55 protein-coding genes (2 of these 55 only partly in view) are annotated in these 55,768 nt (G+C 73.1%); 28 read left to right on the plus strand and 27 right to left on the minus strand.

Annotated features, from left to right (window positions below):
- The 3 genes from ACZ62B_RS31620 to ACZ62B_RS31630 form a co-directional block, all read left to right on the plus strand.
- Positions 1–1,014: the 3' portion of a DUF5685 family protein gene (locus ACZ62B_RS31620; RefSeq protein WP_344561549.1), read on the plus strand. Its footprint begins 138 nt before the window's first position; 1,014 of the gene's 1,152 nt are visible here — the last part of the coding sequence; the start codon falls outside the window, past its left edge; it ends in the stop codon at positions 1,012–1,014.
- A 311-nt stretch (positions 1,015–1,325) separates the two neighbouring features.
- A complete protein-coding gene (locus tag ACZ62B_RS31625) occupies positions 1,326–2,231 on the plus strand; it encodes a S1 family peptidase (protein ID WP_344561547.1) in 906 nt (301 codons plus the stop codon).
- 424 nt (positions 2,232–2,655) lie between these two features.
- Positions 2,656–3,738: a S1 family peptidase gene (locus ACZ62B_RS31630; RefSeq protein WP_469692985.1), complete on the plus strand. Its 1,083-nt coding sequence runs from the start codon at positions 2,656–2,658 to the stop codon at positions 3,736–3,738.
- A 52-nt stretch (positions 3,739–3,790) separates the two neighbouring features.
- Here ACZ62B_RS31630 and ACZ62B_RS31635 read toward each other — a convergent pair whose 3' ends face one another.
- On the minus strand, positions 3,791–4,165 hold the full coding sequence (locus ACZ62B_RS31635; protein WP_344561545.1) for a cupin domain-containing protein: 375 nt from the start codon (positions 4,163–4,165) through the stop codon (positions 3,791–3,793).
- Between the two features lie 81 nt (positions 4,166–4,246).
- Between ACZ62B_RS31635 and ACZ62B_RS31640 the strand changes: the two genes are divergently transcribed.
- Together ACZ62B_RS31640 and ACZ62B_RS31645 are read left to right on the plus strand one after the other, a co-directional pair.
- A complete protein-coding gene (locus ACZ62B_RS31640; RefSeq protein ID WP_344561541.1) occupies positions 4,247–4,693 on the plus strand; it encodes a MarR family winged helix-turn-helix transcriptional regulator in 447 nt (148 codons plus the stop codon).
- A 174-nt stretch (positions 4,694–4,867) separates the two neighbouring features.
- Positions 4,868–5,728, plus strand: a complete 861-nt coding sequence (locus ACZ62B_RS31645; protein ID WP_344561540.1) for an esterase/lipase family protein — start codon at positions 4,868–4,870, stop codon at positions 5,726–5,728.
- Between the two features lie 72 nt (positions 5,729–5,800).
- Here the strand turns inward: ACZ62B_RS31645 and ACZ62B_RS31650 are convergent, their stop codons facing one another.
- Positions 5,801–6,877 carry a lytic polysaccharide monooxygenase auxiliary activity family 9 protein gene (locus ACZ62B_RS31650; RefSeq protein WP_469692987.1) on the minus strand — a complete coding sequence of 359 codons (1,077 nt, stop codon included), beginning with the start codon at positions 6,875–6,877 and terminating at the stop codon, positions 5,801–5,803.
- A 196-nt stretch (positions 6,878–7,073) separates the two neighbouring features.
- Complete coding sequence (locus tag ACZ62B_RS31655; RefSeq protein ID WP_344561537.1) at positions 7,074–7,208, minus strand: hypothetical protein; 135 nt, start codon at positions 7,206–7,208, stop codon at positions 7,074–7,076.
- A 138-nt stretch (positions 7,209–7,346) separates the two neighbouring features.
- Between ACZ62B_RS31655 and ACZ62B_RS31660 the strand changes: the two genes are divergently transcribed.
- Positions 7,347–7,967, plus strand: coding sequence for a class I SAM-dependent methyltransferase (locus tag ACZ62B_RS31660; RefSeq protein WP_469692989.1), 621 nt, complete (start codon positions 7,347–7,349; stop codon positions 7,965–7,967).
- Positions 7,968–7,977: 10 nt separating this feature from the next.
- Here the strand turns inward: ACZ62B_RS31660 and ACZ62B_RS31665 are convergent, their stop codons facing one another.
- Positions 7,978–8,478 (minus strand): ribonuclease FAU-1 family protein, encoded by a 501-nt coding sequence (locus ACZ62B_RS31665; RefSeq protein WP_344561533.1) that lies wholly within the window; start codon positions 8,476–8,478, stop codon positions 7,978–7,980.
- Positions 8,459–9,388, minus strand: a complete 930-nt coding sequence (locus tag ACZ62B_RS31670; RefSeq protein ID WP_344561531.1) for a GNAT family N-acetyltransferase — start codon at positions 9,386–9,388, stop codon at positions 8,459–8,461. The genes ACZ62B_RS31665 and ACZ62B_RS31670 overlap by 20 nt, the downstream gene beginning before the upstream one ends.
- Positions 9,389–9,459: 71 nt before the next feature.
- On the opposite strand from ACZ62B_RS31670, the gene ACZ62B_RS31675 reads away from it, so the two are divergent.
- Complete coding sequence (locus ACZ62B_RS31675; protein WP_469692991.1) at positions 9,460–9,828, plus strand: GntR family transcriptional regulator; 369 nt, start codon at positions 9,460–9,462, stop codon at positions 9,826–9,828.
- A 103-nt stretch (positions 9,829–9,931) separates the two neighbouring features.
- Here ACZ62B_RS31675 and ACZ62B_RS31680 read toward each other — a convergent pair whose 3' ends face one another.
- The 4 genes from ACZ62B_RS31680 to ACZ62B_RS31695 all read right to left on the minus strand — a co-directional run bounded on the left by ACZ62B_RS31680 (position 9,932) and on the right by ACZ62B_RS31695 (position 13,711).
- Entirely contained in the window at positions 9,932–11,026 is a 1,095-nt protein-coding gene (locus tag ACZ62B_RS31680) for a DUF5925 domain-containing protein (protein WP_344561527.1), read from the minus strand.
- 72 nt (positions 11,027–11,098) lie between these two features.
- Positions 11,099–11,899: a polysaccharide deacetylase family protein gene (locus ACZ62B_RS31685; protein WP_344561525.1), complete on the minus strand. Its 801-nt coding sequence runs from the start codon at positions 11,897–11,899 to the stop codon at positions 11,099–11,101.
- On the minus strand, positions 11,892–12,893 hold the full coding sequence (locus ACZ62B_RS31690) for a glycosyltransferase family 2 protein (protein WP_468723228.1): 1,002 nt from the start codon (positions 12,891–12,893) through the stop codon (positions 11,892–11,894). Before ACZ62B_RS31690 ends, ACZ62B_RS31685 begins: the two co-directional genes overlap by 8 nt.
- Entirely contained in the window at positions 12,890–13,711 is an 822-nt protein-coding gene (locus ACZ62B_RS31695; protein WP_344561521.1) for a glycosyltransferase family 2 protein, read from the minus strand. Before ACZ62B_RS31695 ends, ACZ62B_RS31690 begins: the two co-directional genes overlap by 4 nt.
- 598 nt (positions 13,712–14,309) lie before the next feature.
- On the opposite strand from ACZ62B_RS31695, the gene ACZ62B_RS31700 reads away from it, so the two are divergent.
- On the plus strand, positions 14,310–15,116 hold the full coding sequence (locus ACZ62B_RS31700) for an SGNH/GDSL hydrolase family protein (protein WP_344561519.1): 807 nt from the start codon (positions 14,310–14,312) through the stop codon (positions 15,114–15,116).
- A gap of 34 nt (positions 15,117–15,150) precedes the next feature.
- Here the strand turns inward: ACZ62B_RS31700 and ACZ62B_RS31705 are convergent, their stop codons facing one another.
- The 4 genes from ACZ62B_RS31705 to ACZ62B_RS31720 form a co-directional block, all read right to left on the minus strand.
- Positions 15,151–16,746, minus strand: a complete 1,596-nt coding sequence (locus ACZ62B_RS31705) for a serine/threonine-protein kinase (protein ID WP_469693040.1) — start codon at positions 16,744–16,746, stop codon at positions 15,151–15,153.
- Between the two features lie 78 nt (positions 16,747–16,824).
- Positions 16,825–18,312, minus strand: a complete 1,488-nt coding sequence (locus ACZ62B_RS31710; RefSeq protein ID WP_468885104.1) for a nickel transporter — start codon at positions 18,310–18,312, stop codon at positions 16,825–16,827.
- The gene (locus tag ACZ62B_RS31715; RefSeq protein ID WP_468723234.1) at positions 18,309–20,267 is read right to left on the minus strand and encodes a tetratricopeptide repeat protein; all 1,959 of its coding nucleotides are present in this window, start codon (positions 20,265–20,267) and stop codon (positions 18,309–18,311) included. The genes ACZ62B_RS31710 and ACZ62B_RS31715 overlap by 4 nt, the downstream gene beginning before the upstream one ends.
- Positions 20,268–20,340: 73 nt before the next feature.
- Complete coding sequence (locus ACZ62B_RS31720) at positions 20,341–21,873, minus strand: DUF4331 domain-containing protein (protein ID WP_469692994.1); 1,533 nt, start codon at positions 21,871–21,873, stop codon at positions 20,341–20,343.
- Between the two features lie 243 nt (positions 21,874–22,116).
- On the opposite strand from ACZ62B_RS31720, the gene ACZ62B_RS31725 reads away from it, so the two are divergent.
- The 3 genes from ACZ62B_RS31725 (at position 22,117) to ACZ62B_RS31735 (ending at position 23,876) form a co-directional block, all read left to right on the plus strand.
- A complete protein-coding gene (locus ACZ62B_RS31725) occupies positions 22,117–22,659 on the plus strand; it encodes a sigma-70 family RNA polymerase sigma factor (RefSeq protein WP_344561513.1) in 543 nt (180 codons plus the stop codon).
- Positions 22,656–23,474 (plus strand): anti-sigma factor, encoded by an 819-nt coding sequence (locus ACZ62B_RS31730; RefSeq protein ID WP_469692996.1) that lies wholly within the window; start codon positions 22,656–22,658, stop codon positions 23,472–23,474. The genes ACZ62B_RS31725 and ACZ62B_RS31730 overlap by 4 nt, the downstream gene beginning before the upstream one ends.
- Before the next feature lie 126 nt (positions 23,475–23,600).
- Positions 23,601–23,876 carry a hypothetical protein gene (locus ACZ62B_RS31735; RefSeq protein ID WP_344561509.1) on the plus strand — a complete coding sequence of 92 codons (276 nt, stop codon included), beginning with the start codon at positions 23,601–23,603 and terminating at the stop codon, positions 23,874–23,876.
- A 294-nt stretch (positions 23,877–24,170) separates the two neighbouring features.
- Here ACZ62B_RS31735 and ACZ62B_RS31740 read toward each other — a convergent pair whose 3' ends face one another.
- The 3 genes from ACZ62B_RS31740 to hmgA form a co-directional block, all read right to left on the minus strand.
- Positions 24,171–25,355, minus strand: coding sequence for a type ISP restriction/modification enzyme (locus ACZ62B_RS31740; RefSeq protein WP_468723239.1), 1,185 nt, complete (start codon positions 25,353–25,355; stop codon positions 24,171–24,173).
- A 183-nt stretch (positions 25,356–25,538) separates the two neighbouring features.
- A complete protein-coding gene (locus ACZ62B_RS31745) occupies positions 25,539–26,288 on the minus strand; it encodes a GntR family transcriptional regulator (RefSeq protein WP_344561505.1) in 750 nt (249 codons plus the stop codon).
- A 27-nt stretch (positions 26,289–26,315) separates the two neighbouring features.
- Positions 26,316–27,632: a homogentisate 1,2-dioxygenase gene (gene hmgA, locus ACZ62B_RS31750; protein WP_344561503.1), complete on the minus strand. Its 1,317-nt coding sequence runs from the start codon at positions 27,630–27,632 to the stop codon at positions 26,316–26,318.
- A 176-nt stretch (positions 27,633–27,808) separates the two neighbouring features.
- Between hmgA and ACZ62B_RS31755 the strand changes: the two genes are divergently transcribed.
- The 9 genes from ACZ62B_RS31755 to ACZ62B_RS31795 all read left to right on the plus strand — a co-directional run bounded on the left by ACZ62B_RS31755 (position 27,809) and on the right by ACZ62B_RS31795 (position 38,757).
- A complete protein-coding gene (locus ACZ62B_RS31755) occupies positions 27,809–28,426 on the plus strand; it encodes a hypothetical protein (RefSeq protein WP_469692998.1) in 618 nt (205 codons plus the stop codon).
- Positions 28,426–29,043 (plus strand): TetR/AcrR family transcriptional regulator, encoded by a 618-nt coding sequence (locus ACZ62B_RS31760; RefSeq protein WP_344561631.1) that lies wholly within the window; start codon positions 28,426–28,428, stop codon positions 29,041–29,043. Before ACZ62B_RS31755 ends, ACZ62B_RS31760 begins: the two co-directional genes overlap by 1 nt.
- A 113-nt stretch (positions 29,044–29,156) precedes the next feature.
- Positions 29,157–31,421, plus strand: a complete 2,265-nt coding sequence (locus ACZ62B_RS31765) for a molybdopterin oxidoreductase family protein (protein WP_468723248.1) — start codon at positions 29,157–29,159, stop codon at positions 31,419–31,421.
- 98 nt (positions 31,422–31,519) lie between these two features.
- Positions 31,520–32,959, plus strand: a complete 1,440-nt coding sequence (locus ACZ62B_RS31770) for a CitMHS family transporter (RefSeq protein ID WP_468885094.1) — start codon at positions 31,520–31,522, stop codon at positions 32,957–32,959.
- 37 nt (positions 32,960–32,996) lie between these two features.
- A complete protein-coding gene (locus ACZ62B_RS31775; RefSeq protein WP_469693001.1) occupies positions 32,997–34,232 on the plus strand; it encodes an MFS transporter in 1,236 nt (411 codons plus the stop codon).
- Between the two features lie 213 nt (positions 34,233–34,445).
- The gene (locus ACZ62B_RS31780; protein ID WP_344560457.1) at positions 34,446–34,628 is read left to right on the plus strand and encodes a hypothetical protein; all 183 of its coding nucleotides are present in this window, start codon (positions 34,446–34,448) and stop codon (positions 34,626–34,628) included.
- Positions 34,629–34,825: 197 nt separating this feature from the next.
- Positions 34,826–36,160 (plus strand): ABC transporter ATP-binding protein, encoded by a 1,335-nt coding sequence (locus tag ACZ62B_RS31785; RefSeq protein WP_344560458.1) that lies wholly within the window; start codon positions 34,826–34,828, stop codon positions 36,158–36,160.
- Between the two features lie 106 nt (positions 36,161–36,266).
- Positions 36,267–37,655 carry an aldehyde dehydrogenase family protein gene (locus tag ACZ62B_RS31790; RefSeq protein ID WP_468723255.1) on the plus strand — a complete coding sequence of 463 codons (1,389 nt, stop codon included), beginning with the start codon at positions 36,267–36,269 and terminating at the stop codon, positions 37,653–37,655.
- Positions 37,656–37,671: 16 nt separating this feature from the next.
- A complete protein-coding gene (locus ACZ62B_RS31795) occupies positions 37,672–38,757 on the plus strand; it encodes a Zn-dependent alcohol dehydrogenase (RefSeq protein ID WP_469693009.1) in 1,086 nt (361 codons plus the stop codon).
- Here the strand turns inward: ACZ62B_RS31795 and ACZ62B_RS31800 are convergent.
- From ACZ62B_RS31800 to ACZ62B_RS31810, 3 genes are all read right to left on the minus strand, one after another.
- Entirely contained in the window at positions 38,754–39,701 is a 948-nt protein-coding gene (locus ACZ62B_RS31800; protein WP_382051549.1) for a DMT family transporter, read from the minus strand. The two genes, ACZ62B_RS31795 and ACZ62B_RS31800, sit on opposite strands and share 4 nt — an antisense overlap.
- A gap of 63 nt (positions 39,702–39,764) precedes the next feature.
- Positions 39,765–40,475 (minus strand): ArsR/SmtB family transcription factor, encoded by a 711-nt coding sequence (locus tag ACZ62B_RS31805; protein ID WP_344560461.1) that lies wholly within the window; start codon positions 40,473–40,475, stop codon positions 39,765–39,767.
- A 169-nt stretch (positions 40,476–40,644) separates the two neighbouring features.
- Positions 40,645–41,286 carry a TetR/AcrR family transcriptional regulator gene (locus tag ACZ62B_RS31810; RefSeq protein ID WP_085575865.1) on the minus strand — a complete coding sequence of 214 codons (642 nt, stop codon included), beginning with the start codon at positions 41,284–41,286 and terminating at the stop codon, positions 40,645–40,647.
- Between the two features lie 88 nt (positions 41,287–41,374).
- On the opposite strand from ACZ62B_RS31810, the gene ACZ62B_RS31815 reads away from it, so the two are divergent.
- The 3 genes from ACZ62B_RS31815 (at position 41,375) to ACZ62B_RS31825 (ending at position 43,590) form a co-directional block, all read left to right on the plus strand.
- Positions 41,375–42,526 (plus strand): acyl-CoA dehydrogenase family protein, encoded by a 1,152-nt coding sequence (locus tag ACZ62B_RS31815; RefSeq protein ID WP_344560462.1) that lies wholly within the window; start codon positions 41,375–41,377, stop codon positions 42,524–42,526.
- A 60-nt stretch (positions 42,527–42,586) separates the two neighbouring features.
- Positions 42,587–42,874 (plus strand): YiaA/YiaB family inner membrane protein, encoded by a 288-nt coding sequence (locus ACZ62B_RS31820; RefSeq protein WP_030867144.1) that lies wholly within the window; start codon positions 42,587–42,589, stop codon positions 42,872–42,874.
- Between the two features lie 71 nt (positions 42,875–42,945).
- Positions 42,946–43,590 (plus strand): TetR/AcrR family transcriptional regulator, encoded by a 645-nt coding sequence (locus tag ACZ62B_RS31825; RefSeq protein ID WP_344560463.1) that lies wholly within the window; start codon positions 42,946–42,948, stop codon positions 43,588–43,590.
- Here ACZ62B_RS31825 and ACZ62B_RS31830 read toward each other — a convergent pair.
- Complete coding sequence (locus tag ACZ62B_RS31830; RefSeq protein WP_344560464.1) at positions 43,581–44,042, minus strand: MaoC family dehydratase; 462 nt, start codon at positions 44,040–44,042, stop codon at positions 43,581–43,583. The two genes, ACZ62B_RS31825 and ACZ62B_RS31830, sit on opposite strands and share 10 nt — an antisense overlap.
- A 131-nt stretch (positions 44,043–44,173) precedes the next feature.
- Between ACZ62B_RS31830 and soxR the strand changes: the two genes are divergently transcribed.
- Positions 44,174–44,653 (plus strand): redox-sensitive transcriptional activator SoxR, encoded by a 480-nt coding sequence (gene soxR / locus ACZ62B_RS31835; RefSeq protein WP_344560465.1) that lies wholly within the window; start codon positions 44,174–44,176, stop codon positions 44,651–44,653.
- Between the two features lie 220 nt (positions 44,654–44,873).
- On the opposite strand, the gene ACZ62B_RS31840 is transcribed toward soxR, so the two are convergent.
- From ACZ62B_RS31840 to ACZ62B_RS31850, 3 genes are all read right to left on the minus strand, one after another.
- Entirely contained in the window at positions 44,874–45,941 is a 1,068-nt protein-coding gene (locus tag ACZ62B_RS31840) for an RNA ligase (ATP) (protein ID WP_344560466.1), read from the minus strand.
- Between the two features lie 147 nt (positions 45,942–46,088).
- Positions 46,089–46,691, minus strand: coding sequence for a hypothetical protein (locus tag ACZ62B_RS31845; RefSeq protein WP_344560467.1), 603 nt, complete (start codon positions 46,689–46,691; stop codon positions 46,089–46,091).
- Between the two features lie 356 nt (positions 46,692–47,047).
- Complete coding sequence (locus tag ACZ62B_RS31850; protein WP_469693013.1) at positions 47,048–48,295, minus strand: exo-beta-N-acetylmuramidase NamZ family protein; 1,248 nt, start codon at positions 48,293–48,295, stop codon at positions 47,048–47,050.
- Positions 48,296–48,463: 168 nt separating this feature from the next.
- Here ACZ62B_RS31850 and ACZ62B_RS31855 point away from each other — a divergent pair, with 168 nt between their 5' ends.
- From ACZ62B_RS31855 to ACZ62B_RS31865, 3 genes are read left to right on the plus strand one after another with little or no spacing between them, the layout of a single operon-like run.
- Positions 48,464–49,237 carry an SDR family oxidoreductase gene (locus ACZ62B_RS31855; protein ID WP_344560469.1) on the plus strand — a complete coding sequence of 258 codons (774 nt, stop codon included), beginning with the start codon at positions 48,464–48,466 and terminating at the stop codon, positions 49,235–49,237.
- Positions 49,234–50,898 (plus strand): class I adenylate-forming enzyme family protein, encoded by a 1,665-nt coding sequence (locus ACZ62B_RS31860; protein ID WP_344560470.1) that lies wholly within the window; start codon positions 49,234–49,236, stop codon positions 50,896–50,898. The genes ACZ62B_RS31855 and ACZ62B_RS31860 overlap by 4 nt, the downstream gene beginning before the upstream one ends.
- A gap of 28 nt (positions 50,899–50,926) precedes the next feature.
- Positions 50,927–51,520 carry a TetR/AcrR family transcriptional regulator gene (locus tag ACZ62B_RS31865; RefSeq protein WP_344560471.1) on the plus strand — a complete coding sequence of 198 codons (594 nt, stop codon included), beginning with the start codon at positions 50,927–50,929 and terminating at the stop codon, positions 51,518–51,520.
- A 61-nt stretch (positions 51,521–51,581) separates the two neighbouring features.
- Here the strand turns inward: ACZ62B_RS31865 and ACZ62B_RS31870 are convergent, their stop codons facing one another.
- Both ACZ62B_RS31870 and ACZ62B_RS31875 read right to left on the minus strand, forming a co-directional pair.
- Entirely contained in the window at positions 51,582–52,796 is a 1,215-nt protein-coding gene (locus tag ACZ62B_RS31870) for an acyl-CoA dehydrogenase family protein (protein ID WP_344560472.1), read from the minus strand.
- Between the two features lie 6 nt (positions 52,797–52,802).
- Positions 52,803–53,951 carry a phosphotransferase family protein gene (locus tag ACZ62B_RS31875; RefSeq protein WP_344560473.1) on the minus strand — a complete coding sequence of 383 codons (1,149 nt, stop codon included), beginning with the start codon at positions 53,949–53,951 and terminating at the stop codon, positions 52,803–52,805.
- Between the two features lie 197 nt (positions 53,952–54,148).
- Here ACZ62B_RS31875 and ACZ62B_RS31880 point away from each other — a divergent pair, with 197 nt between their 5' ends.
- Positions 54,149–55,078, plus strand: coding sequence for an NADP-dependent oxidoreductase (locus tag ACZ62B_RS31880; RefSeq protein WP_344560474.1), 930 nt, complete (start codon positions 54,149–54,151; stop codon positions 55,076–55,078).
- A 131-nt stretch (positions 55,079–55,209) separates the two neighbouring features.
- On the opposite strand, the gene ACZ62B_RS31885 is transcribed toward ACZ62B_RS31880, so the two are convergent.
- Entirely contained in the window at positions 55,210–55,539 is a 330-nt protein-coding gene (locus ACZ62B_RS31885) for a DUF202 domain-containing protein (RefSeq protein ID WP_344560716.1), read from the minus strand.
- A gap of 5 nt (positions 55,540–55,544) precedes the next feature.
- On the minus strand, positions 55,545–55,768 hold the 3' portion of the coding sequence (locus ACZ62B_RS31890; protein WP_030867186.1) for a YidH family protein. 169 nt of this gene lie beyond the right edge of the window; only the last 224 of its 393 coding nucleotides appear in the window; the start codon falls outside the window, past its right edge — the gene reads right to left on this strand; it ends in the stop codon at positions 55,545–55,547.

Below are 55,768 nucleotides of genomic sequence, written 5' to 3' on the forward strand. Positions count from 1 at the left end.
ATATCCGTCCTGACGGAGGCTCAGTCGGAACGCCCGGACGCGGGACGGCGCACCGCGGGACCGTGTCCGCTGCGCGGCATGCGCACCGCGTCCGTCGCGCACGGCGAGGGCGCGCGGCTCGCGGCGGCCGTCTCCCTCGTCCTCGCCTCCGCCAAGGTGCGCGACCATGTCGCCGACGGCGACGGAATGCTGGCGCGCAGGCCGGTCGCGCTCGCCGCGCGGCGGGTCGCCGCGAGCTGGGACCGGGCGGGAGCGCGGACCGGTTCGGACGTCGGGTTCGACACCGCCGTCCTCGTCGACGCCGTGGACCGGCAGACCGGCATCGAGACCCTCGCCGGGCCCGGCACCCCGATCCTCACCGTCACCGAGCCGACCGAGACCGCGACGGCCGCGGCCTTCGCGCACACCGCGGTGCTGGCCGGCCGGCCGCGCAACGCCGTACCGCTCGCGGAGGCCGGACGCCTCTTCGGGCGTCTCGCGCATCTCCTGGACGCCGTGGAGGACCGGGAGGCCGACGCCGCCTCGGGCGCCTGGAACCCGCTCACCGCCACCGGGACCCCGCTGGAGGAGGCCCGCCGGCTCGCCGACGACGCGGTGCACGGCATCCGGCTCGCGCTGCGCGAGGTGGAGTTCGAGGACGGCGGTCTCGCGCACCGGCTGCTCGTCCATGAATTGCCCAACTCCGTCCATCGCGCCTTCGGTACGGTCTCCTGTGCCCACGGAACCGGCCCCTACGCGCCTCCCGGCACCCCCGGTGGCCCGCTGCCCCCCGAGCCGCCGCGCCGCGACCGGCGCGGACTGCTGGCCGGCTGCGCCGTGTGGCTGGGGCTCGCCTGCACCTGCCAGTTGTGCTGCGGCACCTACGACGACCCCTGGAGCCGGGAGCAGAAGCAGGGGCCCTGCGCCAACTGCGACTGCGGCGGGTGCGGCGACTGCTGCAACTGCTGTGAGTGCTGCAACTGCTGCGGTGAGGACGGGTGCTGCGACGGCTGCGACTGCGGCTGCGACTGCTGACGGACCGGCTATCCGGAGGGGCGAATTCCGGACACCGTGCGGCTGTTCGACCGGCCGTGACGCCTGCGCGATGCGGGTGTGACCACGGGTAACGCGATCCCGCGCGAGGATCAAATCTCATAGAAGGTTCAAAGGTTCACGGCCAAAAGGCACCCTTGCGCCGAACGGTCGGTCGGCCGAATACTCGCTTCTCACAGCGCTTGTCAGGGGCACGGCGTGTTCGGAATCCGGGCACCAGGCTCCCTGGCTGCGCCTCACGGGCCCATAAACCCCACGAGGGCCCCCTACTTCCTTTTGTGGAGGAACGAGAAGTGAGGATCAAGCGCACCACCCCCCGCAGCGGCATCTCGAGACGGACTCGGCTGATCGCCGTAGCCACCGGCTTCGTGGCCGCCGCCGCGATCGTGGTCCCCAGCGCGAACGCGGCCGAGACCCCCACCACCTTCAGCTCCGCCGAACTCAAGAGCGTGAGCGGCTCGGTGCTGGAGGCCGACGTCCCGGGCACCGCCTGGGCCGTCGACAGCAAGACCAACCGGGTGCTGCTCACCGTCGACAGCACCGTCTCCCAGGCCGAGATCGACAAGATCAAGCGGCAGGCCGGGGACGACGCCGCCGCGATCACCGTCAAGCGCACCCCGGGCAAGATCAGCAAGCTCATACAGGGCGGCGACGCCATCTACGCGAGCAGCTGGCGCTGCTCCCTCGGCTTCAACGTCCGCAGCAGCAGCGGTGCCGAGTACTTCCTGACCGCCGGTCACTGCACCGACGGCGCGGGCACCTGGTACTCCAACTCCGCGCGCACCTCGGCCATCGGCTCGACGGCCGGGTCCAGCTTCCCGGGCAACGACTACGGCATCGTCCGGTACACCGGGTCCGTCAGCCGGCCCGGCACCGCGAACGGCGTGGACATCACCCGCGCGGCCACCCCGAGCGTGGGCACCACCGTCATCCGCGACGGCTCCACCACCGGCACCCACAGCGGCCGGGTCACCGCCCTGAACGCCACCGTCAACTACGGCGGCGGCGACGTCGTCGGCGGGCTGATCCAGACCACGGTCTGCGCCGAGCCCGGCGACTCCGGTGGCGCGCTCTACGGCAGCAACGGCACCGCGTACGGTCTCACCTCCGGCGGCAGCGGCAACTGCTCCTCCGGCGGTACGACCTTCTTCCAGCCGGTGACGGAGGCCCTGAGCGCCTACGGCGTCAGCGTCTACTAGGAGCGGCCCGCCGGGACCGGCCGGCACCACCGGTCCCACGGATCCCCCCTCGCAGCCGGCAGCACCACGAGCCCCCGCACGGCGATCGCCGTGCGGGGGCTCACCCTTGCCACGGGCACGAGGGGTCGAATTCAAGCCAAGGCGGAATCCCGCGTACCGTACCGCCGGTTACTCCCTCGTAGCGTTTGCAGTGCGAACCGCCCTGCGTGTCCATGACCTGTCAGGACATAGGGGGCGCACGGCCGTTGTCGTACGCGCGTCCTGAAGTCGACCTTGTGTGCTCCCTGTGGGGTTCGGAAGAGTAGGCGCCGTTCGACCGGCACGGGCGTGGCTTCTTCTGTGTTCTGCCCCCGTCGCCGTACACCTTCCGGTCCGATGAGGTCCCCACAACCTCCCGGACCGTCCCCCCACAGGAGGACGTGAGTTGAAGCACCGACGCATACCCGGGCGACGTGCGGTCATGGCGGGTGCGGGCATCGCCGCACTGGCCGCCGGCGCGGTCACCTTCCAGACTGCGAACGCCAGCGAGGTCCCGGCGGACTCCGCGCCCCGGACCCTCTCGATCGGAGCGGCCGGAAAGCTCGCCTCGACGCTCACCCAGGACCTGGGCGCCGACGCGGCGGGAACGTACTACGACGCGAAGAGCAAGGCCCTCGTGGTGAACGTGCTCGACGAGGCCGCCGCCGAGACCGTCGAGTCGGCCGGCGCCGAGGCGAGAGTCGTGGCGAACTCCCTCGCCGAGCTGAAGAGCGCGCGCACCACCCTCGAGCAGGACGCCACCATCCCGGGCACCGCCTGGGTGACCGACCCGACCACCAACAAGGTCGTCGTCACCGCGGACCGTACGGTCTCCGAGGCCGAGTGGGCCAAGCTGACGAAGGTCGTCGACTCCCTCGGCGCCAAGGCCGAACTCCAGCGCACCAAGGGCGAGTACAAGCCCTTCGTCGCGGGCGGCGACGCCATCACCGGCAACGGCGGGCGCTGCTCGCTCGGCTTCAACGTGACCAAGGGCGGCGAGCCGCACTTCCTCACCGCCGGGCACTGCACCGAGGGGATCTCCACCTGGTCGGACTCCTCAGGCACCGTGATCGGCGAGAACGTGGACTCCAGCTTCCCGGGCGACGACTACGGCCTGGTCAAGTACACCGCCGACGTCGCCCACCCGAGCGAGGTGAACCTCTACGACGGCTCCACGCAGGCGATCTCCGGCGCCGCCGAGGCCACCGTCGGCATGCGGGTGACCCGCAGCGGCTCCACGACCCAGGTGCACTCCGGCACGGTCACCGGTCTGGACGCCACCGTGAACTACGGCAACGGCGACATCGTCAACGGTCTCATCCAGACCGACGTGTGCGCCGAGCCCGGAGACAGCGGCGGCTCGCTCTTCTCCGGCAGCAGCGCGGTCGGCCTCACCTCCGGTGGCAGCGGCGACTGCACCTCGGGCGGTACGACCTTCTTCCAGCCGGTGACGGAGGCCCTCTCGGCGACCGGCACCCAGATCGGCTGAACCCCGCCTCCTACGACCGGCCCGTTCCTCCGCGCAGAGGAACGGGCCGGTCTCATTCGGCCCACGGCGGCACGACGCGCGTGCCGTCGGCCAGGGTCGCCTCCAGGCCGCGGGAGGTGGTGACCCAGGAGACGGCGACCTCGGTGGCCGGGTTCTCGACGGCGAGGGTCGCGCCGGGGTTGATGATCACCGTGTCGCCGGCGGTGACGCGGTGAGTGGTGCCGTCGAGGGTGATCAGCAGCTCGCCGGAGAGAAGGTGGAAGATCTCCTCCCGGTCGACGGTGTGCGCGGGCGCCCTCGTACCGGCGGGGATCTCGCCCCGCCAGGCGCACAGCTCCTTGCTGCCGGTGGAGGAAGTGGCGTACGAGACGAAACGGGCACCGTGCATCTCGTGGACGACGGCGTCGGACGGGCGGACGACGGGCATGACGGCCCCTTTCAATAGTCAAGTAACTTGACCATATGGTCAACCCACTTGACCATTTCGTCAAGGTGCTTGAATTTCCCCGTGCAGAACTCCGAGGCCGTCACCCTGTCCGCCGCCCTGCTCGCCGTCGCCGGCGAGCTCACCCGGCGCATCCATGACGGGGTGGTCGCCCGCGGCTTCGAGGGGGTGCGGCCCGCGCACGGTTTCGCCTTCACCCGGCTCGCCCCGGACGGTGCGACGGTCACCGACCTGGCGGTCCACCTCGGAGTGACCAAACAGGCCGCGAGCCAGCTCGTCGACGAGCTGGTGCGCAAGGGGTACGCCGAGCGGCGCCGGCACCCCGCGGACGCGCGGGCCCGGCTCGTCGTGCTGACCGAGGCGGGGTGGGCCTGCACCCGGGCGGCCGAGGAGGCGGCGGTGGAGGCCGTACGGGCCTGGGGCGAGGTGCTGGGGGAGGCGGAGGCGCGCGAACTGGCGCGCAAGCTGCTGCGCATCGCGCCCGACGGGCCGATTCGTCCCGTTTGGTGACGCACTGTCAGGTGCGGGTGCGTCGCCGCCGGTTGACGCCGGAAGTTTTTACCGACGCGTAACTTCCCAGTTTTACTACTCGTCCGTAACTTGACGAGTGAACAGCGTCCTCGTGATCCGGATCACAGGGAGCAAGGCCCCCACCCTTCCCCCGTACCGCAAGGAGATCACGCGATGCTGCCCTGGAAGCGAGTGATCAGACCCCTCGCCGCGCTGCTGCTGGCCGCGGGCCTCACCCTCCCCACCGCCGCCGGCGCCCACGCCGCCACCGCGCCCGACTCGGGCTGGAACGACTGGTCCTGCGAACCCTCCACCGCCCACCCCCGCCCCGTCGTCCTGGTCCACGGCACCTTCGGCAACTCGGTCGACAACTGGCTGGGCCTCGCGCCCTACCTGAAGCACCGCGGCTACTGCGTCTTCTCCCTCGACTACGGACAGCTCCCCGGCGTCCCCTTCTTCCACGGCCTCGGCCCCACCGAGAAGTCCGCCGAACAGCTCGACGCCTTCGTCGACGAGGTGCTCGCCGCCACCGGTGCCGCCGAGGCCGACCTCGTCGGCCACTCCCAGGGCGGCATGATGCCGCGTCACTACCTCAAGTTCCTCGGCGGAGCCGACGAGGTGAACGCCCTCGTCGGCATCGCGCCCAGCAACCACGGCACCACCCTCGGCGGCCTCACCCGGCTGCTGCCGTACTTCCCCGGCGCGGAGGACCTGCTGAGCGAGGCCACCCCCGCCCTCGCCGACCAGATCGCCGGCTCCGACTTCCTCACCAGGCTCAACGAGGGCGGCGACACCGTGCCCGGCGTCCGCTACACCGTTATCGCCACCCGGTACGACGAGGTCGTCACCCCCTACCGCAGCGGATTCCTGACCGGACCGAACGTGCGCAACGTCCTGCTCCAGGACCTCTGCCCGCTCGACCTGTCCGAGCACCTGGCGATCGGACTGTTCGACCGGGTCGCCTTCCACGAGGTGGCCAACGCCCTCGACCCGGCCCACGCCGAGCCCACCACCTGCGCCTCCGTGTTCGACTGACACGTGTACACGCGGGTGCGCGCATCGGGGCCCTGTCCGGCCTGAGCCGCCGGACAGGGCCCCGGGACGGGTTCAGCGGCCGTGCCGCCCGGTCGCCGCGCGCCGCCGCGCGGAGGCGAACAGCGCCGCCGAGCCGAGCGCCAGCGCCGCGGCGCCGCCGACCATCAGGTACGGGGTGTTGCCGTCGCCGCCGGTCTCCGCGAGGTTCTGCGACGACCCCGCCGCCTTCACCTGGTTGCCGGTGGCGCCGTCGTCGGCGGCCTCCGGAGCGGTGCCGTCGTCCGCCGCGGCCGGCTCCGCCGAGGTGTGGGGGTCGTCGTCGCCGTGCCCGTGGTTCTCGATGGTCGACTTGTCGGCACCGGCCTCGATCTGCTCCTCGGAGGGGGCGGAGGCGGTCGGCGCCGGGGCGGCCTCCTTCGGGGTGTCGCCCGAACCGGCGGCCTCACCGCCGTTGCCGGTCTCGTCCCCGTCCGTCTGGCCCCCGCCCGCCTGCGATCCACCCGCCTGGGAGCCGCCGCCGAACGTGACGTCCGAGCAGGAGTAGAACGCCTCCGGGCTGTCCGACCGCTGCCAGACCGCGTACAGCAGCTGCTTGCCGGAGCGCTCGGGGAGGGTGCCGGCGAACGTGTAGAAGCCGCCCGAGGCGGCCGGGTCGGTGGAGGTCGCCACCGGGTTCGCCAGGTCCAGGTCGTCCCAGGCCAGCGGCTGCGACGGGTCGTAGCCGGGCTTGGTGATGTACACCTTGAAGGTCCCCTTGTGCGGGGCGGTCACGCGGTACTTGAAGGTGTACGAACCGCTGCTCACGCTCGTCGCCGGCCAGTCGGCGCGGGCCAGGTCGAGCCCCTTGAACGCCTCGTCGCCGGCGCTGCACAGCTTGCCGTCGGGGATGAGCTCCTGGTGGCGTCCGCCGGCGTCGCCGATGCGGATGCCGTTCCAGTCGTACAGCGCCTGGGTGCCGCCGGCCGCGACCGCCGCCTTGCACGCCGCCGACTTCGGGCTCTCCGGACCCTCGGCGTAGCACTGCGAGACCCGGCTGACCGGGTCGCCCATCGAGCCGTGCGCGGACGCCGGCGCGGCGGACAGCCCGGTCAGGGCGAGCGGAACGAGACCGACGGCGGTGGCGACAGCGGCCTTGCGGCGTGCGGGCATGGTGCAGCAACTCCTCGACAGCGATCACTGGATCGGGTGGGGGGTGATGAATCCCGTGGGGGTGGCTCAGAAACTAGCCCCCCGAACCAGCGGAATCGCCTGTCGAAGGCCGCGGAGGGAGATCCTTATGGCCGCGTTAAGGGAGTGCTCAGGCTGGGATCAGGTAAGTGCCCGGATCGGGCGGGTGCCCGGACGGTCAGCCGTCGGGCCACCAGGTGCGGGCGATGTCCTTGCGGACCTCGGGTCGTCCCGCGGGGCGCTCGTCGGCCTCCTCACGGGTCCGGCGGGCGTCCGTCTTCCTCGGGGGCTTCTGCACGGTGACACGGCGCATGGCTGCCTCCTTCAGGGTCCACCGGGTTCCGTGTTCTCACGGAGGTAGACCTTTCGGGGGAGAGTTCCTCATCGGTCCCGTTCTGTCTGTGGCCGCTGTCACGAATCGATTGTCAGTGGTGGGTGTCACTCTGGGGCCATGACGATCCACGGCGGTGACGGGACGGGTACGGACGGTGTCGACTGGGACGCGGAGGCCGCCGCGTTCGACGAGGAGCCGGACCACGGGCTGCGCGACCCGCGGGTGCGCGAGGCCTGGGCGGCGCGGCTGCGGGCCTGGCTGCCGGAACGGCCCGGCGATGTCCTCGACCTCGGCTGCGGCACCGGCAGCCTGTCCCTCCTCGCGGCCGAGCGGGGACACCGGGTGACCGGCGTCGACCGGTCCCCGGCGATGGTGGCGCTCGCCCGGGAGAAGCTCGCCGGACGTGACGCCGTGTTCCTCGTCGGCGACGCGACGGCACCACCGGTCGGCGAGGAGCGCTACGACGCCGTCCTGGTCCGGCACGTGCTGTGGACGCTGCCCGAACCCGACCGGGCGCTGCGGCACTGGCGGGACCTGCTGCGCCCCGGAGGACGGCTGGTGCTGGTCGAGGGGGTGTGGGGGACGGTGAGTCCGGTCGGCATACCCGCCGGCCGGCTCACCGCCCTCCTGGCCCCGCTCGGCGGGCGGGTGGACGTGGAGCGGCTGTCCGAGGACACGGCGCTGTGGGGCCGGGACGTGGACGACGAGCGGTACGCGGTGGTCGCGGTCCCGGACTGACCCGGCACCCTCAGACGAGCAGCGCGCCGAACCCGCCCTCGCGGGCCCGGGCGTCCAGCTCGTCGAGGGCGGCCACCGCGGCGGCCGCCGCCTCGGGATCCGTGGTGAGCAGACCGCTCGCCGCGAATTCGTCCTCGTCCAGCCGCCGTACGTCCGTGCCGTCCGCGGAGACCCACAGGTCCAGGTCGAGATCCTCGACGACCAGCCGGCCGCCGGAGAGCTCGGCCGGCCGGGTGATGTCGCAGTAGTGGCCCTTGAGGGTGCCGTCGGCGGCGCGGACCTCCTTCACCGAGTACCACCGGTCGCGCCAGTAGTGCTCCGTGAAGACGTCACCGGGCTCGAAGCGGACGAAGCCGAAGTCGCGCACGCCGTCACCCGCCCAGGGGGCGCGCACGGTGGCGCGGGTGCCGTCGTCGGCGAGGAGTTCGGCCGGGTAGCGGATCTTCATCCGTCCCGCCTTGACGAGGACCACCTCCACCAGCGTCGGCCCGTCAGCCGAGTGCGCGGACATACCGCACCTCCGTCCCGCAGATCTCGTACCCGAACCACTTGTTGATCGCGATCATCGGCCCGTTCCCGGTGTCGTTGCCCGTGAACGCCTCCGTGTACCCGGCCGCGCGGGCACGATGCAGGGAATCGTTCTTGGCGAGCTTGGCCAGGCCCCGGCCGCGGTGGGCGCGGGCGGTGCCGGTCATGACCGTGCCGTACCGGGTGCCGCCGTCCGTGCGGGCCGCGGAGAAGGCGGCCGGACGGCCGTCGACCAGCGCCACCGTGGTCAGCTCGGCGCTGAACAGCGGGTGCCGCCAGGTCTCCTCCAGCCACGCCTCGTAGTCCGTGAACTCCGTGTCCACGTCACTCGGCTCGTCCGCCGTCGTCTCCGCGTCCAGCTCGAACAGCGGGCGCGGGTCGGCGGCGAAGTCCGAGCCCGGGCGCAACTCCACGCCCGGCGGCGGGTCCTGGAGCGGGGGCAGGGTGCCGTTCGCCAGGTCCAGGCGGAGGAAGTGGGCGGCGCGGCTCGCCCGGTAGCCGTGCGCTTCGGCGAAGACGCGGTTGCCCGGCTCGTCCACCACCCAGGCGAACAGCCGGGTCGCCCCGTGCGCGGTCAGGTGTTCCTCGGCGGCGCGCACCAGCAGTGTCCCGGCGCCCCGGCGGGTGTGCCCGGGGTGCACGTACACGTTGACGTTGCCCTGGCCGGGCTCGGCGCTCTCGTGGGTCAGGTGCACCTGCGCCGTGCCGATCACCTCGCCGTCGGCCACGGCGACGAGCGGGCGGTAGTGGGCGTCGGGGTGGAGACGGGTGAGGTCGTGGGCCAGGGACTCCGGGGTGACCAGGACGAACGGCAACGCGGCGTGCCGGACGCGGGCGAAGCCCTCCAGGTCGGCGCGGGCGTCGGGGCGGAGAGCGCGGACGGACACTGTCATGGAGGCGCACGCTACGGGGGCCGCGTCCGGGGTGCCTCCTATTTTCCGCCGGGGTGCGCGACAATCGGGCCGTGACCTTGAAGATCCGGATCGACGACGGCGCGCCCCCGTACGAGCAGGTACGGGCGCAGATCTCCGAGCAGGCACGGTCGGGAGCGCTGCCCGTGGGGTACAGGCTGCCGACGGTGCGGGGGCTGGCCGAGACGCTCGGGCTCGCCGCGAACACGGTGGCCAAGGCGTACCGGGCGCTGGAGGCGGACGGGGTGATCGAGACGCGGGGGCGGAACGGGACGCGGATCGCCGCCGCGGGGGAGGCGGCGGAGCGGGAACTCGCCTCCGCGGCGCAGGATTTCGCCGCCAGGGCGCGACGGCTGGGGTCGGGTGAGGAGGAGGCACTGGCTGCCGTGCGGGATGCACTGCGTGCGGCTTACGGGGCGTGAGCGCCGTAGGAGTGGGGGTGGCATTCCGGCTGCGGGTTCGTTGTGGCTGGTCGCGCCCGCGCGGCGGAGCCGCAAGTCGATACAGTCCCGCGCCCCCAGGGGGTTACAGGTACAGGCCCGCTTCCGTGTCGCCGCGTGGTTCCGGGAGGGACGTGGGGGAGGTGCCCCGGCGCAGGGCGTACAGCTCGGCCAGGGTCGCGCCCTCGCGGGTGATGCCCTTCTCGGTGCCCAGCCAGGTCACCGCCTCCGTGCGGGTGAGCCGGCCCACCTCGATGCGGGCCAGGCAGCGGCCGGGGCGGACCACGGCCGGGTGGAGGCGTTCCAGGTCCTCGTTGGTGGTGACCCCGACCAGGACGTTGCGGCCCTGGCCGAGCAGACCGTCCGTCAGGTTCAGCAGCCGGGACAGCGCCTGCCCGGCGGTGTGCTTGGCCTCGCCCCGGATCAGTTCGTCGCAGTCCTCCAGGAGCAGCAGCCGCCAGCGGCCCTTGCCGGCCGCGTCCTCCTCGCCGATCGCGATGTCCATCAGATAGCCGACGTCGGAGAAGAGCCGCTCCGGGTCCAGCACGCAGTCCACCTGGCACCAGTCCCGCCAGGACCGGGCCAGCGTGCGCAGCGCGGAGGTCTTGCCGGTGCCCGGCGGGCCGTGCAGCAGGAGCAGCCGGCCCGAGACGTCCTCCGGGGTGGTCTTCATCAGCCGGTCCATCGCGTCCGCCACCGGCGCCGTGTAGTTGGGCCGGATCTCCTCCCAGGTGCCCGCCGAGATCTGCCGGGTGGTGCGGTGCGGGCCGCGCCTGGGGGAGACGTACCAGAAGCCCATGGTGACGTTCTCCGGCTGCGGTTCGGGTTCGTCCGCCGCGCCGTCGGTGGCCTCGTCCAGGATCTTCGCGGCGAGCTCGGCGCTGGTCGCGGTGACCGTGACGTCGGCGCCCCGGTTCCAGCGGGAGACCAGCAGGGTCCAGCCCTCGCCCTCGGCGAGGGTGGCGCTGCGGTCGTCGTCCCTGGCCAGCCGCAGCACCCGCGCGTGCGCGGGCAGCAGGGTCGCGCCGGAGCGTACGCGGTCGATGTTGACGGCGTGGGAGTACGGCTGCTCGCCCGTCGCGAAGCGGCCGAGGAACAGCGCGTCGACGACATCGGACGGGGAGTCGCCGTCGTCGACGTTGAGCCGGATCGGCAGTGCGTCGTGCGGTTGCGCGGACATGCCGCCATGATCGGTCACCCGGGCGCCGTGCGCACCCGGTTTGCGGAGCGCGCACGGCCGGTCGTCCACGCTTCAGTCCGGCGGACGACGGATCAGCCCCGGTGCCTGCCGGGCCCGGCGCACCACCGCGTACCCCTTGGTCAGCGCGCGGTCCCGGGCGAAGGTGCGCGCGACGGCCCGCCCCTCCACCAGCCGTTCGAACTCGGCGGCGGACGTGGACCTGCGCACCGTCACCCGCCGCAGGGCGTACGGCCCCTGGGCGCGGCGGGCGAGACCGTTGCCGACGGCGAGCGCCTGGGCGTACCCCGTCTCCCGCACCGCCCGGCGCACCCGGCGGCTGGAGTAGCCGTAGGGATACGCGAACGAGGCGGGCACGGAGCCGAGCTGGTCGGAGACGATCTCCTTGCACAGGATCAGCTCGGAGCGCAGCCGGTCCTCGTCGAGCCGGTCGAGCTGCGGATGGCTGTGGCTGTGCCCGCCGATCTCGACGCCCGCGGCGGCCAGTTCGCGCACCTGGTCCCAGTCGAGCATGGTGTCCAGGCCGCCGCCGGTGTCGTACGGGCCCCTCAGCCAGCCGGTGGAGACGAACAGGGTGGCCGGGAAGCCGTGCTCGGCGAGCACGGGCAGCGCGTGCCGGTGCACGCCCTCGTAGCCGTCGTCGAAGGTGACGAGGACCGGCCGTGCGGGCAGCGGGCGGCCCGAGCGCCAGTGCGCGGCCAGGTCGGCCGTGGTGACGGGGGTGAGGCCCCGGTCCGCGAGCACCGCCATCTGCGCGGCGAACGCCTCCGGGGTCACGGACAGGGCGCGGGTCGCCTCGCCCGGATCGGCCGCGACCGCGTGGTACATGAGGATCGGCACGCGTACGTCAGTCACGGCCGCCGCCCTCCCCGATCCCCACCACGGAGAACGTGACCCCGCCCCGCCGGGCCCGTACGCTCCCCACCACGTAGCCGCCCGCCGCCGTGAGCACCCCGGCCACGATCGCCCCGGCGCGCCCCGCGCCGCCCGGACGGGCCAGCAGGGCGTCGCGCAGCCCCCGCACCACCCCGGCCGGCAGCACGCGCGTGGTGTACCGGCGTTCGGACTCCAGCCCCTTCTCCGCCCCCACACTGCGGGCCACCAGCGCCTTGGACAGCCCCTCGGCATAGGTCCGCGTACGGAAGTAGCGGAAGTGCTCCCGTACTTCGGGCACCCGGTGGTGGATCACCGCGCGGTCGTCGATCAGCAGGACCGCGTCGGGGCGGGCGCGGCTGAGGCGGATGCACAGTTCCGTCTCCTCGCCGCCCAGCGGGCGCTTGTTCCCGTCGCGTCCGATGCCGGTGGCGAAGCCGCCCGCCGCGTCGAAGGCCTCGCGCCGGAAGGAGGCGTTGCCGCCGAGCACGTTGCGCACCCGCACGCGCCCGCGCGGCAGACCCCGGTAGGTGCAGCCCACCACCCAGTCGAACTCCTCGGGGAACCAGTCGGGACGCCGGCCCGACGCCCAGACGGGCTCGGTGCGCCCGCCGACCGCCATCACGCGCGGGTCGTCGTAGGCCTCGGCGAAGTGCTTCAGCCAGTCGCGCTCGGCCACCGCGTCGTCGTCGAGGAAGGCGACGATGTCGCCGCGCGAGGCGGCGATTCCGGTGTTGCGGCCGGCGGACAGGCCGCGGGGGCCCGCGTTGGCGAGCACCCGCACGTCGTCGGTCTCCTTGTACTCCTTGCCCAGGCGGTCCAGGAGGTCCCGGTTGTGGTCGACGACCAGCAGGGTCTCCAGGGCCGGCCGTGACTGCGCCCGTACCGAGGCGACCGCCGCGAGGACGTCCTCCCAGCGGTCCTCGGTGTAGGCGCAGATCACGACCGAGACGCCCGGGGTGCCGGGATCGCTCAAGACACCTTCCCCCGGACCGTGTCGAGCAGCGGCGAGGGGCGCGGGCGCCGGCGCAGCGCACGCCGGTTGGAGCGCTCCCCGAGGATCACTCCGAGCACGCGCAGCCCGTCGCGCACGGCCCGCAGATTGCTCGTGCCGTGGATGCGCAGGTACTCGTGGCTGGGTATCTCCTGCACCTTGAGGCCGGCCTTGACGACCCGGATGTTCATCAGGGTCTCGACCTCGAAGCCGGTGCAGTCGAGGTCGATCTTGTCCAGGCAGTGCCGCCAGAAGGCGTTGTAGCCGTAGCAGAGGTCGGTGTACCGCGCGCCGAACTTGCGGTTGACGACGGCGCACAGCACCCGGTTGCCCAGCATGCGGATGAACGTCATGTCGTCGGTGCCGCCGCCGTTGGCGAAGCGGGACCCCTTGGCGAAGTCCGCGCCGGAGACCAGCGCGGAGACGTAGCTGACGATCTCGTTGCCGTCGGCCGAGCCGTCCGCGTCGACCATCACGATGATGTCGCCGGTGCAGGCGTCGAACCCGGAGCGCAGCGCGTCCCCCTTGCCCTTGCCGCGCTGCCCGACGACCTTGACGGCGGGCCACAGTTCGCGGGCCACCTCGACGGTGCCGTCAGTGGAGTTGCCGTCGACCAGGACCACTTCGTGGATCCAGTCGGGAAGCGTCTTGAAGACGTACGGCAGGTTCTCCGCCTCGTTCATGGCCGGTATCACCACGCTCACCGGTGGCGCGATGGCCAGGTGGGAGGAGACGGGCCGGTAGGTGCGGGCGGTCGGCGGATCCTGATCCTCGGTCGCCGGCTGCAGAACGGAGCTCATGAGTCTGGTCCCTCTCGTCCGGTGGACCGCCCGCCCCTCGGGCGGCCCGGCTGTTCGTCCGGTTCGAAAGGGGGGTTCTCACCCCACGGGCACGCCGATGGTGCTGACATGCACGCCGGGTGAGCTGGCAAGACTGGCCGGCCGCGAAAACGGCAGCCGACCGCGCGGCACGGCTCGGTCACCGATGCGGTCACCGAGCACGGCACCCCCCTACCGCGCCCCGCGCCGGTTCGTCGCGGTCCTGAGCCCTCCCCTGGAGCCGCGTACTGACGGACCGATGCGGGTGAGATGTATGACGGTATTGACGATTGAACCCGAATGGCAAGACCTGGAACGGCCGATCACGTTTTCGTCTGTTTGGCCGTTACGTAAGTCTCTTGCCGTGATGTGTGTTTCCGTATGACCGACTTTGCCCCCCGAAGCGTCGGATGCCGGGCTTCAATCTGACGCACCCCGTAGAGGGCGTCAAGGGCGTAAAAGTCCTTGCGACCGGTTTTGGTCCAGGATTGAACAGTAACAGTCTTGGCATGGACACTTCCGGTCAACACGCGTAGTTGGTACCACGGTTGCGGCAGAGATCCTGCTAAAGGGAGGTTCCATGAGACGTTCCCGACTTGCCCTCTTCGTGGGCTCACTTCTCCTCGCCGCCACCACCGCCCTCACCGGGGCCACGACGGCCCAGGCGTCCCAACAGGCCGCGGCGGACGGCTATGTGGCGCTCGGCGACTCCTATGCCTCCGGCGTCGGAGCCGGCAGCTACATCTCCTCCAGCGGCGACTGCAAGCGCAGCACGAAGGCCCACCCCTACCTCTGGGCGGCCGCCAACTCCCCCTCGTCCTTCGCCTTCACGGCCTGCTCGGGCGCCCGAACGGGTGATGTTCTCTCCGGGCAGCTCGGCCCGCTCTCCTCCTCGACCGGCCTGGTCTCGATCAGCGTCGGCGGCAACGACGCGGGGTTCGCCGACGTCATGACGACCTGTGTGCTCCAGTCCGACAGCTCCTGCCTCTCGCGGATCGCCACCGCGAAGGCGTACGTCGACTCGACGCTGCCCGGCAAGCTCGACAGCGTCTACTCGGCGATCCGCGACCGGGCCCCCAACGCCGAGGTCGTGGTGCTCGGTTACCCCCGGTTCTACAAGCTCGGCACCTTCTGCGTCGGTCTCTCCGAGACCAAGCGGAAGGCGATCAACGACGCCGCCGACCACCTCGACAACGCCATCGCCCAGCGCGCCGGCGCCCACGGCTTCACCTTCGGCGACGTACGGCCCACCTTCACCGGCCACGAGATCTGCTCCGGCAGCTCCTGGCTGCACAGCGTGGACTGGTTCAACATCGGCAACTCGTACCACCCGACGGCTGCCGGGCAGTCCGGCGGCTATCTGCCGGTGCTCGACGCCGCGGCCTGACCCGTCGGCGTCCGTCAGCACCCGTCAGTACCGGTCAGTACTCGTCGTCCGAACCGGAAGGAGAAGCGGAGGCCCCGTCCGTCGGGGTCTCCGGCTCGCACGTCACCGAGAACGGCACCGTCTCGGAGACCGTCCGCACCGGCTTTCGGACCTCCACGCCGATCTCGCTCCGATACGTCCCGGTCTCCGAGTACGTCGTCACGACCACCGTGTCCTGCTTCGTACGCCCGTCCCCCTCGGGGAACGACAGCTTCCGCCAGCCCGGATCGTCCACCGAGCCGTCCTCGGCCACCCAGCGGTAGGAGATCTCGGCCGGCAACCGCCCCACCGTGAACGTCGCCGTGAACGCGGGCGCCTCCTCGTGCGCCGGCGGACAGCTTCCGGAGTACTCCGTGTGCGCGCCGGTCACCGTCACCGACACCGTCTGCGGCGGGGGAGTGGACTTCTCCTTCTCCTCCTCTTCGCTCGCGGTGGGGGACGGCGTCGGACCGTCCGTCGTCGGTGTCCCGCCGCCGTCGTCCTCGTCGTCACCGGTGTGTGCGGGCGAACTCGCCCGACCCCCGGTGCCCTTGGCGTCGGGTCCGCCGTCCCCGCGGTCCAGCAGCGCGTACGCCAGCCCGGCCAGCGCCAGGGCCAGGACCACCGCACCCGTCACCAGGGCGATCGCGGCGCGCCGGTCGCGTCCGGGCCGGGTGACCGCGGTGGTCGCCGCCGGCGCTCCCGCGGCCGGCGGCGGGGGAGCGGGCGGGTGCGCCCCCGGGTGCGGCTGCGGCAGCGCGGTCACCGTCGGGGCGTACGGCACCGGACGCGCCGTGTCCGCGCGGGGAGCGCCACCCGCCCCGACGAGCCGCAGATCCCGCTGTGCCCGCTCCGCCGACAGCCGCTCGGCCGGATCCTTCCGCAACAGCCCCTCGACGACCGGGGCGAGCGGACCCGCCCGGCGCGGCGGCGGCGGCTCCTCGTCGACGATCGCCCGCAGCGTGCTGAGCGGGGTGTCCTGGCGGAAGGGCGAGTGGCCCTCGACCGCCGCGTACAGCAGCACACCGAGCGACCACAGGTCCGACTCGGGCCCGGGCGTACGCCCCAGCGCCCGCTCCGGCGCGAGGAACTCGGGCGAACCGACGACCTCCCCGGTCATGGTCAGGGCGGAACTGCCCTCGACCATGGCGATCCCGAAGTCGGTCAGCACGATCCGCCCGTCGTTCGCGACCAGCACGTTGGCCGGCTTCACGTCCCGGTGCAGCACCCCCGCCCCGTGCGCGGCCCGCAGCGCGGCGAGCACCTCCGCGCCGATGTGCGCGGCCCGCTGCGGAGACAGCGGTCCCTCCGCGTCCAGCACCTCGGCCAGCGACAGACCGCGCACCAGCTCCATGACGATCCACGGCCGGCCGTCCTCGGTGGCCACGTCGTACACCGTCACCACGTTGCGGTCGGCGATCCGGGCCGCCGCCCACGCCTCCCGCTCCAGCCGCGCGTACATCCGCTCCACGTCGGACGCCGGCAGCCCGGCCGGGGCGCGCACCTCCTTGACGGCGACCTCGCGGTGCAGCAGCTCGTCGCGGGCCCGCCACACGGTGCCCATGCCGCCCTCGCCCAGCGGTGACAGCAGTCGGTACCGGCCCGCGACCACCCGCTCACCGCCCGGTTCTTCGGACACGGCGCCCCCCTTCGCATCCGGGCGAATTCTCCCTTTCCTGATGAAAGTAGCTCAGCCGAGTGCGGATGCCGCCCCCCTGAACACCAATCCGGCGCCCAGGGCCACGACGACGAACGCCGATCCCAGGGGCGCGCTCCGGCGCACGAGCGTCGCCCACCGGGCCGCCGTCCAGCGGGGGCGCCTGGCCAGCAGCCCGGTCACACCGCTGCCCGCCTTCACGACCGCGTACCCGGCCGCGGTGAGCGTCAGGGCCAGCCCGACGCCGTACGCGACGACGAGCAGCAGCCCGAACCAGGCCTGGCCGAGCGCGGCGGCGCCGACCAGCACCACGACGGCGGACGGACTGGGCACCAGCCCGCCGGCGAAACCGAGCAGGATCGTGCCGCGCAGGGTGGGGGCGGTGGGATGGGTGTGGGGGTGACCGCCGTGTGCGTGGGTGTGGCCCTCGTGCGCGTGCGGGTGTTCGTGCGGGTGCTCATGGTGGTGCGTGTGGCTCCGGTGGCGCAGGGCCCGGCGCACGAGGCTCGCGCCGGCCAGGGTGACGAGTGCGCCGCTCGCGATGCCCAGCCAGGCGATCACCGAGGGCGCGGCGGCCGAACCGGCCGTGACCAGCAGGCCCAGGGCGACCACGCCGAGCGTGTGGGTGACGGTGACCGAGGCGGCCATGGGCAGGACGTCCCTGAGCCGGGCCCTGCCCCCGCGCGCCGCCGCCGTCGCGGCCATGAGCGTCTTGCCGTGACCGGGGGCGAGCGCGTGCGTCGCGCCGAGCCCGACGGCGATCAGCAGCGCGAGCGCGGCGAAACCCGCGGTCAGGTCGCGCCGGGCGACGAGGTCGTCGAGCGCGCGGGTCCAGCGGTCGGCACCGCGCGGGAGTACGGCGGAGGCGGGCGCGTCGGCCTCCGCCTCCACCTCGGCCTCCGCCAGCGCCGGGCCGCCCGGGCGGACGCGCAGGGCCGCGGTCCTGGTGTCGGCCGGGGACGAGAGCAGCTTCTCCGGATACCGGGTCAGTCCGCCGGACAGGGAGGACTTCGGTACGTCCGAGGCGGTGAGCGTCGTACGGTCGCCCCGCGCGGTGATCTCCCGCCAGCCGGGACCGGACGACACGCCCGCCGCGCGGAAGCGGAGGGCGACCGTTCCGCCCTCGGGGAGGGGCGCGGTCAGCCGGCACTCCACGCGCAGGGTGTCGAGCCCCGCCTGACCGGGCCGCACGCGCGCGTGCGCCGCGCGTACGGTGAGCGCCGCCGCCCGCCCGTCGACGCGCACCTCGCTGTCCCGCGCGGCCGTGGCACAGCGCTGCCGGGCCCACGCGTCCCTGCCCAGCCGTTCGATGTCCGGTCCGGCCTGGGTGGCCGGGATCTCGGCGAGGTCCTCGACATGGTGGACGCGCAGTTCACCGGGTGCGGCCACCAGCCCGTCGTAGCGGTTGACGGTGAAGTTGCCGAGCGGGTGCGCGCTCGCCGGACCGGCCGGGACCAGCGCGAGCGCGCAGGCGGCGGTGAGGACGGCGGCACCGGCGGTGACGTGGCGGCGGGGGTTCAACGTGCCGCCTCCAGTTCCTTCAGCGCGGCGCGGGCCGCACGGGCGCCGAGCGGGGAGAAGCCGGGGTTCAGCTCCAGCGCGGCGGTGAGGGAGCCGCGGGCGGCGCGGTCGTGCCCGGTGGCCTTCTCGATCACGCCCCGGTGGTAGAGGAAGGCGGCGTCGCGGTAGCCGGTGGCCGTGGCGCGGCGGGCGTACGGAAGGGCCTCCTCGTCGCGGCCGTTGACGTGCAGCGCCCAGGCGAGGGCGTCCGCGGTGTGCACACTGTGCCGCCGGTCCCACTCCGCGCGGGCCGCGCGCAGCGCCTCACCGGCGTCCCCGTGATCGGCGGCGGCGAGCGCGGTGTCGAGGCCGGCGTCGACCCCGCCGGCCCGGGCCAGCGCGGTCCAGGCGTCGACGAGGGCGTACTGGTCGCGTGCCCTCGCGCGGTCGCCGTCGGCGCCCCGGTCCTCGTACAGCTCGCCGAGCGCGACCAGCGGTCCGGGCAGCGGGGAACGGGCGACGACCCGCTCCAGTGTCTCGACGGCGCCCGCGCGGTCACCGCTCGCGGCCTGCGCGCGGGCCCGGCCCTCCAGGGCGGGGAGATGGCCGTCGTCGGCGGCGAGCGCCCGCGCGTAGTGCGTGAGGGCCGTCCCGTACTCGCCCTGGTTCCAGGCGAGCCGGCCCAGCGCGGTCGCGACGTACGCCACGTCGGCGGGCGAGGACGCGCTGTCGAGGGCCCGGCGCAGCACCTCCCGCGCGGTGCGCACATCGCCGCGCAGCTCCCGTACGTACGCGTACCGCGTGAACACGGGCACCCCGGGCCGCCTGCGGTCGGCGGTGGCGGCGGCGCCGGCGGCCTCCTCGTACCGGCCGAGCTCGACCAGCGCGTCGATACGGGAACACAGGGCGCGTTCGCTGTAGGGGTTCTGCTTCAGCGCCCGGTCGGCGTACTCCAGGGCGCCGGCGAAGTCGTGCCGCGCGGCGGCGAGGGCGGCCTGCCCGGCGAGGGCCTGCTCGTTGCCGGGTTCGAGCGCGAGGGAACGCGCGAGCGCGCGCTCGGCCTGCGGATAGCGGGAGGGGTTCCCCTGGGTCCGCGCCTGCTCGACATAGGCGGTCCCGAGGGTGGCCCAACCACCGAAGTCCCGCGGCTGCGCCCGCAGATGAGCCTGCAACGACCGGATCCCGGCCCCGAGATCACCCCCGCCGAGCACCCCGGCGACGGCCGCCGGCGCGACATCGGCCGCCCCGGCCCGCCCCTCGTCCCGCCCGCCCCCCACCGCGACGCTCCCGGCGGTGATCGCGACGGCCAGCAGGACGGCGCACGAGGCGACGTGCAGCCCCCGTCCACGCCGGGCGGCAGCGGCGAACCGCCGCGGGGCCGCACCCCGCGCCCCGGCGGAGGCTGCCGGATCCCCGTCCGGCACCCGGCGGCCGGTCCCCGGCCCGTGTTCCACCTTTGGACGGTGGCCGGCGCCCGGCGCGTGCTCCGCCCGCGTGCGACGGGCGGCCCCCGGCCCGTCCCCGGCCGACGCGCGATCGACGGTGCCCGTCCCGCGCCCGGTTTCCGGCTCGTGTTCCGGCTCGGCGTGGCGGCCGGTCCCCGGTTCGTTCTCCGGTTGCGCACGGCCGGTGGTCTCCGTGCCGCGGTCGGACTCCGGCTCGTGCCGTGTCTCCGCGCGGTGGGTGGTTCGGCGTCCGGTCTCCGCGTGGCGGCCGGTCCCCGGTTCGTTCTCCGGTTGCGCACGGCCGGTGGTCTCCGTGCCGCGGTCGGTCTCCGGCTCGTGTTCCGCCGTCGCTCCGCGCGCGTTCGGCCGTCCCCGGCGCGGCTCCGGCGCGTGCCCCTCTTCCGGCGCTCCGGTCGGTGGCTCGCCCCCGGTGGGCGGGCGTGGGGCGCCCGGTGTTTCCCCGTGGCCGGACGCCGGCGGGGCGGTCGCCCGCTCGTCGTCGCCGGTGCTGTCGTTCGTGCGCGGAGCCATGGTCTCTCCTCGGTGTTCGGCGGCGCGGCCCGTGCCGTCGGGGACGGGCCGCGCCGGTCGGGGTGGGTCGGAGTCAGTACGCCCGGCCGCGCATCCGGCGCCACCACGCCAGCGCCGCGCCGATCAGCAGCAGCCCGCCGGCGCCCGCACCCGCGGACGCGGCGATCAGGGCCGTGTCGTCGGACCCCTCCGCACCCGCCGGCCGCAGCGCGTCACCGAGCTGGTTGCGTACGTCGTTGCCGCCGTCCACGCCCTCGGCGAGCGGGCCGCGCGAACCCTCCGTCGGGTTCGCCAGATACGGGAAGGCCGCCCCGAACTCCTTGTCGTTGGCGTCGACCGCGTCACCCAGGTCGTTCTCCGCCCCGACCAGTTCCCCCTCGACGACCTGGAGCGCGGCGTCGATCACGTCGTCCGTCAGCCGCCGCCCGTTGGGGAAGCCGGCGTTGTCCCCGTCCAGGACGCCCAGCCGCTTCGGTTCGGCGGCCGGCTCGATGGACGTGTTCAGGCGCAGCATCTCCGACGGCGTCACGTGCGGCGGCTGGTTGAGCCCCTCGACGCCCTTCAGGAACACGTCGACCAGGTCGTTGCGGGGCTCGTCGGGCGCCGGGATCCTGTAGATCGCCTCGATGAGCTTCGGCAGCTCCGGCTCGGTGACGTTCTTCAGGAACCGCGCGTCGTCCCACGGCGCGGACGCGTTGAACGTGTCCTTGTCCTTCAGCGGGTTGACGACCTCGTTGACCAGCGGGCTGCCCAGCCGCGACACCTGCACGAAGTGCCCCTCGGCGTTCTTGCGCCGAGTCGTCGACCAGATGCCCACGACCGGCTGGTCCGCCGACTCGGTGATCACGCCGGTCGGGACCTGGAGCGCCAGCGAGTTGACGTTGTACCCCTTGAGCGTGTCGTTGCCGACCTCGGAGAGGTTCCCGCCGTACAGCAGGTCGAAGACCCGCAGGTCCAGGAAGAACGGGTCGTCGGCCTGCCCGGCGAACGTCCTCGCCCCGCCCGCGAGTTCGTGCACCGCCTGCTCGCGCAGGGTGTCGTAGTCCGGCATGGACGCCTTGCCGACGTTCGACGGCGCCACCGGGACGTCGTCCGCGATCTTCGTACGGGACACCGCGTGCTGGTCCTTCAGCTTCAGCAGCTCGATGTCGTAGGTCTGCGTGATGTTGAGGTCCTGGTCGTCCAGAGCGGTGACCGGGCCGGTGTTGTAGAGGAACGTCCTGTCGTTCTTCGTGTGCGTCTCGAACGTGTAGCGGAACAGCAGCTCGCCCTGCGCGTCCCCGTTGTTGTCGATGTGGATGTCGTACTGCGCGTCCTCGGCGAACGTGAAGAAGTTCGGTCCGCCGGCCGGTTCCTCGAAGGGGATCCAGTTCGCGATGATCGTCGTCGTGTCCGGCTTGTCGGGACTGACGAACGCGTACAGGTCCGTGTTGTCGTACTGCGGGGTGCCCGAGATCAGCGGGGCCTCCCGGTGGCTGGAGGCGGAGGCCGCCTCGGGTTCCAGCGCGGTCACGCCGGCGGCCGCGAGTCCCCCGGCGGCCAGCGCCCCGCAGATCAGGGTCGCGAGACTCCCGCGCCCCGCACCGGTCCTGGAGTCAGTTGTCATGCCGTCCGTCCTCAGTGCCGACTTGCCTTGACGCACTGGTTTTCGGAGCGGACGGCGGGCCGGATTGGTGGGGTTCGGAATTTCTTCCGGGCCCCTCCCGCCGGACCCGTACGCCCGTAGCATTTCTCGCTGCCGACCCGCGTTTTCGGTCCGTTGATCCGTACTTACCGTCCGGAGGCTCGCTCGCCGCGCATGCCTCGTGTGACCGGGCGGCCCGCGAGGGCCTGGAGAGGGGGATGCGCGTTGGAGGCGGACGAGCTGCTGACGCTGGTGGCCGGAGGTGACCAGAAGGCGTTCGAGGACCTGTACGGGCTGGTCTCCGGGCCGGTGTACGGGCTGGTGCGGCGCGTGGTGCGCGATCCCGCCCAGTCCGAGGAGGTGGCTCAGGAGGTGCTGCTCGAACTCTGGCGCTCCGCCGCGCGGTTCGACCCCGGCCGGGGCAGCGCGCTGTCCTGGGTCCTCACCCTCGCCCACCGCCGCGCCGTCGACCGGGTGCGCAGCGCCCGCGCGGCCGGCGAACGCGAGCAGCGCGAGGCCCGGCGCGGCCACGGCCCCGCCTTCGACCAGGTCGCCGAGGAGGTCGAGGCCGGACTCGAACGCGAGTGGGTGCGCCGCTGCCTGGACCGCCTCACCGCGCTGCAGAGACAGTCGGTCACCCTCGCCTACTACGACGGCTACACCTACCGCGAGGTGGCGGAGCGGCTGTCGCTGCCGCTGGGCACGGTCAAGACCCGTATGCGCGACGGACTGACCCGCCTGCGCGACTGCCTGGGAGGCGCGGCATGAGCCTGTTCGACCGACTGTCGCGCCGCGGGGACCCGCACTCCCTCGCCGCCCCCTACGCCCTCGACGCCCTGGAACCCGCCGAACGCGTCCGCTTCGAGAAGCACCTGAGGTCCTGCGCCCGCTGTGCCGCCGAGGTGCGGGACCTCGCCGAGGACGCCGTCCGCCTCGCCTGGTCCACGGCCGCGCCCGCGCCCGCCGCGCTGCGGGACCGGGTCCTGGCCGCCGTACGGACCACCCCGCAGGAACCCGCGCCCCGGGACCCGGCACGCGCGCGTGCCACACGACTCCCGCCGCACGTCTGGGGCGCCGCGCCCCCGCCGCGCCCCCGCGAGCGGCACCGTGCGCCGCTGTTCGTGCCGTTCGCGACGGCCACCGCCGCCGCGGCGCTCGTCGTCGCCGCGCTCTTCGCCGTCCAGGCGGACCGGACCCAGGACCGGCTCACCGCCGAACGCGACCGGTCACGTGAGATCGCCCACGTTCTCGCCGCCCCGGACGCCCGCGCGAGCAGCGGCCGGGACGCGCGGGGCCGCACGATCGGAGTGATCGCCTCCGCATCGACCCGCAGCGCCGTCGTCACCCTCGGCGGATACGGCGACCCTCCGAACGGACGTGTGCGCCAGCTCTGGCTCATGGGACCGGACGCACGACCGCGTTCCCTGGGGCTGTTCGAGGGCGACACGCCCTTGATCGCCTCCGGCCTCGACACCGCCGCGACGTCACTCGCCGTGACCGTCGAACCTGAGGGCGGGTCACCGCGGCCCACCTCGCAACCCATCGTTCAACTCGCCCTGAAAACGGTCGGATTCGGAGAGTAATCGACGCGTGTTCGTCAACCCCCTTATGGGGAAGGTGAATCCTGTGACCTCGATACACGAGTGCCCGGACGGGGCGATAGGGTTACCCTGCCCGGGCCGGGTGGACTCGTACGGGTGGGGAGTGACATGGAACAGATAACGGTGCGCAGCAGGGCCAGGGTCCCTGCGATCACGTGCGGTAGCAGCGCGACCAGTTCGCGCCTCGACCGCCATCTCTCGGTTCTCGGGGGCCCCGCGGTCCCACAGCGGGAGACGGCCGAGGCGACGTCGCTGATGCGCGAGCTCATCGCGCGTGACACCGCGCACGACCGCGGCGCCAGGAGCGCGCGGGCCCGGGCGAGCCGCGTCTCGCTCTTCGCCCCGCTGCGTCGGCTGCGCCGCTCCCTGTTCGGCAGCCGGTAGCGCCAGCGCCCGGGCGGTCCACCTCCGTCCCGGCGCGGCGCCCCCGCCCCTGTCCGTCATCCCCAACGGCACGCGGCGGCCCTTCGGCACCCGACCCGACACCGGCACCTCCCCATGCCGGCGCCCCCCGTTCCCACCCGGCAGTGCTCCGGGGGCACACCGGTCGACTCCACTCTGGCAGGGACCTGACACCCCGCTCCGGGGCTCACCCTCACCCCTTCCGCGCCCGCACCGACACCATCCGGGTGATCTTCCGACGGGACGCACCACCCCCGTGACGTCCTCGGCCGACCCTCAGATCAGCGCGAGCTGCCCCTCCGGCCCCTCCTCGTGGGCGTCCAGCACCGAGGCGGGGCGGCGTGCGGAGGGCGGCACCGGGAGCACGCCCGCCGCGCGCAGCTCGGCCGGTGTGACCGGGTCGGGGAGGGCGGCGTCCGTCAGCGCCGCCTGATCCGGACGCAGTTCGGCCAGCAGGGCGAGGACCGTGATCAGTTCCAGGAGTTCCGAGGTCCAGGTCTGGGGCCAGCCGGCCGGCCCGATCGCGGCCAGGGTGCCCGGCTCGGCCGGCTCCGTGCGGGCCGCGAACCACCGCTCCAGCACCCGGACACCACCGGCCTCGAACTCCCAGGCCCCGGGCGGCACCGGGGAGATGCGCCCCTCGTCGAGCAGCAGGGTCTCCTCGTCCCGGTCGTAGTCCACGGTCACCGGCCGGGAGGGCAGCGGGGCACGTACGTACGGGCGGCGCCCGCCGGGGAGTCTGGGCCGCTCCCCGTCGCGCCGCGACAGCCACAGCATCCGGCGGCCCACCGCGACGCCCCGCGCCCACACGCCGGCGTCCCCGGTGAGCGGCACCGCGAGTCCGGCGGGCGTGGCGCGTGCCGCCGCCATCGTCCAGGCGAGGACGTCCACCGGCGAGGTGTCCCGGCCGAGCCGGGCGGCGAGGTGGCCGGCCAGCCCCGGGGCCAGGTTCGGCTCCGCGGCGCCCGGCCGGCGGTACAGCGGACGGATACGGCCGGTGCGCAGCAGCGGCGGCAGGGACGTGGCCAGCAGCGGCGGACCGGTGAGGGCCGGGGCGGTGCCCGCCTCCACGACGAAGATCTGCCGCTCGTCCGCCACCCGCCACAACTCCGGCCGGGCCACGTCGATCAGCCGCTGGTCGGGGATCAGCCACTGCTCGTCGAACGGGGCGTACAGGACCCGTATCGGCTCGGGACACGGACCCGACGCGCGGGCCAGCCTCTCCGTGCCGCCGCTTCGGCCCGGCAGCTGTCCGACCGCCGTGTGCGGCGTCCGGGAACGCGTCGACCCGAACAGCGCCTCGCGGTCCGGCCCCTCGGCCTTCACCAGGGCGTCCCAACGGGCCTTCAGGGACGCCGCGTCGGGAGCCGCCGGCCACCCCCGGCCGAGCCGCGGCGGTGCGACGGACCACGGCATGAGGTCCGCCAGCAGCGGAGCGTCGTCGTGCGTCACGCAGGGCATCGTACGGCCTGGGCCCTGTCACAGAACCCCCGCCTGCCGCACCGGGTCCCGACCCGGGCACATACGGTACGAGGCTCAGGTCCCGGTGTGCCGGGAGCACGCGCCTGACGCCGCGCGGCCCACCCTCCGGGCGGACGACGGGAGTCCGACGGGAGTTCGACGGCAGGACCCGGGGGCGGAGGATCAGGTGGCGTCCAGGGTCACCGTGAAGGAGAAGCGGTCGCCCCGGTAGTTGATGACGGCCACGTCCAGGGGGCGGCCGTCGGTGTCGTAGGTCACGCCCGTGTAGTGCAGGATCGGGCTGAGCAGCGGGACCTGGAGCAGCCGGGCCGTCTCCGGGTCCGCGAGCCGCGCCTCCACCGTGTCCGTGATCCGGCTGATGTCCGCGCCGACGACGTCCCGCAGCACCTTGGTCATCGGCCACCGCAGCAGGTCGGCCGGGTCGATGCGGGCGGCCAGTTCGGGACGGACCCAGTTGCGGGCGTGGTTGGTCGGCTCGCCCGTCTTCTCGTCGCCGCGCAGCCGGTGGTACGCCGCCGCCTCGGACAGGTCCGGGAAGTACTCGGCGATCTCCGCCGGCACCGGCGCCGGACCGTGCTCCAGCAGTTCGGTCGTCATGCCGGACTGCTGGGCCACGATCGCGTCCACCGAGCCCAGCAGCCGCACCGGGGCGCCCCGCCGGGCGCCGGGCTCGATGAACGTGCCGCGCCGGCGGTGGCGGGTGATCAGCCCTTCGTCCTCCAGCTCCTTCAGCGCCTGCCGCATGGTCAGCACGCTCACCCCGTAGTGCCCGGCGAGCTGTTCCTCGGTGGGCAGACGCAGGGGGTCCTGGGGCGAGCGGCCGAGGATCGAGGCGCGCAGCGACTGCGACACCTGATACCAGAGCGGCAACTTGCGGTTCAGGACGATCGAATCCGGAGCGAAGGAGGTCACGGGCTATCCGTACCGGTCGGAGAGCTTTCAGTGCAACGGCTCGAAGTGACGCTCGAGCCCCCGCCACACGTCGTCGTAGCCCTGCTGGAGGTGTTCCGCCCGTGCCGCCTGGGGGGTCAGGGACACCGGCCAGCGGGTCTCGAACATGAAGGCCAGGCCGTCGTCGATCTTCTGCGGGCGCAGCTCCGCGGCGCTCGCCCTGTCGAACGTCTCCCGGTCCGGGCCGTGCGCCGACATCATGTTGTGCAGCGAGCCCCCGCCCGGCACGAAGCCCTCCGCCTTCGCGTCGTACGCGCCCTCGATCAGGCCCATGTACTCGCTCATCACGTTCCGGTGGAAGTACGGCGGCCGGAAGGTGTCCTCACCCACCAGCCAGCGGGGCGCGAAGACCACGAAGTCCACCCCGGCCAGCCCCGGGGTGTCGCTCGGGGACGTCAGCACCGTGAAGATCGACGGGTCCGGATGGTCGTACGAGATGGTGCCCATCACATTGAAACGGCGCAGATCGTAGGCGTAGGGCACATGGTTGCCGTGCCAGGCGACGACATCCAGCGGGGAGTGGTCGTACGTGGCCGACCACAGGTTGCCGCAGAACTTGTTCACCACCTCCACCGGCCCCTCGACGTCCTCGTACGCGGCGACGGGCGCCCGGAAGTCCCGGGCGTTGGCCAGCCCGTTGGCGCCGATCGGACCGAGGTCGGGGAGCCGGAACGCCGCCCCGTAGTTCTCGCACACATAACCGCGGGCAGAGTCCTCGAGGAGGTCCACACGGAACCGCACCCCACGAGGAATCAGCGCGATGTGTCCCGGCTCCACATGCAGCAGTCCGAACTCCGTGCGCAGCAGCAGCCCGCCGTGCTCGGGGACGATCAGCAGCTCACCGTCGGCGTCGCTGAAGACCCGGTCCATCGAGGCGGTGGCGTGGTACAGGTGCACGGCCATGCCGGTGCGCTGGGTGACGTCGCCGTTGCCGCCCAGGGTCCACAGTCCGGCCAGGAAGTCGGTGCCCCCGTCCGGCTCCGGCAGCGGGTTCCAGCGCAGCCGGTTGGGGTCGGGCACGGTCTGGGTGAAGGGCGCGGTGCGCAGCGCCCCGTTGCCCGTGCGGGTGAACGCCGGGTGGGCGGCCGACGGGCGGATCCGGTACAGCCAGGAGCGGCGGTTCTCCGCGCGGGGCTCGGTGAACGCCGTGCCGCTCAGCTGCTCCGCGTACAGCCCGAGCGGCGCGCGCTGCGGCGCGTTGCGGCCCTCGGGCAGGGCGCCCGGGACCGCCTCGGAGCTGTGCTCGTTGCCGAAACCGGAGAGGTGTTCCAGCCCCTCGGCGATCTTGCGCGCGTCCCCGCTCATGCCCGGTGCTCCCTTGCGATCGGATTCCTATGCGACACCATAGGATTGCGATTTCCGCGCCGCAAGGGGGAGACGCGATCTCCGTCCTCCCTCCGCCCTCCTCCTCTCGACGGAGGACGCGGAACCCGACTTCAGGTGGATCCGCGATGTCGTACCCGTGTTCTACGCTCCCGGGCATGTCGTGGACGCGGAGCCTGATCACCGCGCTCGCGGTCTGTGTCGCACTCCTGGCCGGATCCGCGGGCTGCGGTCCGAGTGATGCCCGGGGGCGGGACGGGAAGCCGTCCTCACCGGCCGGTGAACTCCTGGACGAGCGGGACGAGGAGGGCAGCCCCTACCGCGAGGTGGACGCCGAGGACGCGCCCGCCGTCGGCGTCGAGGTCACCCCCGACACCGACGGCGGCTGGGACGTACGGCTGACCGTGCGCAACTTCCGCTTCTCCCCGGACGGCGCCGGCGGGCGCGCGGTCGCCGGCCGTGGCCTGGCGCACCTGGAGCTGAACGGCCGCCGCGTCGCCCTGCTGCGCACCCCCGAGTACCACCTCCCCGGCGACTCCGTCCCGCGCGGCACGCACCACGTCACCGCCCGCCTGTACGCCGACGACGGCTCGGTGTGGGCCGTGGACGGCGAGCCCGTGGAGAGCACGGCCGACATCACCGTGTCGGACCAGGAACCGAGCCCCGACCCGAGCGCCGCGCCGATGGGCACGGAACCTCCGGAACCGGCGCGCGGAACGGACGGGCGGGGCCATGGCGGAGGGCGAGGTTCCGCGAGCGGGGACGAGCAGGCATGATGAGGCCCGTGCCCCACGCGACATCGCTCCGCCGAGCGCCGGTGCAGCGGCGCAGCGCCGAACGACTGGCCAGGATCCTCGACGCCTGCGCCGAACTCCTCGACGAGGCCGGCTACGACGACCTGAGCACCCGCGCGGTCGCGGAGCGCGCCGGCGTGCCCATCGGCTCCGTCTACCGCTTCTTCGGCAACAAGCGCCAGATGGCCGACGCGCTGGCCCAGCGCAACCTGGAACGCTTCACGGAACGGGTCACCGAACACCTCAGGGCCACCGGTGACCGGGGCTGGCGGCACGCCATGGACGTCGTGCTCGACGAGTACCTCGACATGAAGCGCACCGCCCCCGGCTTCTCCCTCGTCGACTTCGGCAACCAGATACCCGTCGGCGCCCGCCGCGCCGAACCCAACCACCGCGTCGCCGACCGCCTCACCGACCTGCTCTCCGGCTACCTCGGCCGCGTGGCCGACGACGACCTGCGCCGCGCCTTCCTCGTCGCCGTCGAGACCGCCGACGCCCTCGTCCACCTGGCGTTCCGGATGGCGCCCGAGGGGGACGAGAAGGTCATCGGCGAACTGCGCGAGATGCTGCGGGCGTATCTGGCCCGGACGCTGGACTGAGCGGTCCCCCTCTCCGGAGGAGCCCTCCGGGCAACCCCCTCCCCTCCATGCCTACCGGTCGGTATGCTCGGCCCGTCCGCGCGTCACCGCAGCCGCCGCACCCGGGAGGTCCCGTGTCCCGCACCGCCCTTCGTATCTGTCCCCTGTGCGAGGCCACCTGCGGCCTGACGCTCACCATCGACGACGGCCGGGTCACCGGCGCCCGCGGCGACCGCGACGACGTGTTCAGCAGGGGCTTCGTCTGCCCCAAGGGCGCCGCCTTCGGAGCCGTCGACTCCGACCCCGACCGGCTGCGCACCCCGCTCGTCCGCGTCGACGGCGAGCTGCGCGAGGCCACCTGGGCGGAGGCGTTCGACGCCGTGGCCGCCGGGATACGGCCCGTCGTCGAACGGCACGGACCGCACGCCGTCGGCATCGTCCTGGGCAACCCCAACGTCCACACCATGGCCGGCGCCCTCTACCCGCCCGTGCTCGTCGCCGGGCTCGGCACCCGGAGCCTGTTCACCGCCTCCACGGTCGACCAGATGCCCAAGCACGTCTCCAGCGGACTGCTCTTCGGCGACGCCAACCTCATCCCCGTGCCCGACCTCGACCGCACCGACCACCTGCTGCTGATCGGCGCCAACCCCCTGGAGTCCAACGGCAGTCTGTGCACCGCCCCCGACTTCCCCGGCCGGCTCAAGGCGCTCAGGGCCCGCGGCGGCACCCTCACCGTCATCGACCCGCGCCGCACCCGCACCGCCCGCCTCGCCGACCGGCACCTCGCCGTCCGCCCCGGCACCGACGCGCTGCTGCTCGCGGCGCTGGCGCACGTCCTGTTCGACGAGGGCCTGGCCGACCCGGGGGAGCGCGCGTCGCACCTCACGGGCCTGGACGACCTCGCCGCGGCACTGCGCGACTTCACCCCCGAAGCCGTGGCCCCCGCCTGCGACGTCGACGCCGCCACCCTCCGCACCCTCGCCCGGGAACTCGCCGCCGCCCCCACCGCCGCCGTCTACGGCCGCATCGGAAGCTGCACCGTCCCGCACGGCACCCTCGCCAGCTGGCTCGTCGACGTCCTCAACGTCCTCACCGGCAACCTCGACCGGCCCGGCGGCGCCCTCTTCCCGCAGGCCGCCACCGACCGGACCCCGCGCCCCGCGGGCCCCGGCCGCGGCTTCGCCCTCGGACGCTGGCACTCCCGGGTGAGCCGGCACCCCGAGGCCAAGGGCGAACTGCCGCTGTCCGCCCTCGCCGAGGAGATCGACACCCCCACCGACGAGGGCGAGCCGATCCGCGCCCTCGTCGCCGTCGCCGCCAACCCGGTGCTCTCCGCCCCGGACGGCGACCGGCTCGACAAGGCGCTCGGCTCACTCGACTTCATGGTCAGCGTCGACCCGTACCTCAACGAGACCTCACGCCACGCCGACGTCGTCCTGCCGCCGCCCCCGCCCGCGCAGAGCCCGCACCACGACTTCGCCTTCAACACCCTCGCCGTGCGCAACCAGGTCCGCTACACCCGCGCGGCCGTCCCCCTGGAGCCCGGCCGCATGGCCGAGACCGAGATCCTGGCCCGGCTGATCCTCGCCGCGACCGGCATGCACGGCGCCGACCCCGCCGCCGTCGACACCATGGTGATCGACCAGACCCTCTCCAAGGCCGTCCGGGAGCCGCACTCCCCGGTCCACGGCCGCGACCCGGAGGAACTCGCCGCCCTGCTCACCGGCGCCGACGGTCCCGAACGGCGCCTCGACACCATGCTGCGCCTCGGCCCGTACGGCGACGGCTTCGGCGCCGACCCCGACGGGCTCACCCTGGAGAAGCTGCTCGCCCGCCCGCACGGCATCGACCTCGGCCCCCTGCGCCCGCGACTGCCCCAGCCGCTGAAGACCCGCAGCGGCAAGGTGGAGCTGCTGCCGGAACCGATCGCCGCCGACCTCCCCCGGCTGCGCGCCGCCCTCGACGAACGCCCCGCCGGACTCGTCCTCGTCGGCCGCCGCCATCTGCGCTCCAACAACAGCTGGATGCACAACGTGCCCGCCCTCACCGGCGGCTCCAACCGCTGCACCCTGCACCTCCACCCCGAGGACGCCGAACGCCTCGGCGTACGGGACGGGGAACCGGTGCGGATCAAGGGCGCCGGGGGAGCGGTGACCGCGCCCGCCGAGGTCACCGACGCCGTACGCCCGGGTGTGGTGAGCCTGCCGCACGGCTGGGGACACGACCGGCCCGGCACCCGTACCCGGCACGCCGCCGCCGACCCCGGCGTCAACGTCAACCAGCTCCTCGACGGCAGCCTCCTCGACCCGCTGTCGGGCAACGCCGTCCTCAACGGCGTCCCCGTCGAGGTGGCCCCGCTGAGCGCCGCCGCGGGCGAAACGTTCGGCGCGCTGACCTGAGCAAAGCTGTGACCTGGGGTTTTGCGCTTATTGCTCGCACGTCAACGTCTTGTTAACGCGGCTTTACGGAACCTAACGTCGACGCACCGCCGGCCCTGGTGGGATGTTCAAGGGCGAACGTTAGGTATCCACTCATGCTGACCATCCTCGGCTTCGCCATGATCGCGACCTTCCTGGTCCTGATCATGCTGAAGAAGATGTCGCCGATCGCGGCGCTCGTGCTGATCCCCGCGCTGTTCTGCGTGTTCGTCGGCGAGGGCGCCCACCTCGGTGACTACGTCATCGACGGCGTGTCCAGCCTCGCGCCCACCGCGGCGATGCTCATGTTCGCGATCGTCTACTTCGGCGTGATGATCGACGTCGGGCTCTTCGACCCGATCGTCCGCGGCATCCTCCGGTTCTGCAAGGCGGACCCGATGCGGATCGTCGTCGGCACCGCGCTGCTCGCCGCGATCGTGTCGCTGGACGGCGACGGCTCCACCACCTTCATGATCACCGTCTCGGCGATGTATCCGCTGTACAAGCGCCTGAAGATGAGCCTGGTCGTGATGACCGGTGTCGCCGCCATGGCCAACGGCGTGATGAACACCCTCCCCTGGGGCGGCCCCACGGCCCGCGCGGCGACCGCGCTCAAGCTCGACGCCGCCGACATCTTCGTCCCGATGATCCCGGCCCTGCTGGTCGGCCTGCTGGGCGTCGTCGTCCTCGCGTACGTGCTCGGTCTGCGCGAGCGCAGGCGGCTGGGCGTGCTGACGCTGGACGAGGCGCTGGTGAAGGAGGAGGCCGAGGAGACGGAGACGGTCCTCGTCGGCGCGGGCGGCGGCACCGGCGCCGCTTCGGGGAAGCACGGCACCGCGACCGGTGGCACCGGCGCCGACGCGGAGGACGACGACGACTTCCAGGGCCTCGACCCGAACCGCCCCACCCTGCGCCCCAAGCTCTACTGGTTCAACGCGCTGCTCACGGTCGGCCTGCTCACCGCCATGATCATGGAGCTGCTGCCGATCCCGGTGCTGTTCCTGCTCGGCGCCGCCCTCGCGCTCTCCGTCAACTTCCCGCACATCCCCGACCAGAAGGCCCGCATCGCGGCCCACGCCGACAACGTCCTCAACGTCTCCGGCATGGTCTTCGCCGCCGCCGTCTTCACCGGCGTCCTCCAGGGCACCGGCATGGTCGACAGCATGGCCGAGTGGATGGTGGACGTCATCCCCGAGGGCATGGGCCCGCACATGGCCCTCGTCACCGGCCTGCTGAGCCTTCCGCTCACCTACTTCATGTCCAACGACGGCTTCTACTTCGGTGTCCTGCCCGTCCTCGCCGAAGCCGGCGCCGCGCACGGCGTCTCCCCGCTGGAGATGGCCCGCGCCTCCCTCGTCGGCCAGCCGCTGCACATGTCCAGCCCGCTCGTCCCCGCCGTGTACGTGCTGGTCGGCATGGCCAGGGTCGAGTTCGGCGACCACACCCGGTTCGTGGTGAAGTGGGCGGCCATGATCTGCCTGGTCATCCTCGCGGCCGGAATCCTGTTCGGCATCATCTGAGCCGGACACCCGGACCACTGTCAGGAAGGACCCGATCATGGCGCCCGGTGGGAACCGCGGCTGGCTGCTCCGCCTCGTCATCGCCTTCGGCTTCGCGCAGGGGGCGGTGTCGATGGCCCGGCCCGCCGTCTCCTACCGGGCGCTGGCACTGGGCGCGGACGAGCGGGCGGTCGGCGTGATCGCGGGCGTGTACGCGCTGCTGCCGCTGTTCGCCGCCGTACCGCTCGGCCGGCGCACCGACCACGGCCGCTGCGCGCCCCTGCTGCCGGTCGGCGTGGTGCTCATATCCGGCGGCTGCGCGCTGAGCGGCCTCGCCGGCTCGCTGTGGGAGATGGCCCTGTGGAGCGGGGTGATGGGCCTCGGCCACCTCTGCTTCGTCATCGGCGCGCAGTCCCTCGTCGCCCGCCGGTCCGCGCCGCACGAGCAGGACCGCAACTTCGGCCACTTCACCATCGGCGCCTCGCTCGGCCAGCTGGTCGGTCCCATCGCGGCGGGCGCGCTGATCGGTCCGGACATGGCCCGGACCAGCGCGCTCGCCCTGCTGGCGGCGGGCGCGGGCGGCGCCGTCGCGCTCACCTCGCTGTGGCGCATAGAGCGGCCCGGGGACCTGAAGACCCGTACGGGGCAGGGCGCCCGGGTGCCGGTACGGGGCATCCTGCGCGCCCGGGGCGTCCCCGCGGGCATCCTCATCAGCCTGGCCGTGCTGTCCGCGACCGACATCCTCACCGCCTACCTCCCGGTGGTCGGCGAGCACCGGGGCATCGACCCGGCCGTCATCGGCCTGCTGCTCAGCCTCCGCGCGGCGGCCACGATCGCCTGCCGGCTGGTCCTCACCCCGCTGCTGCGGCTGCTCGGCCGCACGGTGCTGCTGACGGTGACCTGTCTGCTGGCGGGGCTGCTGTGCGCGGGGGTGGCGCTGCCGATGCCGGTCTGGGCGCTGGCGCCGATCCTGGCGGTCCTCGGCTTCTGTCTGGGCGTCGGCCAGCCGCTCTCCATGACCACGGTCGTCCAGGCCGCCCCCGCCGAGGCCCGCTCCACGGCCCTCGCCCTGCGCCTGACCGGCAACCGCCTGGGCCAGGTCGCCGCGCCCGCGGCGGCGGGGCTGATCGCGGGGGTCGCGGGGGTGGCGGCGCCGTTCGTGATGCTGGGTGCGCTGCTGTTTCTGTCCTCGGGGGTCGCCTTGCGGACTCCGGACCGGCCGGGGGAGGGGGCGAGTGCTCGCAGGGAGCAGCGGGAGGGGGCGGGGGTGAGGGTGCGTCGGCGGGTGAAGTGAGCGGTGCGGGGGCGGGGGCGGGGGCTGGGGCTGGGCGGGGGTGGGACACGCGGCCCGGCGTTTGCGGGGTGCCGTCGCGCCCACCCGTGCCGCCCTGCGGCACGATTGCCCGCGGTTGACGGGGTGCTGTGTCCGCAGTGGCAGGACGGCGCGATCGCGCATGAAGCGCGGCATGCACCACGGGAGTCGGGCCGTGCCCATGAGGGTGACCGCATGCTTCTGACCGTTCTGGCCGGTGTCCTCGTCCTCGCCGTCGGGGGACGTGTCCGGGCGGCGCGGGGCGGTCCGCGCTGGGCGTGCGGAGTGGCGAAGGGGACCCCGCCGGCGGGCGAGCTGCTCCGGCCGGGCCGTTCGAACGGCCGCTCGGGAAGCGGCGACGACGGCGGCGACGACTGACGGGGAACACCGGTCCCCCGGTGAATCCGGCCGTCCGCTTTCTCACCTGGTGGACCGGAGCGCCCTGATCTCGCCCGGCGTCTTCCCCCGGCCGCTACTTTCCGTTAGCTTCCGTGACCCATACGCCCCGTGCGACCCGTGCGGGGTGTTCCGAACGCGGAGCACCAGCGCCCAGATCCGCCCCCGGGGGCACCCTCATGACACGCGCCATCTCCCTGCACGACGTGAGCAAGGCATACACGCGAGACATCCGCGTGGTGGACCGGCTGTCGCTGGACATCGCGCCCGGCGAATTCCTCGTCCTGCTCGGCCCCTCCGGCTGCGGCAAGTCCACCGTGCTCCGGATGATCGCCGGACTGGAGGACATCGACGAGGGGCGGCTGTTCCTCGACGGCGAGTACGGCAACGAACTGCCCCCCTCCGACCGGGACATGGCGATGGTGTTCCAGAACTTCGCCCTGTACCCGAGCATGACCAGCCGCGACAACATCGGCTTCCCGCTCCGCATCGAGTCCCCCGGCGCCGACCCGGCCCCGCGCGTGGACGCCACCGCCCGCATGCTCGGCATCGAGGACCTCCTCGACCGCTTCCCCGCCCAGCTCTCCGGCGGTGAACGCCAGCGCGTCGCCATGGGCCGGGCCATCGCCCGCCACCCCTCCGCCTTCCTGATGGACGAGCCGCTGTCCAACCTCGACGCCAAGCTCCGCAACCGGCTGCGCGCCGAGATCTCCCAGCTCACCCGGGAGCTGGGCGTCACCACCGTCTACGTCACCCACGACCAGTCCGAGGCCATGTCGCTCGGCGACCGCGTCGCCGTACTGCGCGGCGGCGTCCTCCAGCAGGTCGGCACCCCGCGCACCGTGTACTCCCTGCCGAGCAACGTCTTCGTCGCCGCGTTCATCGGCACCCCGCGCATCAATCTGCTGCGCGGCCTGGTGCGCGCACCGCTCGACGGGGCGATGACCATCAGCCTCGGCAAACAGTTCCTGCGGCTGCCCGAACCGCTGTCCCTGGACCACCAGTTGCTGCGGGTGCAGCAGGGCCGAGAGGTCATCGTGGGCCTGCGCTCGGAGGCCGTACGGATCGCCAAGCCGTCCGACGCGCGGACCGGCGAGGTGGCGCTCACCGGCCTGGTGGAGCACCTGGAGTTCCAGGGCCACGAGGTCCTCGTCCACTTCAACACCGGCTCCCGCCCCGCCGTCGTCCCCGACCTCGAGGCCCCGCGCCCGCGGCCCGAGCGCCCGGCACGGCGCCGCCGCCGCGAGGGCACGGTCCTGCACCGGCTGCGGGAGCGGGCCGGGGCGCTGCGCGCGGGCCCCGTGGCGACGCTCGACCGTTCCGAACAGCCGGCCCCGGCCTCCGCCGAGCCCCGCGTGCCCGGCGACCTCATCGTCCGCACCACCCCCGACATCCGCCTCCGGCACGGCATGCAGGTACCGCTCCTGGTCGACCTCGCCCACCTCTTCGTCTTCGACCAGCAGGGCGAGCGGATCTGCCCGAACCCGGCGCGGCTGCCCGACCTGGAGGAGTGACACGGTCGTACGGAGACCTCTGGCGCGAGAAAACTAACACCGCTAGTTTAGGACTTCGCACGAACTGAGCGGTCGGACACCGACACCCCGCCCCGGAGGAAGCGCGATGAAGGCATACGACGGCATGTACATCGACGGCGCCTGGCGCCCCGCCGCCGGCCCGGACGTGATCGAAGTGGTGAACCCGGCCGACGAACAGGTGATCGCCACCGTCCCCGCGGGCACCGTGGAGGACGTCGACGCCGCCGTGCGCGCCGCCCGCGCCGCCCTCCCCTCCTGGGCCGCCACCCCGCCCGCCGAGCGCGCCGCCCGGCTGGCCGCGCTGCGGGACGTGCTCGTGGCCCGGCAGGACGAGATCGCCGAGACGGTGACCGCCGAACTCGGCTCGCCCCCCAAGCTCTCGCAGGCGGTCCACGCGGGCGTGCCGATCGCCGTGACCGGCTCGTACGCCGAGCTGGCGGCGACGTACGCCTTCGAGGAGAAGACGGGCAACTCGACGGTCCTCCACGAGCCCGTCGGCGTGGTCGGCGCGATCACCCCCTGGAACTACCCGCTCCACCAGATCGTCGCCAAGACCGCCCCCGCCCTCGCGGCCGGCTGCACCGTCGTGGTCAAGCCCGCCGAGGACACCCCGCTGGTCGCGCGGCTGTTCGCTCAGGCCGTGCACGAGGCCGGGATCCCGGCGGGCGTGTTCAACCTCGTCACCGGCCTCGGGCCGGTGGCCGGGCAGGCCCTCGCCGAGCATCCCGGCGTCGATCTGCTCTCCTTCACCGGCTCCACCGCCGTCGGCCGCCGCATCGGCGCGATCGCGACCGGCATGGTGAAGAAGGTCGCCCTGGAACTCGGCGGCAAGTCCGCCAACGTCATCCTGCCCGGCGCCGACCTGGCCCGCGCGGTCAACGTCGGCGTCGCCAACGTCATGTCCAACTCCGGCCAGACCTGCAGCGCCTGGACCCGCATGCTGGTCCACCACGACAGCTACGACGAGGCCGTGGAACTCGCCGCGGCCGCCGCCGCGAAGTACGGCGACCGCATCGGCCCGCTCGTCAACGCCGCGCAACGTGAACGCGTACGCGGTTACATCGAGAAGGGCGTCGCCGAGGGCGCCCGGCTGGTCGCGGGCGGCCCCGACTCCCCGCACGAGAAGGGCTACCACGTCAGCCCCACGGTCTTCGCCGACGTCACCCCGGAGATGACCATCGCCCAGGAGGAGATCTTCGGCCCCGTCCTGTCGATCCTGCGCTACGCGGACGAGGAGGACGCCCTGCGCATCGCCAACGGAACCGTCTACGGGCTGGCCGGCGCCGTCTGGGCCGGCGACGAGGCGGAGGCGGTGGCCTTCGCCCGCCGCATGGAGACCGGCCAGGTCGACATCAACGGCGGCCGGTTCAACCCGCTGGCCCCCTTCGGCGGTTACAAGCAGTCCGGTGTGGGCCGCGAACTCGGCGCCCACGGCCTGACCGAGTACCTCCAGACCAAGTCCCTCCAGTTCTAGGGGAGTCGTATCCGCCATGGCCGTACGTGCCGCCGTTCTGCCCGCCGTCGGTGCTCCGCTGGAGATCACCGGGATCGACCTGCCCGGACCCGGCCCCGGCCGGGTCCGCGTCCGGCTCGCCGCCGCCGGGGTCTGTCACTCCGACCTGTCCCTGTCCGACGGCACCATGCGCCTGCCGGTCCCGGCCGTCCTCGGCCACGAGGGCGCCGGCACGGTCGTCGCCGTCGGCGAGGGCGTCATCCATGTCGCGCCCGGTGACGGCGTGGTCCTCAACTGGGCGCCCTCCTGCGGCACCTGCCCCGCTTGCGCGCGCGGCGAGGTCTGGCTGTGCGCGGGCGCCCTGGCCGGCGCCGCCGAGGTGCACGCCCGCCGCGCCGACGACGGCACCGACCTGTACCCGGGGCTGAACGTCGCCGCGTTCGCCGAGGAGACGGTGGTGTCCGCGTCCTGCGTGCTGCCCGCCCCGGGCGGCGTCCCGCTCACCGACGCCGCCCTGCTGGGCTGCGCGGTCCTCACCGGCTACGGCGCCGTCCACCACTCCGCGCGGGTGCGGCCGGGCGAGACGGTCGCCGTGTTCGGCGTCGGGGGAGTGGGCCTCGCCGCCCTCCAGTCGGCCCGGATCGCGGGCGCGTCCACGATCGTCGCGGTCGACGTCTCCCCGGAGAAGGAGGAACTCGCCCGGTCCGCGGGCGCCACCGACTACCTCGTCGCCTCCGACACCACCGCCCGGCGGATCCGCGCCCTCACCGGCAAGGAGGGCGTGGACGTGGCCGTCGAGTGCGTCGGCCGCGCGACCACCATCCGCACCGCCTGGGAATCCACCCGGCGCGGCGGACGCACCACGGTCGTCGGCATCGGCGGCAAGGACCAGCAGGTCACCTTCAACGCCCTGGAGATCTTCCACTGGGGCCGCACCCTCTCCGGCTGCGTCTACGGCAACTCCGACCCCGCCCGCGACCTCCCGGTCCTCGCCGAGCACATCCGGACCGGCCGCCTCGACCTCGGCACCCTGGTCACCGAACACATCGCCCTGGACGGCATCCCGGCCGCCTTCGACAACATGCTGGCCGGCAAGGGCGGACGGGCGCTGGTGGTGTTCTAGCGCGGCTCGCGGGCGGCCTCCTCCCGGGCGACCGGGACCGGGGCCGTCCGCGTCGCCGCCCTCGACCGGGACCGGGACACCGCCACACCCGCGAGGCACAGCGCGCCGCCCACCAGTGTGAGCGGGCCCGGTACCTCGCCGAGCGTCAGCCACGACATCAGCACGACCAGCGCGGGCACCGCGTACGTGGTCGCGCCCATCCGGCTCGCGCTCGTACGGGCCAGGGCGTAGGCCCAGGTGGTGAAGGCGAGGGCGGTCGGGAAGACGCCCAGGTAGACCATGTTGAGCGTGGCGGGGACCGGCGCGTCGGCGGCCTCCCGCACGAGCTGCCCGGCGAACGGCAGACAGGCCACCGCCCCCACCAGACACCCGTACGTCGTCACCTGCAGCGGGCTCGCCGCGCCCAGCGCCGGCTTCTGCGCGACCACTCCGGCCGCGTACGCCACGGCCGCCAGCAGGCACAGCACCACCCCGAGCACCGAGGACCCGCCCTCGCCGGACATCGACAGCCCCACGGTCACCGCGCCGGCGAACGACACGGCCATCCCCGCCAGCAGCCTCGGCGACACCGAGTCCCCGAGCAGCCGGGCGCCGAGCAGGGCGATGAGGATCGGTCCGATGTTCACCACCAGCGCGGCCGTACCGGCGTCGACCTGCTGCTCGCCCCAGTTGAGGGCCACCATGTAGAACCCGAACCAGAGCAGACCCGATATCAGGATCCCCCGCCAGGCCGGCCGGGGCGGGAGCCCCTCCCGTCGCAGCAGACAGAACACGCCCAGCGTCAGCGCCCCGGCCAGCAGCCGGCCGAGCGCGAGCGCTCCCGGCGAGTACGCGGCTCCCGCGCTGCGGATGGACACGAAGGCGGAGGCCCACAGCACGACGGTGACACCGGCGGCGCAGGCCGCGAGCATCCGGTCGGAACGCGGGGTGGAGACGTGCATCATGCTCCCGAGGCTAGGAAGAGGTCAGGGTGGGACGCTCGCGGATTCCGGACGGGGGCCTGCCGGTCAGCGGAGGGCTTCCGCATGGATTCCCAGCAGTTCGGACAGCGCGCGTTCGCCCGCCTCCGTCACCTTCACCGCCCGCTCGGAGCCGATGCGCACGCACCACCCCGTCTCCAGGGCGTGCCGGCACAGGGCGGCGCCCGCCACTCCGGCGAGATGGGGGCGGCGTTCCGTCCAGTCCAGGCAGGCACGGGCCAGCGGGCGCCGTCCGCGGCGGTCGAGGCCGATGCCCGCCGCACCGAACCAGCGCAGTCCCGCGTCGGTGAGCGCGAACCCGGTCTCCTGGAGCAGCAGCCCCCGCGCGGTGAAGGCGTCCGTGACGGCGATGCCGAGCCGCCCGGCGAGATGGTCGTAGCAGGTGCGTCCGCGGGCCATGGCCGACCCGGCGCCCGCCTGCCGCAGCGTGCGCGGACGTTCGGCGGCGCCCGGAGCCACCTGCGCCGCCAGGTCCTCCACCAGCTGCGCGGCCCGCGCGTCGGCCAGCCGTACGTACCGGTGCCGCCCCTGCCGCTCCTCGGCCAGCAGTCCGCCCGCGACCAGTTTGCCCAGGTGCTCGCTCAGCGTGGACGCGGCGACCCCGGCGTGCCGGGCCAGCTCGCCCGCCGTCCAGGCCCGCCCGTCCAGCAGCGCCAGCAGGCACGCGGCCCGCGTCTCGTCGGCGGCCAGCGCGGCGAGCCGCGCGAGACCGGCCGCCCGGGGGTCCTTGGTGGTCATGTCCCCAGCATGCGGCACGGACACTTCGGCCCTCACCGAAGCGTCCGGGCCCGAAGGAGCGCGGGACCGTGCCGACGTGCGGCCACCGCCGCGTGGGCGCGACCAGCCACGACGGCGCCGCGGACGATCGATGCCGCATCGCCGCATCGCCGCACTCCCGGCGGAGCGCTCAGGCGCCGGCCCGCACCTGCTCGTACTGCAGCGCCAGCCCGTCCAGCAGCGCCGTCAGCCCCGCCTCGAAGGCCCGCTCGTCGATCTTCTCCTGCTGCTCGGCGAGGAGATGGGCCTGTCCGAGGTGCGGGTAGTCGGCGGGGTCGTAGGCGCTGGCGTCGTCCACGAAGCCGCCCGCGAAGGAGCCGAGCGCGGAGCCCATGATGAAGTACCGCATCAGCGCGCCGATGGAGGTGGCCTGCGCGGGCGGCCAGCCGGCCTCGACCATCGCGCCGTAGACCGCGTCGGCCAGCCGCAGCGCCGCCGGACGGCGGCCCGGACCGCGGGCCAGGACCGGCACGATGTTCGGGTGGTCGCGCAGCGCGGCCCGGTAGGAGACCGCCCAGTCGTGCAGCGCGGTCCGCCACTCCCGGCCGTCCTCGAACATCGACAGGTCGACCAGCGCGCTCACCGAGTCGGCCACCGCCTCCAGGATCTCGTCCTTGGTGCGGAAGTGGTTGTAGAGCGAGGGCCCGCTCACCCCCAGTTCCGCGGCGAGCCGGCGCGTGGAGACGGCCGCGAGGCCCTCCGCGTCCACCAGCGCACGGGCCGTACCGACGATCCGGTCGGTGCTCAGCAGGGGCTTGCGCGGTCGGGCCATGGCGCACATAGTAGGGCTGCGCCTGGAAACTAGCAGTGCTAATTTAAATGTGTACGTTTCGCATGGATCTCACATGGGGTGACTCGGTATGAACCTGGAGCTCAGCGAGGAGCAGGAGGCCGTCCGCCGGCTCGCCCGGGACTTCGTGGAGCGCGAGGTCGTGCCCCACGCCACCGCCTGGGACCGCGCCGAGGAGGTCGACCGCGGCATCGTGAAGAAGCTCGGCGAGGTCGGCTTCCTCGGGCTGACGATCGACGAGGAGTACGGCGGCAGCGGCGGCGACCATCTCGCGTACTGCCTGGTCACCGAGGAGCTGGGCCGCGGCGACTCCTCCGTGCGCGGCATCGTCTCCGTCTCCCTCGGCCTGGTCGCCAAGACGATCGCCGCCTGGGGGAGCGAGGAGCAGAAGCGCGCCTGGCTGCCGGGGCTCACCTCCGGGGAGCACGTCGGCTGCTTCGGCCTCACCGAGCCCGGCACGGGGTCGGACGCCGGGAACCTGTCCACCCGGGCGGTCCGCGACGGCGACGACTACGTCATCGACGGCACCAAGATGTTCATCACCAACGGCACCTGGGCCGACGTCGTCCTGCTCTTCGCCCGCTCCACCGACGCCCCCGGCCACAAGGGCGTCTCCGCCTTCCTCGTCCCCGCCGACACTCCCGGCCTGACCCGCCGCGCCGTCCACGGCAAGCTCGGCCTGCGCGGCCAGGCCACCGCCGAGCTGGTCCTTCAGGACGTGCGCGTGCCCGCCTCCGCGATGCTGGGCGAGGAGGGCAAGGGCTTCTCGGTCGCCATGTCCGCCCTCGCCAAGGGCCGGATGTCGGTCGCGGCCGGCTGCGTCGGCATAGCGCAGGCCGCCCTGGACGCGGCCGTGCGCTACGCGGGGGAGCGGGAGCAGTTCGGGAAGGCCATCGCCCGTCACCAGCTCGTCCAGGAGCTGATCAGCGACATCGCCGTGGACGTCGACGCGGCCCGGCTGCTCACCTGGCGGGTCGCCGACCTGATCGACCGGGGGAAGCCCTTCGCCGTCGAGTCCTCCAAGGCCAAGCTCTTCGCCTCGGAGGCCGCCGTCCGCGCCGCCAACAACGCCCTCCAGGTCTTCGGCGGCTACGGCTACATCGACGAGTACCCGGCCGGCAAACTCCTGCGCGACGCCCGCGTGATGACCCTCTACGAGGGCACCAGCCAGATCCAGAAACTGGTCATCGGCCGCGCCCTGACCGGGGTTTCGGCCTTCTGAGTACGTGCCTGAGTAGCTGAGCGGATGTGGCCGCGGCCACATCCGCCGATCCTTTTCCCCATGAGCGACACACCGGTCAAGCAGCAGAGCACGGCCGCCTTCTACGGCCAGGCCGTCGCGTCCTTCGGAGTGGCCATGGGCGCCACCGCGGTCGGTATCTTCAACCTCGAGGCCGACGCCTGGGTCCGCGCCTTCCTGGGCATCGCGGTCCTGTACCTCGTCACCTCCGCCTTCACCCTGGCCAAGGTCATCCGCGACCGCCAGGAGGCCGGGCAGATCGTCAACCGGGTCGACCAGGCCCGTCTGGAGAAGATGCTCTCCGAGTACGACCCGCTGCAGAAGCTGTGACGACGGGCGTGCTAAGCGAGCGCTCACCCTTGCCGGTATGGTGTTACCCCTGCCAGCGAATGAGGTGAGCGATGAGTACGGCGGAGGAGCCGGCCGGCGCCGAGGCGCAACCGTGGGGTGAGGTCACGCCCGACGCGGCCCGACGATTGCTGCTCGCCGCCGTGGAGGCGTTCGCGGAGCGCGGCTACCACGCCACGACGACCCGCGACATCGCGGGCCGCGCCGGGATGAGCCCGGCCGCGCTCTACATCCACTACAAGACCAAGGAAGAGCTGCTCCACCGCATCAGCAGGATCGGCCACCAGAAGGCCGTCGAGATCCTGCGCACGGCGGCCCGCGCCGAGGGCGGCCCCGGTGAGCGGCTCGCCGAAGCGGTCAGCTCCTTCGTCCGCTGGCACGCGGGCGGCCGGACCACCGCCAGGGTCGTGCAGTACGAACTCGACTCGCTCGGCCCCGACGCCCGCGCCGAGATCCTCGGACTGCGCCGGCAGGTCGACGCCGAGGTGCGCGGGATCATCGAGGAGGGCGTGCGCTCCGGCGAGTTCGACGTCATCGACGTCCAGGGCACCACGCTCGCCGTGCTCTCCCTGTGCATCGACGTGGCCCGCTGGTTCAACGTCGACGGCCCCCGCACCCCCGAGGAGGTCGGCGCGCTCTACGCCGACCTCGTGCTCAGGATGGTCGGGGCCCGGGGGGCCGGCCCCGCTCAGAGGTAGTAGCGGGCCACCGACTCGGCGACGCACACCGGCTTGTCGCCGCCCTCGCGCTCCACGGTGAACGCCGTGGCCACCTGGACGCCGCCCGGCACCTCGTCGACGGCGGTGATCGTCGCGGTGGCGCGCACCCGCGAGCCGACCGGGACCGGGGCGGGGAAGCGCACCTTGTTGGTGCCGTAGTTGACACCCATCTTCACGCCCTCGACGGAGATCAGCTGCGGGCCGAACAGCGGCAGCAGCGACAGCGTCAGATAGCCGTGCGCGATGGTCGTCCCGAACGGCCCCGCCGCGGCCTTCTCCGGGTCGACGTGGATCCACTGGTGGTCCCCGGTGGCCTCGGCGAACAGGTCGATCCGCTTCTGGTCGACCTCCAGCCAGTCGGTGTGTCCCAGCTGCTCGCCCACCGCCGCCTTCAGGTCGTCGACGGACGTGAAGATCCTCGGCTCTGCCATGTCCCGGCCTCTCGCGTCACGTAGTCGCAGCGCATCGGTGTGCGCATGCCTAAGCAACTGCTTAGCATGGTGTGCCGGGCGTTCCCTGTCAACGACAGCCGGCCGCCGGACGGGTGGGTAGGGTTCGGGGAGTGCCCCAGATACCCGAGAAGATCCACGAGCTCACGGTCGGCCAGCTCTCCGCCCGCAGCGGCGCCGCCGTCTCGGCCCTGCACTTCTACGAGGCCAAGGGCCTGATCGGCAGCCGCCGCACCTCGGGCAACCAGCGCCGCTACAGCCGTGACACCCTGCGCCGGGTCGCCTTCATCCGCGCCGCCCAGCGCGTCGGCATCCCGCTCGCCACGATCCGCGAGGCGCTCGCCGAGCTGCCCGAGGGGCGCACGCCCACCCGGGACGACTGGGCGCGCCTCTCCGAGGCGTGGCGCTCGGAGCTGGACGAACGCATCAGGCAGCTCAACCGCCTGCGCGACCACCTCACCGACTGCATCGGCTGCGGCTGCCTCTCCCTGGACAGCTGCGTCCTGTCCAACCCGGACGACGTCTTCGGCGACCACCTGACAGGCTCCCGCCTGCTGGCGGAGAACGGCGGGCGACGGCGGGGTGGCCGCTGACCTGCCGGGGCGCCGCGCCCTCGTCCGCGCGGGCGCAGCTGCAGCGTTTCCGCGGGCAGTCGTGCCGCTGGGGCGGCACGGGTGGGCGCGACGGCACCCCGCAAACGCCGGGCTGCGTGACACCCCCGCTCAGCGGACACCCCGGCGCCTGCCGGGTGCCCGCAGCTGCACGGGGGGAGGCACCACGACCGCCCGCGGCCACGCCGGCAGCCAGCCCCGCTCACTCGTACTCCGTGCCGCCCTTGCGGGTCAGGTACGCCGGGCTCACGGCCTTCGCTATGGCGCGGCCGCCGGTCACCGGGCTGTGGCGTTCCACGGCCGGGCGGATGACCACACCCTCGCGCAGGTGCAGCTCGCGCCCGGAGACCGTCTCGCGGCCGGTGGCGATCTCCAGCACCCGCTCGCTGTCGTACGGCCCCTCGAACAGCCTCGGCACCAACGGCAGCCGCCCGTCCAGCAGCTCCGCCGCGTCCAGCCAGCGCACCCGGCCGTCGATCTCCGCCGACACGTCGAACACGGCGTAGCCGAGGGTGTCGCGCCGCCCGTCCGCGCCGTACGCCAGGTCCTGCACCCCCGCGCCGTACACCTCACCGAAGATCCCGACCCGTCGGGCCCCCAGCCGTGCGGCGAGTTCCGCCGCGGACTCGGCGACACCGTGACCGCGCACCGCCCGCCAGTACAGGTTGCGCGGGTCCTCCTTCAGCGCCAGCGACTTCGCGCCGAACCCCTTGGAGGAGACGTACACCCGGTCCTCCTCGGCGGAGTACGTCAGCAGGCAGGCCGTGCCGTGCAGCTTCTCCGTGAGCACCACGGGCTCGCCGGCGGCGAAGATCTCCGGGTGGCGCTGGATGTTCTCGATGTCGACCCAGGGCAGCAGCTCGGGCGCGGACTCCACCTCGCCGCTCATCGTCGGCGGGACGGGCGGCACCCACTTGGTGACGCCGAGCAGCTCCGCGAAGTCGGTGCCGTCCGCGGCGGCCCGTACGAGGTCGACGTCCGCGAGCGCCTTCGGCCGGCACACGATGCCCTGCGACAGCTCGCCCCGCAGCCGGATCGCCTTGACCCGGTCGTGGTTTCCGCCCGCCAGGCGGCCGGTCAGGCCCAGCTCCTCGATCAGCGCGGCCGGCAGCACGGACTGCTCGGGGATGTAGACCGCGGCATCACCCGTGCGGTACGCGCCCTTGGCGACGACGGCCCGGTACAGGCCCACCTGGGCCAGTTCGAGGGCATCGGCGCCCGGGTGTTCGTGGACGGTCAGGACTTCGGCGGTGACGCGCAGCGTCGACATCAGGACAGCTCCAGGGTTCTCAGGTGCGTTTCATCGCCCCCAACTGTCCACATGAAAAAGCCCTGGTACGAGCGGTTTGGCGCCTGCTAGGGTCCCCGGACCGGCGGGGGTGCGGCATCCCCTGCGCACCCCCTCGCTCCTCGCCTCTCAGGCCGAAACCAGCAGCCTCGCCCGCCGGGCGTCCGCCAGCGCCCCGGCGGTGAGCACGGGCCGCGGCACCAGGATCCCGCAGTCCGCGCAGACCGGCCCCGTCGACGGCTCGTGGTCCAGGTCGAAGCGCCACACGAGCCGTTCCCCCCGGCACACGGGGCAGCCCGTACCCGGCTCGCGCTCCAGCGCGGCTATCAGCCGCCGCAGCACCTCGGCCAGCGGCTCGCGCGGATGCACCCGCGGGTCGTCGCACCAGGCCACGCCGAAACCGCCCCAGGTCAGCCGGTGCCAGTCGTCCACACTGCCCGGCCTGCGCAGCCCGTCGTGCTTCTCCTTCCTGCGGCGGTCGGCGAACTCCACCTCATAGGCCAGCCAGACCGCCCGGGCCTCCTCCAGCTCGTCCAGTGCGGCCACGAGCCGCGCCGGGTCGACGGAGCGGTCCTCGGGGTCGAACCCGGCCCGCGAACACAGATGGTCCCAGGTCGCCCTGTGCCCGTAGGGAGCGAATCGCTCGAGGCACTTGCGCAGCGAATAGCGCCGCAGTGCCAGATCACACCGCGGATCTCGGACCTGTCTCGCCAGACTCCGGAAACCGGCCATCGTCCTGCACCTCCGTCACACCTGCACCTGTAATCCGGTCACTTCGGCGTCGTCGAACGGACGTCGCCGAATAGACGTATCGACACGCGAATCGGCTCCATCCTTTTTCGATGGCCCCCATCAGCCGGCCGCGGGGACTCACGGGCCAACTCCCGTGATCCCTGCTTCAGTTGTGGTCGTTCACGGGGATACCGGCGGTAACCCGCTCCGTGCCCTCCCCGCGGGGAGCGGCCACTCCTCGTTCAGCCTGAGAACTCCCGGGAGCTTCCACGGGTTCCTGAAGACCCCGCCGATATGCACACCTGACGCAAAACGGCGGCGGGCCGCCGCCCGCCGCCGTCCCGTGCCGCCCGCTCTCAGCGGTACAGCAGGTACTCCCGCCGCATCCTCCGGAACCCCGCCAGCTCCTCCTGCCAGCCGGCCACCACCTCGTCCGTGTCCGCGCCCGCGTCGATCATGGTGCGCACGCGCGTGGAGCCGGTGAGCTTGTCGATCCAGTTGTCCGGGCGCCAGGCGAAGCCGCTCCACGACCGCTTGGCGGTGATCAGCAGCCCGATCCCGGTCCGCACCGGATCGAACACCTCCCGGTCGTGCACGTGCACCTGGATGCCCCCGACGGTCTTCCCCTGGAACTTGGAGAACACCGGCGCGAAGTACGCCTCCCGGAAGCGCACGCCCGCGAGCCCCAGCGCGTTCGCCGCCTCAGCCCAGCGCCCGTCGAGCCCTTCCGCCCCCAGCAGCTCGAACGGCCGGGTGGTCCCGCGCCCCTCCGACAGGTTCGTCCCCTCGAACAGGCACGTCCCCGAGTACACCAGCGCCGTCTCGGGCGTCGGCATGTTCGGGCTCGGCGGCACCCACGGCAGCCCGGAGGCGTCGTGGAAGTCCGACCGCCGCCAGCCCGACATCCGTACGGTCTCCAGCGGCACCGGCGCCGTCAGGAACTCCCCGTTGAACAGCAGCGCCAGCTCCGCCACCGTCATCCCGTGCGCCTGCGAGATCGGCTGCCGCCCGACGAACGTCGCGAACTCCTTGTGCAGCACCGGACCCAGCGCGGCCCGCCCGGTCACCGGGTTCGGCCGGTCCAGCACGACGAACCGCTTCCCCGCGAGCGCGGCCGCCTCCATGCAGTCGAACAGCGTCCAGATGTACGTGTAGAACCGCGCGCCCACGTCCTGGATGTCGAAGACGACCGTGTCCACGCCGGACGCCGTGAAGACGTCGGCGAGCGCCTGACCGCTCTTCAGATACGTGTCGTAGACCGGCAGGCCGGTCGCCGGGTCGTCGTGGCGGCCCTCCGAGCCGCCCGCCTGGGCGGTGCCCCGGAAGCCGTGCTCGGGGCCGAAGACGGCGGTCAGGTCCACCCGGTCGTCGGCGTGCATCACGTCGACGATGTGCCGCGCGTCCCGGGTGATGCCCGTCGGGTTGGTGACCACGCCCACGCGCCGCCCGTCGAGCAGCCGGTAGCCGTCCGCGGCGAGCCGTTCGAACCCGGTGCGCAGCCCCCGGCCGCCCCCGCGCGCGGGGCCGGAGGCGGCGGCCGGTGCGGCACCGGCCGCGACCGCGGCCGTGGTGGTGGCGAGCAGGCTCCGTCTGGACAGCTTCATGCGGTGACCTCCGTGATCGTGGCGGGTGTCATGCGCAGGCACGCTAGCGCGCCCGGCCGCCCCGGGGAACGAACCGGACCGGCCCCGCGCGGAGCACCCCTTCCACCGGGCATACCGACCGGTTAGTCTGACGCCGGTAGCCGCTGGGAGCCGCGTCGAAGGAGACCGATGGTGCAAGCCGTGCAGGATGCGAAGGTGGTCGTCACGGGAGCCGGGGGCGGCATCGGGGCGGCGCTCGCCCGCCGCTTCGCCGCTCAGGGGGCGCGGGTCGTCGTCAACGACCTGGACGCCGACCGCGCGAAGGCCGTCGCCGAGGAGATCGGCGGCCTGGCCGTCCCCGGCGACGCCTCCTCGATCGTCGCCGAGGCCCGCGACGCGCTCGGCGGGACGGTCGACGTGTACTGCGCCAACGCGGGCGTCGGCCGCGACGGCGGGGAGCCCGGCGAACCGCTCGACGAGCAGGGCTGGGCGCTCTCCTGGGACGTCAACGTCATGGCGCACGTCCGCGCGGCGCACGCACTGCTCCCGGACTGGCTGGAGCGCGGCGGCGGCCGCTTCGTCTCCACCGTCTCCGCCGCCGGACTGCTCACCATGATCGGCACCGCCCCCTACAGCGTCACCAAGCACGGCGCCTACGCCTTCGCCGAGTGGCTGTCCCTGACGTACCGCCACCGCGGGGTGAAGGTCCACGCGATCTGCCCGCAGGGCGTGCGCACCGACATGCTCGACGCCAGCGGCAGCGCGGGCGACCTCGTCCTCAAGCCGACCGCGATCGAACCGGAGGACGTGGCCGACGCCCTCTTCCGGGGCATCGAGGAGGACCGCTTCCTGATCCTGCCGCACCCCGAGGTCGCCGAGTACTACCAGGCGCGTGCCGCCGAGCCGGACCGCTGGCTGGCCGGCATGAACCGCCTCCAGCAGCAGTGGGAGGCGAACCGGTGACCGCCTCCCGCTACGCCGCCCGGCCCTGGCTGGCCCTCCTCACCGACGCCCAGCGCGCCCCCCTCGACCCCGCCGGCTCCCTGGTGCACGCCCTGCGCCGCGCGGTGGCCGAGCACCCCGACCGCGCCTTCCTCGCCTACTTCGACGGCCGCCTCACCTACCGCGAGGCCGACGAACTCAGCGACTCCGTCGCCGGCCACCTCGCCGCACGCGGCCTGGAGCGCGGCGAGCGGGTGGCGGTCCTGCTGCAGAACTCCCCGCACTTCGTCCTCGCCCTGCTGGGCGCCTGGAAGGCGGGCGCGGTCGTCGTGCCCGTCAACCCGATGTACAAGTCGGGCGAGGTGACGCACGTCCTGCGGGACGCCGACGTGGCCGCGCTGATCTGCTCCGACCGGGCCTGGGAGTCGTACCTGCGCGACACGGCCGCCGACTCGCCCGTGCGGATCGTGCTCACCGGCTGCGAACTGGACTTCCAGACCCGCGGTGACACGCGCGTGCTCACCTTCGAACGGCTCCCGCAGCCCCCGGACGCCGACGACCTCACCACCGTCGCCCGCCAGGGACACCCGGCCCCCGAGCACCGCGACCCCGCCCCCGGCGACACCGCGCTGATCAGCTACACCTCGGGCACCAGCGGCACCCCCAAGGGCGCCACCAACACCCACCGCAACATCATGTACAACGCCGAGCGGCAGCGCACGGGGCTCGGCCTGCCCGAGGCGCCCGTCTACTTCGCCCTCGCGCCCCTGTTCCACATCACCGGCATGGTCTGCCAGCTCGGCGCCTGCCTCAACAGCGCGGGCACCCTCGTCCTGGCGTACCGCTTCGAGCCGGGCGTCGTCCTGGACGCCTTCGCCGAGCACCGGCCGCACTACACCGTCGGCCCGTCCACCGCCTTCATGGCGCTGGCCGCCCACCCCGACGTCGGCCGCGACCACTTCTCCTCCTTCCGGGTGATCTCCTCCGGCGGCGCCCCGCTGCCGCCCGCCCTGGTGGAGAAGTTCCGGGCCGGCTTCGGGCCGTACATCCGCAACGGCTACGGACTGACCGAGTGCACCGCCCCCTGCGCCTCCGTCCCGCCGCACCTGGAGGCGCCCGTCGACGAGGCCTCCGGCACGCTGGCCGTCGGCGTGCCGGGCCCCGACACCGTCGTACGGATCGTCGACGACCGGGGTGAGGAGGTGCCCTTCGGCGAGCAGGGCGAGATCGTCGTGCGCGGCCCGCAGGTCGTGCCCGGCTACTGGCGGCGGCCCGACGCCACCGCCGAGACCTTCCCCGACGGCGAGCTGCGCACCGGCGACATCGGCTTCATGGACCCCGAGGGCTGGCTGTACGTCGTCGACCGCAAGAAGGACATGATCAACGCGTCCGGCTTCAAGGTGTGGCCGCGCGAGGTCGAGGACGTGCTCTACACCCACCCGGCGGTGCGCGAGGCCGCCGTCGTCGGGGTGCCCGACGGCTACCGCGGGGAGACCGTCAAGGCCTTCATCAGCCTGCGCCCCGGCGCGGAGGCGGACCCGGCCGCGCTCGCCGCGTACTGCGAGGAGAGACTGGCCGCCTACAAGTATCCGCGCCAGGTGGAGATCCTGCCGGACCTGCCGAAGACGGCCAGTGGGAAGATCCTCCGGCGGGAACTGCGTTCCCTGACCCACGACAACTAGCAGCGACACGGAAAGGCGGGTGGCGGCAGTGCCCAGGACGACGGACGGTGACGGGGCTCCTGTGCCGCAGCGGCTTCTGGCCGCCGCCACCCGGCTCTTCGCCGAGCGGGGCTACGACCGCACCTCGGTGCAGGAGATCGTCGAGGCGGCAGGCGTCACCAAGGGGGCGCTCTACCACTACTTCGGCTCCAAGGACGACCTGCTGCACGAGGTGTACGCGCGCGTGCTGCGCCTCCAGCAGGAGCGCCTGGACCACTTCGCGGACGCCGACGAGCCGATCGAGAAGCGGCTGCGCGGCGCGGCGGCGGACGTCGTCGTCACCACGATCGAGAACCTCGACGACGCGTCGATCTTCTTCCGCTCCATGCACCACCTCAGCCCGGAGAAGAACAAGCAGGTGCGCGCCGAACGCCGCCGCTACCACGAACGCTTCCGCGCGCTGATCGAGGAGGGCCAGCGCGAGGGCGTCTTCTCCACGGCGACCCCGGCCGACCTGGTGGTCGACTACCACTTCGGCTCCGTGCACCACCTGTCGACCTGGTACCGCCCCGACGGCCCGCTCAGCCCCCAGGAGGTCGCCGACCACCTGGCGGACCTGCTGCTGCGGGCGCTGCGCGCCTGAAAACACCCCCCACGTCCTGTGGCCCGCCGGTACCGTCGGCGGGCCACAGGACGTTCCGGGACTACAGATACTTCTTCAGCTCCCGGCGCGCCAGCGACCTCTGATGCACCTCGTCCGGGCCGTCGGCGATCATCAGCGTGCGGGCGCCGGCGTACAGCTCGGCCAGCGGGAAGTCCTGGCTGACCCCGCCCGCGCCGTACAGCTGGATCGCCCGGTCGAGGATGCCGACGACCGTGCGCGGGGTGGCGATCTTGATGGCCTGGATCTCCGTGTGGGCGCCCCGGTTGCCGACGGTGTCCATCATCCAGGCCGTCTTCAGCACCAGCAGCCGCAGCTGCTCGACCGCCACGCGCGCGTCGGCGATCCAGTTCTGCACCACGCCCTGCCGCGCCAGCGCCTTGCCGAACGCGTCCCGCGACACCGCGCGGCGGCACATCAGCTCGATGGCCCGCTCGGCCATGCCGATCAGCCGCATGCAGTGGTGGATCCGGCCGGGACCGAGCCGGGCCTGCGCGATGGCGAAGCCGCCGCCCTCCTCACCGATCAGGTTCGCCACCGGCACGCGCGCGTGGTCGAAGACCACCTCGGCGTGCCCGCCGTGGTAGTGGTCCTCGTAACCGAACACCTGCATCGCGCGGGTGATGGTGACGCCCGGCGTGTCGCGCGGGACGAGCACCATGGACTGCTGCCGCCGGATGTCCGCCCCGTCCGGGTCGGTCTTCCCCATCACGATGAAGACCGCGCAGTCCGGGTGCATCGCCCCGGAGATGTACCACTTGCGCCCCGTGATGACGTACTCGTCGCCGTCCCGTTCGATGTGCGTGGTGATGTTCGTGGCGTCCGAGGAGGCCACCTCCGGCTCGGTCATCGCGAACGCCGAGCGGATCTCACCGGCCAGCAGCGGCTGGAGCCACTGCTTCTTCTGCGCCTCGTCGCCGAACTGCGCCAGCACCTCCATGTTCCCGGTGTCGGGCGCCGCGCAGTTGGTGACGGTCGGCGCGATCTGCGGGGAGCGGCCCATGATCTCGGCGAGCGGCGCGTACTGGAGATTGGTGAGCCCGGCACCGTGCTCGGAGTCGGGCAGGAACAGGTTCCACAGCCCCTGCCGGCGGGCCTCGGCCTTCAGCTCCTCCACCACGGGGACGTTCTCCCACGGCGAGTCCAGCCCGGCACGCTGCTCGTGCACGACCGCCTCGGCCGGGTAGACGTACTCGTCCATGAAGGCGAGCAACTTGGCGCGCAGTTCCTCGGTGCGCGCGTCGAACGCGAAGTCCATGGTTCGTCAGCCTTCCTGGAGAGTGGTCAGACCGTGCCGGATGAAGACCGGGACCAGATCACCGATGCGGTCGAAGCCGCGCCCGACCGTCTGGCCCAGGGTGTAGCGGTAGTGGATGCCCTCCAGGATCACGGCGAGCTTGAACCAGGCGAACGCCGTGTACCAGGACACCGCGGAGACATCGCGCCCCGACCGCGCGGCGTACCGCTCGATCAGCTCGGCCGGCGTGGGGTGCCCGGGCGCCTCGGCGGTCGTGGAGACGGGGGAGTCCGGCATGCCCAGCGGCATGCTGTACATCACCAGCAGCCCCAGGTCCGTCAGCGGATCGCCGAGCGTGGACATCTCCCAGTCGAGGACGGCCTTGATCCGGTCGGCGCCCCTTTCGGGCCCGGTTCGCCTCCGGGGCGCTTCAGCCGGTGCCGAGAGCCCGATCGTGCCCAGCCCTTCGGGCCTCCGCGCGTTCGGACCCTCGACACCGGCGCGCCCCTTCGGCTCACTCGCCGGCCCGATGAGCACGTTGTCGAGGCGGTAGTCGCCGTGCACCACGGCCGGCGCGGGGGAGACGGGCAGCTCGCGCCCGAGCGCCGCGTGCAGCTCGTCGATCCCGGCCAGCTCCCGGTTGCGGGAGGCGTCGAGCTGCTTGCCCCAGCGCCGCAGCTGCCGGTCCAGGAACCCCTCGGGCCGGCCGAAGTCCGCCAGGCCCGCCTCGCCGGGATCGACGGCGTGCAGCTCGACGAGCGTGTCGACCAGGTTCAGCACGGCGTCCCGGGTGCGCTCGGCGCCGAGCGGGGCGAGCTGGCCGGCCGTCCGGTACGGGGTGCCCTCGACGAAGTCCATGACGTAGAACGGCGCCCCGAGCACCTCCTCGTCCTCGCACAGCAGCACGGTGCGCGGCACCGGCACGGCGGTTCGGTGCAGCGCGCTGATCACCCGGTGCTCGCGCTTCATGTCGTGCGCGGTGGCCAGCACGTGGCCGAGCGGGGGGCGCCGTACGACCCACTTCGAGGCCCCGTCGGAGACCGCGTACGTGAGGTTCGACCTGCCGCCCTCGATCAGCCGGCCGGTGAGCGGGCCGTTCACCAGGCCGGGCCGCTCCCGTTCGAGCAGGCCGCGCAGCCGGTCGAGATCGAGTCCGGGCGGGTGGTCGGGGCTCATCGTCGCTCCTACGGGCAGGAAACAGTACCCGCCTTATGATGCCGACCGGTCGGTATGTCGTCCAGAGCGGCGACCGAACGTGATCGGGGCCACGATAGGCGCTCGTCGCGCCCGCGCCCCGTCCGGCCGCCACGCGAATGGCGTATATCGGGCCGTTCGGCTTGCACCGTACACGCGGACACCAGAAGGTCGGTCCCATGAAGGCGATCAGCTACTCACGGTACGGCGGTCCCGAAGTGCTCGGACTCGGGGAGGTCGACGACCCCAGGGTCGGCCCCGACTCGGTACTGGTGAAGGTGCGGGCGGCGGCCGTCAACCCGGTCGACTGGAAGTGCCGCGAGGGCTATCTCGACCCGATCCTCCAGCCGGTGTTCCCGGTCATCCCCGGCTGGGACGTCTCGGGCGTGGTCGTCCGGCCGGGTCCCGCCGTACCGGAGTTCGCCGTCGGCGACGAGGTCATCGGCTACGTGCGCGAGGACGTCCTCTCGCGCGGCACCTTCGCCGAGTACGTGGCCGCCCCGGCGCGCACCCTCGCGCGCAAGCCGCGCTCCCTGTCCTTCGAGCAGGCGGCCGGAATCCCCCTCGCGGGGCTCACCGCGTACCAGGTGCTGCACCGCGTCCTCGAGGTCAAGCGGGGCGAGACCATCCTGGTGCACGCCGCGGCCGGCGGCGTCGGATCCATCGCCGTCCAGCTCGCCGCCCACCTCGGCGCCCGGGTCATCGGTACGGCGAGCGAGCGCAACCACGACTTCGTACGCGGACTGGGCGGGGAGCCGGTGAGCCACGGCGAGGGCCTGGCCGAACGGGTACGGGGACTGGCGCCCGAGGGCGTGGACGCGGTGTTCGACTCGGTGGGCGGCGACGCCCTCAAGGCCTCCGCGAACCTGCTGGCCCCCGAGGGCCGCCTGGCCTCGATCGCCGACCCCGAGGTGGTGGACTACGGCGGCCGCTACTGGTTCGTCCGCCCCGACCCCCAGGACCTCCAGCACCTCTCCGACCTGGCGGACCAGGGCACGATCACCATCCACGTCTCGAAGACCTTCCCCCTGGACCAGGCGGCGGCCGCCCACCGCCTGAACCAGGAGGGCCGCACCAGGGGCAAGATCGTGGTGACGGTGAGCGAATGAGCCCGCCCGGCACCTTCAGCCCGTCCGGCGTTTGAGGACAAAGGGGGGTCTGGGGGCTCCGCCCCCAGGGACGGGACGGGAAGGGGCGGAGGGGGCGAAAACCCTCCGGCCCCGCCCCGCCCCGCCCCACCTCACCCCGAACCGACAAGCACCACCCCGCACACGGCCATGGCCACCGTACAGAGCACCGCAACCGCCGCATACGGCGGAACAAGCGCCTCCGGCACACTCACGGCCGCCAGCCCCCGAATCCGCCGATGGGCGATCCACAGAAACCCGAGCCAGCAGACACAGCACAGCGCGCACGCGACGAACCCGGCCGCCGAGCCCCCACCCGCCAGCGCCGTCTTCACGGCAAGCACGGCCGCGACCGTGGCCGACAACGTCGTACGCCGCCACGCGAGCCGCGTCCGCTCGGGCTGCAGCCCCGGATCCCGCTCCGCGCCCCGACCGGCCGCCACTCCGCTCACCCGTCCCACCCGAAGAGCACGACGGCGACCATCGCCCCGGCCACCACCGCCACCACAAGACTCAGCAGCGCCGGGAACCGCGACACCGGCAGATCCTCCCCCCGCCGCATCGCCCGTTCGCACCGCACCCAGTGATTGACCGCCCGCAGCGCGCACAACGCCCCCGCGGCCAGCAGCGCCAGCGCCAGCCCGACCCGCCACCCCCACCGCAGATCCGGCA

It is taken from the genome of Streptomyces sp. NPDC053426, from assembly GCF_055585405.1.

Coding starts and splice junctions, on each gene's coding strand:
- ACZ62B_RS31635 (WP_344561545.1), bottom strand. CDS start 4,165: ATGCCCGTCGTCCGCCCGTCCGACGCCGTCGTCCACGAGATGCACGGT.
- ACZ62B_RS31645 (WP_344561540.1), top strand. CDS start 4,868: ATGCTGCCCTGGAAGCGAGTGATCAGACCCCTCGCCGCGCTGCTGCTG.
- ACZ62B_RS31650 (WP_469692987.1), bottom strand. CDS start 6,877: ATGCCCGCACGCCGCAAGGCCGCTGTCGCCACCGCCGTCGGTCTCGTT.
- ACZ62B_RS31655 (WP_344561537.1), bottom strand. CDS start 7,208: ATGCGCCGTGTCACCGTGCAGAAGCCCCCGAGGAAGACGGACGCCCGC.
- ACZ62B_RS31660 (WP_469692989.1), top strand. CDS start 7,347: ATGACGATCCACGGCGGTGACGGGACGGGTACGGACGGTGTCGACTGG.
- ACZ62B_RS31665 (WP_344561533.1), bottom strand. CDS start 8,478: ATGTCCGCGCACTCGGCTGACGGGCCGACGCTGGTGGAGGTGGTCCTC.
- ACZ62B_RS31670 (WP_344561531.1), bottom strand. CDS start 9,388: ATGACAGTGTCCGTCCGCGCTCTCCGCCCCGACGCCCGCGCCGACCTG.
- ACZ62B_RS31680 (WP_344561527.1), bottom strand. CDS start 11,026: ATGTCCGCGCAACCGCACGACGCACTGCCGATCCGGCTCAACGTCGAC.
- ACZ62B_RS31695 (WP_344561521.1), bottom strand. CDS start 13,711: ATGAGCTCCGTTCTGCAGCCGGCGACCGAGGATCAGGATCCGCCGACC.
- ACZ62B_RS31700 (WP_344561519.1), top strand. CDS start 14,310: ATGAGACGTTCCCGACTTGCCCTCTTCGTGGGCTCACTTCTCCTCGCC.
- ACZ62B_RS31715 (WP_468723234.1), bottom strand. CDS start 20,267: ATGGCTCCGCGCACGAACGACAGCACCGGCGACGACGAGCGGGCGACC.
- ACZ62B_RS31720 (WP_469692994.1), bottom strand. CDS start 21,873: ATGACAACTGACTCCAGGACCGGTGCGGGGCGCGGGAGTCTCGCGACC.
- ACZ62B_RS31730 (WP_469692996.1), top strand. CDS start 22,656: ATGAGCCTGTTCGACCGACTGTCGCGCCGCGGGGACCCGCACTCCCTC.
- ACZ62B_RS31735 (WP_344561509.1), top strand. CDS start 23,601: ATGGAACAGATAACGGTGCGCAGCAGGGCCAGGGTCCCTGCGATCACG.
- ACZ62B_RS31740 (WP_468723239.1), bottom strand. CDS start 25,355: ATGCCCTGCGTGACGCACGACGACGCTCCGCTGCTGGCGGACCTCATG.
- hmgA (WP_344561503.1), bottom strand. CDS start 27,632: ATGAGCGGGGACGCGCGCAAGATCGCCGAGGGGCTGGAACACCTCTCC.
- ACZ62B_RS31755 (WP_469692998.1), top strand. CDS start 27,809: ATGTCGTGGACGCGGAGCCTGATCACCGCGCTCGCGGTCTGTGTCGCA.
- ACZ62B_RS31760 (WP_344561631.1), top strand. CDS start 28,426: ATGAGGCCCGTGCCCCACGCGACATCGCTCCGCCGAGCGCCGGTGCAG.
- ACZ62B_RS31775 (WP_469693001.1), top strand. CDS start 32,997: ATGGCGCCCGGTGGGAACCGCGGCTGGCTGCTCCGCCTCGTCATCGCC.
- ACZ62B_RS31780 (WP_344560457.1), top strand. CDS start 34,446: ATGCTTCTGACCGTTCTGGCCGGTGTCCTCGTCCTCGCCGTCGGGGGA.
- ACZ62B_RS31785 (WP_344560458.1), top strand. CDS start 34,826: ATGACACGCGCCATCTCCCTGCACGACGTGAGCAAGGCATACACGCGA.
- ACZ62B_RS31790 (WP_468723255.1), top strand. CDS start 36,267: ATGAAGGCATACGACGGCATGTACATCGACGGCGCCTGGCGCCCCGCC.
- ACZ62B_RS31795 (WP_469693009.1), top strand. CDS start 37,672: ATGGCCGTACGTGCCGCCGTTCTGCCCGCCGTCGGTGCTCCGCTGGAG.
- ACZ62B_RS31800 (WP_382051549.1), bottom strand. CDS start 39,701: ATGATGCACGTCTCCACCCCGCGTTCCGACCGGATGCTCGCGGCCTGC.
- ACZ62B_RS31805 (WP_344560461.1), bottom strand. CDS start 40,475: ATGACCACCAAGGACCCCCGGGCGGCCGGTCTCGCGCGGCTCGCCGCG.
- ACZ62B_RS31810 (WP_085575865.1), bottom strand. CDS start 41,286: ATGGCCCGACCGCGCAAGCCCCTGCTGAGCACCGACCGGATCGTCGGT.
- ACZ62B_RS31815 (WP_344560462.1), top strand. CDS start 41,375: ATGAACCTGGAGCTCAGCGAGGAGCAGGAGGCCGTCCGCCGGCTCGCC.
- ACZ62B_RS31820 (WP_030867144.1), top strand. CDS start 42,587: ATGAGCGACACACCGGTCAAGCAGCAGAGCACGGCCGCCTTCTACGGC.
- ACZ62B_RS31825 (WP_344560463.1), top strand. CDS start 42,946: ATGAGTACGGCGGAGGAGCCGGCCGGCGCCGAGGCGCAACCGTGGGGT.
- ACZ62B_RS31830 (WP_344560464.1), bottom strand. CDS start 44,042: ATGGCAGAGCCGAGGATCTTCACGTCCGTCGACGACCTGAAGGCGGCG.
- ACZ62B_RS31840 (WP_344560466.1), bottom strand. CDS start 45,941: ATGTCGACGCTGCGCGTCACCGCCGAAGTCCTGACCGTCCACGAACAC.
- ACZ62B_RS31845 (WP_344560467.1), bottom strand. CDS start 46,691: ATGGCCGGTTTCCGGAGTCTGGCGAGACAGGTCCGAGATCCGCGGTGT.
- ACZ62B_RS31850 (WP_469693013.1), bottom strand. CDS start 48,295: ATGAAGCTGTCCAGACGGAGCCTGCTCGCCACCACCACGGCCGCGGTC.
- ACZ62B_RS31855 (WP_344560469.1), top strand. CDS start 48,464: ATGGTGCAAGCCGTGCAGGATGCGAAGGTGGTCGTCACGGGAGCCGGG.
- ACZ62B_RS31870 (WP_344560472.1), bottom strand. CDS start 52,796: ATGGACTTCGCGTTCGACGCGCGCACCGAGGAACTGCGCGCCAAGTTG.
- ACZ62B_RS31875 (WP_344560473.1), bottom strand. CDS start 53,951: ATGAGCCCCGACCACCCGCCCGGACTCGATCTCGACCGGCTGCGCGGC.
- ACZ62B_RS31880 (WP_344560474.1), top strand. CDS start 54,149: ATGAAGGCGATCAGCTACTCACGGTACGGCGGTCCCGAAGTGCTCGGA.